At 42.8% G+C, this 57,671-nt stretch carries 58 protein-coding genes, 1 pseudogene and 1 riboswitch; of the genes and pseudogenes, 9 read left to right on the top strand and 50 right to left on the bottom strand.

The annotated features are described in order from the left end of the window. Window positions 1–21: 21 nt before the first annotated feature. Window positions 22–546: an HD domain-containing protein gene (locus KHB02_RS02555; RefSeq protein ID WP_213145498.1), complete on the top strand. Its 525-nt coding sequence runs from the start codon at window positions 22–24 to the stop codon at window positions 544–546. A gap of 107 nt (window positions 547–653) precedes the next feature. Here KHB02_RS02555 and KHB02_RS02550 read toward each other — a convergent pair whose 3' ends face one another. The 5 genes from KHB02_RS02550 to tenI are packed head-to-tail and all read right to left on the bottom strand — an operon-like array spanning window position 654 to window position 4,373. Continuing rightward, window positions 654–1,673 carry a thiazole biosynthesis adenylyltransferase ThiF gene (locus tag KHB02_RS02550; RefSeq protein ID WP_213145497.1) on the bottom strand — a complete coding sequence of 340 codons (1,020 nt, stop codon included), beginning with the start codon at window positions 1,671–1,673 and terminating at the stop codon, window positions 654–656. Continuing rightward, entirely contained in the window at window positions 1,670–2,437 is a 768-nt protein-coding gene (locus KHB02_RS02545) for a thiazole synthase (RefSeq protein ID WP_213145496.1), read from the bottom strand. The genes KHB02_RS02550 and KHB02_RS02545 overlap by 4 nt, the downstream gene beginning before the upstream one ends. A 1-nt stretch (window position 2,438) precedes the next feature. Further along, window positions 2,439–2,642, bottom strand: a complete 204-nt coding sequence (gene thiS / locus KHB02_RS02540) for a sulfur carrier protein ThiS (RefSeq protein WP_213145495.1) — start codon at window positions 2,640–2,642, stop codon at window positions 2,439–2,441. After that, window positions 2,639–3,775, bottom strand: a complete 1,137-nt coding sequence (gene thiO / locus KHB02_RS02535) for a glycine oxidase ThiO (RefSeq protein ID WP_213145494.1) — start codon at window positions 3,773–3,775, stop codon at window positions 2,639–2,641. The genes thiS and thiO overlap by 4 nt, the downstream gene beginning before the upstream one ends. Then, entirely contained in the window at window positions 3,759–4,373 is a 615-nt protein-coding gene (gene tenI / locus KHB02_RS02530; protein ID WP_241113679.1) for a thiazole tautomerase TenI, read from the bottom strand. The genes thiO and tenI overlap by 17 nt, the downstream gene beginning before the upstream one ends. Window positions 4,374–4,522: 149 nt before the next feature. Next, a riboswitch (TPP riboswitch) is annotated at window positions 4,523–4,632 on the bottom strand. Window positions 4,633–4,791: 159 nt separating this feature from the next. Between tenI and KHB02_RS02525 the strand changes: the two genes are divergently transcribed. Further along, a complete protein-coding gene (locus tag KHB02_RS02525) occupies window positions 4,792–5,952 on the top strand; it encodes a histidine kinase N-terminal domain-containing protein (RefSeq protein ID WP_241113678.1) in 1,161 nt (386 codons plus the stop codon). Between the two features lie 46 nt (window positions 5,953–5,998). Here the strand turns inward: KHB02_RS02525 and KHB02_RS02520 are convergent, their stop codons facing one another. Continuing rightward, window positions 5,999–6,967, bottom strand: coding sequence for an NAD(P)-dependent alcohol dehydrogenase (locus tag KHB02_RS02520; protein WP_213145491.1), 969 nt, complete (start codon window positions 6,965–6,967; stop codon window positions 5,999–6,001). 193 nt (window positions 6,968–7,160) lie between these two features. Between KHB02_RS02520 and KHB02_RS02515 the strand changes: the two genes are divergently transcribed. Next, on the top strand, window positions 7,161–7,463 hold the full coding sequence (locus tag KHB02_RS02515) for a hypothetical protein (RefSeq protein WP_213145490.1): 303 nt from the start codon (window positions 7,161–7,163) through the stop codon (window positions 7,461–7,463). Between the two features lie 77 nt (window positions 7,464–7,540). Here KHB02_RS02515 and KHB02_RS02510 read toward each other — a convergent pair whose 3' ends face one another. From KHB02_RS02510 to KHB02_RS02485, 6 genes are all read right to left on the bottom strand, one after another. Then, a complete protein-coding gene (locus tag KHB02_RS02510; protein WP_213145489.1) occupies window positions 7,541–7,987 on the bottom strand; it encodes a PaaI family thioesterase in 447 nt (148 codons plus the stop codon). 41 nt (window positions 7,988–8,028) lie between these two features. After that, complete coding sequence (locus KHB02_RS02505) at window positions 8,029–9,360, bottom strand: MFS transporter (RefSeq protein ID WP_241113677.1); 1,332 nt, start codon at window positions 9,358–9,360, stop codon at window positions 8,029–8,031. 37 nt (window positions 9,361–9,397) lie between these two features. After that, window positions 9,398–9,820: a MarR family winged helix-turn-helix transcriptional regulator gene (locus tag KHB02_RS02500; RefSeq protein ID WP_213145488.1), complete on the bottom strand. Its 423-nt coding sequence runs from the start codon at window positions 9,818–9,820 to the stop codon at window positions 9,398–9,400. A gap of 144 nt (window positions 9,821–9,964) precedes the next feature. Then, on the bottom strand, window positions 9,965–10,654 hold the full coding sequence (locus KHB02_RS02495) for a polysaccharide deacetylase family protein (RefSeq protein ID WP_213145487.1): 690 nt from the start codon (window positions 10,652–10,654) through the stop codon (window positions 9,965–9,967). A gap of 16 nt (window positions 10,655–10,670) precedes the next feature. Then, a complete protein-coding gene (locus KHB02_RS02490) occupies window positions 10,671–11,336 on the bottom strand; it encodes a TVP38/TMEM64 family protein (RefSeq protein WP_213145486.1) in 666 nt (221 codons plus the stop codon). 22 nt (window positions 11,337–11,358) lie between these two features. Continuing rightward, a complete protein-coding gene (locus KHB02_RS02485; protein WP_241113676.1) occupies window positions 11,359–12,519 on the bottom strand; it encodes an MGDG synthase family glycosyltransferase in 1,161 nt (386 codons plus the stop codon). A 237-nt stretch (window positions 12,520–12,756) separates the two neighbouring features. Between KHB02_RS02485 and KHB02_RS02480 the strand changes: the two genes are divergently transcribed. Beyond that, complete coding sequence (locus KHB02_RS02480) at window positions 12,757–13,473, top strand: response regulator transcription factor (RefSeq protein WP_213145485.1); 717 nt, start codon at window positions 12,757–12,759, stop codon at window positions 13,471–13,473. Continuing rightward, entirely contained in the window at window positions 13,463–15,079 is a 1,617-nt protein-coding gene (locus KHB02_RS02475) for a HAMP domain-containing sensor histidine kinase (RefSeq protein ID WP_213145484.1), read from the top strand. The genes KHB02_RS02480 and KHB02_RS02475 overlap by 11 nt, the downstream gene beginning before the upstream one ends. A gap of 113 nt (window positions 15,080–15,192) precedes the next feature. On the opposite strand, the gene KHB02_RS02470 is transcribed toward KHB02_RS02475, so the two are convergent. The 17 genes from KHB02_RS02470 to KHB02_RS02390 form a co-directional block, all read right to left on the bottom strand. Beyond that, the gene (locus KHB02_RS02470) at window positions 15,193–17,364 is read right to left on the bottom strand and encodes a transglycosylase domain-containing protein (RefSeq protein WP_213145483.1); all 2,172 of its coding nucleotides are present in this window, start codon (window positions 17,362–17,364) and stop codon (window positions 15,193–15,195) included. A gap of 125 nt (window positions 17,365–17,489) precedes the next feature. After that, window positions 17,490–18,167 carry an LrgB family protein gene (locus tag KHB02_RS02465; protein WP_213145482.1) on the bottom strand — a complete coding sequence of 226 codons (678 nt, stop codon included), beginning with the start codon at window positions 18,165–18,167 and terminating at the stop codon, window positions 17,490–17,492. Continuing rightward, window positions 18,164–18,532, bottom strand: coding sequence for a CidA/LrgA family protein (locus tag KHB02_RS02460; RefSeq protein WP_213145481.1), 369 nt, complete (start codon window positions 18,530–18,532; stop codon window positions 18,164–18,166). Before KHB02_RS02460 ends, KHB02_RS02465 begins: the two co-directional genes overlap by 4 nt. Before the next feature lie 139 nt (window positions 18,533–18,671). Further along, window positions 18,672–19,553, bottom strand: a complete 882-nt coding sequence (locus tag KHB02_RS02455) for a LysR substrate-binding domain-containing protein (protein WP_213145480.1) — start codon at window positions 19,551–19,553, stop codon at window positions 18,672–18,674. A 109-nt stretch (window positions 19,554–19,662) separates the two neighbouring features. Next, a complete protein-coding gene (gene fdhD, locus KHB02_RS02450; RefSeq protein ID WP_213145479.1) occupies window positions 19,663–20,472 on the bottom strand; it encodes a formate dehydrogenase accessory sulfurtransferase FdhD in 810 nt (269 codons plus the stop codon). A gap of 22 nt (window positions 20,473–20,494) precedes the next feature. Continuing rightward, window positions 20,495–20,857, bottom strand: coding sequence for a Na-translocating system protein MpsC family protein (locus tag KHB02_RS02445; RefSeq protein WP_213145478.1), 363 nt, complete (start codon window positions 20,855–20,857; stop codon window positions 20,495–20,497). 96 nt (window positions 20,858–20,953) lie between these two features. After that, window positions 20,954–21,433: a helical membrane plugin domain-containing protein gene (locus KHB02_RS02440; RefSeq protein WP_213145477.1), complete on the bottom strand. Its 480-nt coding sequence runs from the start codon at window positions 21,431–21,433 to the stop codon at window positions 20,954–20,956. Further along, window positions 21,433–24,405 carry a formate dehydrogenase subunit alpha gene (gene fdhF, locus KHB02_RS02435; RefSeq protein WP_213145476.1) on the bottom strand — a complete coding sequence of 991 codons (2,973 nt, stop codon included), beginning with the start codon at window positions 24,403–24,405 and terminating at the stop codon, window positions 21,433–21,435. The genes KHB02_RS02440 and fdhF overlap by 1 nt, the downstream gene beginning before the upstream one ends. 258 nt (window positions 24,406–24,663) lie before the next feature. After that, window positions 24,664–25,479 (bottom strand): formate/nitrite transporter family protein, encoded by an 816-nt coding sequence (locus KHB02_RS02430; RefSeq protein ID WP_213145475.1) that lies wholly within the window; start codon window positions 25,477–25,479, stop codon window positions 24,664–24,666. Between the two features lie 279 nt (window positions 25,480–25,758). Next, the gene (gene larA / locus KHB02_RS02425) at window positions 25,759–27,021 is read right to left on the bottom strand and encodes a nickel-dependent lactate racemase (protein ID WP_213145474.1); all 1,263 of its coding nucleotides are present in this window, start codon (window positions 27,019–27,021) and stop codon (window positions 25,759–25,761) included. 161 nt (window positions 27,022–27,182) lie between these two features. Continuing rightward, complete coding sequence (locus tag KHB02_RS02420; RefSeq protein WP_213146034.1) at window positions 27,183–27,695, bottom strand: DUF3231 family protein; 513 nt, start codon at window positions 27,693–27,695, stop codon at window positions 27,183–27,185. 167 nt (window positions 27,696–27,862) lie between these two features. After that, window positions 27,863–28,387, bottom strand: coding sequence for a GNAT family N-acetyltransferase (locus KHB02_RS02415; protein ID WP_213145473.1), 525 nt, complete (start codon window positions 28,385–28,387; stop codon window positions 27,863–27,865). 200 nt (window positions 28,388–28,587) lie between these two features. Next, on the bottom strand, window positions 28,588–29,310 hold the full coding sequence (locus KHB02_RS02410; RefSeq protein ID WP_213145472.1) for a ZIP family metal transporter: 723 nt from the start codon (window positions 29,308–29,310) through the stop codon (window positions 28,588–28,590). A gap of 111 nt (window positions 29,311–29,421) precedes the next feature. Continuing rightward, window positions 29,422–29,544 carry a YjcZ family sporulation protein gene (locus KHB02_RS02405; protein ID WP_213119029.1) on the bottom strand — a complete coding sequence of 41 codons (123 nt, stop codon included), beginning with the start codon at window positions 29,542–29,544 and terminating at the stop codon, window positions 29,422–29,424. A gap of 117 nt (window positions 29,545–29,661) precedes the next feature. Beyond that, the gene (locus tag KHB02_RS02400) at window positions 29,662–30,906 is read right to left on the bottom strand and encodes an MFS transporter (RefSeq protein WP_241113675.1); all 1,245 of its coding nucleotides are present in this window, start codon (window positions 30,904–30,906) and stop codon (window positions 29,662–29,664) included. 54 nt (window positions 30,907–30,960) lie between these two features. Beyond that, the gene (locus tag KHB02_RS02395) at window positions 30,961–31,539 is read right to left on the bottom strand and encodes a DUF2087 domain-containing protein (protein ID WP_213145470.1); all 579 of its coding nucleotides are present in this window, start codon (window positions 31,537–31,539) and stop codon (window positions 30,961–30,963) included. 518 nt (window positions 31,540–32,057) lie between these two features. Next, window positions 32,058–32,195 (bottom strand): hypothetical protein, encoded by a 138-nt coding sequence (locus tag KHB02_RS02390; protein WP_213145469.1) that lies wholly within the window; start codon window positions 32,193–32,195, stop codon window positions 32,058–32,060. A 169-nt stretch (window positions 32,196–32,364) separates the two neighbouring features. Between KHB02_RS02390 and KHB02_RS02385 the strand changes: the two genes are divergently transcribed. Next, window positions 32,365–33,258: an aldo/keto reductase gene (locus KHB02_RS02385; RefSeq protein WP_213145468.1), complete on the top strand. Its 894-nt coding sequence runs from the start codon at window positions 32,365–32,367 to the stop codon at window positions 33,256–33,258. Between the two features lie 56 nt (window positions 33,259–33,314). On the opposite strand, the gene KHB02_RS02380 is transcribed toward KHB02_RS02385, so the two are convergent. The 3 genes from KHB02_RS02380 to KHB02_RS02370 form a co-directional block, all read right to left on the bottom strand. Further along, the gene (locus KHB02_RS02380) at window positions 33,315–33,719 is read right to left on the bottom strand and encodes a DUF3147 family protein (protein WP_213145467.1); all 405 of its coding nucleotides are present in this window, start codon (window positions 33,717–33,719) and stop codon (window positions 33,315–33,317) included. A gap of 15 nt (window positions 33,720–33,734) precedes the next feature. Then, window positions 33,735–34,094 (bottom strand): DUF3147 family protein, encoded by a 360-nt coding sequence (locus tag KHB02_RS02375; RefSeq protein WP_213145466.1) that lies wholly within the window; start codon window positions 34,092–34,094, stop codon window positions 33,735–33,737. A gap of 221 nt (window positions 34,095–34,315) precedes the next feature. After that, window positions 34,316–34,621 (bottom strand): BC1872 family protein, encoded by a 306-nt coding sequence (locus KHB02_RS02370; protein WP_213145465.1) that lies wholly within the window; start codon window positions 34,619–34,621, stop codon window positions 34,316–34,318. A 260-nt stretch (window positions 34,622–34,881) separates the two neighbouring features. Between KHB02_RS02370 and speD the strand changes: the two genes are divergently transcribed. Beyond that, window positions 34,882–36,156 carry an adenosylmethionine decarboxylase gene (gene speD, locus KHB02_RS02365; RefSeq protein WP_213145464.1) on the top strand — a complete coding sequence of 425 codons (1,275 nt, stop codon included), beginning with the start codon at window positions 34,882–34,884 and terminating at the stop codon, window positions 36,154–36,156. 132 nt (window positions 36,157–36,288) lie between these two features. On the opposite strand, the gene KHB02_RS02360 is transcribed toward speD, so the two are convergent. The 3 genes from KHB02_RS02360 to KHB02_RS29705 form a co-directional block, all read right to left on the bottom strand. Then, on the bottom strand, window positions 36,289–37,383 hold the full coding sequence (locus tag KHB02_RS02360; RefSeq protein ID WP_213145463.1) for a PrsW family glutamic-type intramembrane protease: 1,095 nt from the start codon (window positions 37,381–37,383) through the stop codon (window positions 36,289–36,291). A 107-nt stretch (window positions 37,384–37,490) separates the two neighbouring features. Beyond that, the gene (locus KHB02_RS02355; protein ID WP_213145462.1) at window positions 37,491–37,751 is read right to left on the bottom strand and encodes a CGCGG family putative rSAM-modified RiPP protein; all 261 of its coding nucleotides are present in this window, start codon (window positions 37,749–37,751) and stop codon (window positions 37,491–37,493) included. Between the two features lie 112 nt (window positions 37,752–37,863). After that, the gene (locus KHB02_RS29705) at window positions 37,864–37,986 is read right to left on the bottom strand and encodes a hypothetical protein (protein ID WP_277398148.1); all 123 of its coding nucleotides are present in this window, start codon (window positions 37,984–37,986) and stop codon (window positions 37,864–37,866) included. Window positions 37,987–38,231: 245 nt separating this feature from the next. Here KHB02_RS29705 and KHB02_RS02350 point away from each other — a divergent pair, with 245 nt between their 5' ends. Continuing rightward, window positions 38,232–38,891, top strand: coding sequence for a DsbA family oxidoreductase (locus tag KHB02_RS02350; RefSeq protein ID WP_338088255.1), 660 nt, complete (start codon window positions 38,232–38,234; stop codon window positions 38,889–38,891). A 93-nt stretch (window positions 38,892–38,984) separates the two neighbouring features. Here the strand turns inward: KHB02_RS02350 and KHB02_RS02345 are convergent, their stop codons facing one another. The 12 genes from KHB02_RS02345 to KHB02_RS02290 all read right to left on the bottom strand — a co-directional run bounded on the left by KHB02_RS02345 (window position 38,985) and on the right by KHB02_RS02290 (window position 51,431). Next, entirely contained in the window at window positions 38,985–39,218 is a 234-nt protein-coding gene (locus tag KHB02_RS02345; protein WP_213145460.1) for a hypothetical protein, read from the bottom strand. Window positions 39,219–39,283: 65 nt separating this feature from the next. Continuing rightward, a complete protein-coding gene (locus KHB02_RS02340; protein WP_213145459.1) occupies window positions 39,284–40,378 on the bottom strand; it encodes a threonine aldolase family protein in 1,095 nt (364 codons plus the stop codon). Window positions 40,379–40,431: 53 nt separating this feature from the next. Then, complete coding sequence (locus tag KHB02_RS02335) at window positions 40,432–41,445, bottom strand: hypothetical protein (protein WP_213145458.1); 1,014 nt, start codon at window positions 41,443–41,445, stop codon at window positions 40,432–40,434. Continuing rightward, window positions 41,442–42,314, bottom strand: coding sequence for an ABC transporter permease subunit (locus KHB02_RS02330; RefSeq protein WP_213145457.1), 873 nt, complete (start codon window positions 42,312–42,314; stop codon window positions 41,442–41,444). Before KHB02_RS02330 ends, KHB02_RS02335 begins: the two co-directional genes overlap by 4 nt. A 176-nt stretch (window positions 42,315–42,490) precedes the next feature. Beyond that, the gene (locus KHB02_RS02325; RefSeq protein WP_213145456.1) at window positions 42,491–42,931 is read right to left on the bottom strand and encodes a MaoC/PaaZ C-terminal domain-containing protein; all 441 of its coding nucleotides are present in this window, start codon (window positions 42,929–42,931) and stop codon (window positions 42,491–42,493) included. A 5-nt stretch (window positions 42,932–42,936) separates the two neighbouring features. Then, window positions 42,937–44,463, bottom strand: a complete 1,527-nt coding sequence (locus tag KHB02_RS02320) for an acyl-CoA synthetase (protein ID WP_213145455.1) — start codon at window positions 44,461–44,463, stop codon at window positions 42,937–42,939. Window positions 44,464–44,486: 23 nt separating this feature from the next. Next, window positions 44,487–46,025 (bottom strand): acyl-CoA carboxylase subunit beta, encoded by a 1,539-nt coding sequence (locus tag KHB02_RS02315; protein WP_338088252.1) that lies wholly within the window; start codon window positions 46,023–46,025, stop codon window positions 44,487–44,489. A 46-nt stretch (window positions 46,026–46,071) separates the two neighbouring features. Beyond that, window positions 46,072–47,259 (bottom strand): acyl-CoA dehydrogenase family protein, encoded by a 1,188-nt coding sequence (locus tag KHB02_RS02310; protein WP_213145453.1) that lies wholly within the window; start codon window positions 47,257–47,259, stop codon window positions 46,072–46,074. Window positions 47,260–47,459: 200 nt separating this feature from the next. After that, window positions 47,460–48,608, bottom strand: a complete 1,149-nt coding sequence (locus tag KHB02_RS02305; RefSeq protein WP_213145452.1) for an acyl-CoA dehydrogenase family protein — start codon at window positions 48,606–48,608, stop codon at window positions 47,460–47,462. Window positions 48,609–48,620: 12 nt separating this feature from the next. After that, on the bottom strand, window positions 48,621–48,965 hold the full coding sequence (locus KHB02_RS02300; protein ID WP_213145451.1) for an AtuA-related protein: 345 nt from the start codon (window positions 48,963–48,965) through the stop codon (window positions 48,621–48,623). 3 nt (window positions 48,966–48,968) lie between these two features. Next, entirely contained in the window at window positions 48,969–50,333 is a 1,365-nt protein-coding gene (locus tag KHB02_RS02295; RefSeq protein ID WP_213145450.1) for an acyclic terpene utilization AtuA family protein, read from the bottom strand. A 312-nt stretch (window positions 50,334–50,645) separates the two neighbouring features. Further along, window positions 50,646–51,431, bottom strand: coding sequence for an enoyl-CoA hydratase/isomerase family protein (locus tag KHB02_RS02290; RefSeq protein WP_213145449.1), 786 nt, complete (start codon window positions 51,429–51,431; stop codon window positions 50,646–50,648). A 235-nt stretch (window positions 51,432–51,666) separates the two neighbouring features. Between KHB02_RS02290 and KHB02_RS02285 the strand changes: the two genes are divergently transcribed. Next, window positions 51,667–53,805, top strand: a complete 2,139-nt coding sequence (locus KHB02_RS02285; protein WP_213145448.1) for a sigma-54-dependent Fis family transcriptional regulator — start codon at window positions 51,667–51,669, stop codon at window positions 53,803–53,805. Between the two features lie 210 nt (window positions 53,806–54,015). Here the strand turns inward: KHB02_RS02285 and KHB02_RS02280 are convergent, their stop codons facing one another. The 3 genes and pseudogenes from KHB02_RS02280 to KHB02_RS02270 form a co-directional block, all read right to left on the bottom strand. Beyond that, complete coding sequence (locus tag KHB02_RS02280) at window positions 54,016–55,584, bottom strand: class I adenylate-forming enzyme family protein (protein WP_213145447.1); 1,569 nt, start codon at window positions 55,582–55,584, stop codon at window positions 54,016–54,018. A gap of 14 nt (window positions 55,585–55,598) precedes the next feature. Then, window positions 55,599–57,158: an AMP-binding protein gene (locus tag KHB02_RS02275; protein WP_213145446.1), complete on the bottom strand. Its 1,560-nt coding sequence runs from the start codon at window positions 57,156–57,158 to the stop codon at window positions 55,599–55,601. A gap of 358 nt (window positions 57,159–57,516) precedes the next feature. Beyond that, window positions 57,517–57,671 (bottom strand): annotated as a pseudogene (locus tag KHB02_RS02270) (7-carboxy-7-deazaguanine synthase QueE); the annotation flags it as partial.

Genomic DNA, 57,671 nt, shown 5'->3' with positions numbered 1-57,671 from the left:
AATTTTAAGAAGGTGATTAAAATGAGAGAGGTAACATTAATTCAAATTTTCAATCATCATATTGCAAAAAAATATTTGAGCCGGTCTGGAATTGTACATGCTATTGCTTGTGCCTACCATGCCTTTAAGTTGGCAAAAGAACGGGGCGTTTCCGTTGATCTGGCAACAAAAGCAGCATTGCTGCACGATATGGGTCATTACACTTGGTATCGCAACGGCAAATGGGATTATGATTTATATAAACAAAATGATATACATGCAATTAAGGGTGCGGAAAGGGCCCATAAATTATTGATCCGGTTGGGAGAAAATCCGATTATTGCCAAAGAAATCGCACTGGCCGTCTTATTCCATACGGATTCTTACATGCCGGAAGGTTTTATCAACCGGACCCCGTTGCAAGAAATCGTCAAATTAGCCGATGAGATGGACGAGGAGCAAAGCGGAATGCACCACTATCGAAAAATGGATCGAGATAGAGCCATAAAAATGATAGAGCGGTTAGACGAAATGGTTAAGGAAGAACTGAAAAGCAGTGAGTTATAAAATAGGGAAAGGGCGATGCTTCTTGTGAACATCGCCCTTCTTGATAAATTTTTTCTTTAAATAGGTTCACTTAGTGACAATTAATTTCCCGATCGTTTCACTACCCTTTACCCCAAATATTTATGGTACAGCACTCTCGCTTCCGAAACATCCTTCGTGCCGTGTACCAAAACTCTTCCGTCTTTAAAAATGACTAAGCGGTTAGCATTCACGGTATAGGAGAGAAGGTACGGGTTTCTCTGTACAGCTCCAGTTTGTTTCTCCAATATTTTTTCTAACGCTTCAAGGTCGCGCACCATTGGAACGGCGGGACGTATTTGAACCGAATCCCTTCCACAAAGGACCGCCGTTTTTGTTTGATTTTCAAAGGATAAATAAGGGTACGAGCGCTGCGGCCCGCAAGAAGGACAATCCATCTTTTTCAACTTATCTACTTGAATGGCGCTATATTGATTTTTCCATAAATCAAAGGAAACGAGCTTGTTTCTTAATGAGTCCACATCTCCGACCAAGATTTTCAATGCTTCACTTATTTGGAACGAGACAACCATGTTTACGGCTGGACTAATTATTCCGGCCGTGTCACAGGTTAACCCTCCCAAAGGAACTGTTTCAAGCAAACAAGAAAGGCAAGGCGTTTTTCCAGGAATGATTGTGTAGGAAATGCCGTAGCTGCCCACACAAGCACCGTAAATCCAGGGAACTCCGGCTTTTTGCGAGACATCATTTATCATCATTCTTGTTTCAAAATTATCCGTTGCATCCATCATCAGATCTGCTTCTTTTGCCCAGTCTTCAAGCTCTAGGGCTGAAGCATCTGCAATGATGGCCTCAATGTTCACAGATGAGTTTATCGCTGTTAACCGATTTTTGGCCGCGATCACTTTTGGAATTCGATTTTTCGCATCTTCCTCTGTAAATAACTGCTGCCGCTGTAAATTGGACCACTCGACATAATCACGATCCACGATGGTGATTTTGCCGATGCCAGCCCGGACGAGTGCTTCGGCACTTGCAGATCCAAGTGCTCCAACTCCAATGATGAGTACGTGTTTATTGGAAATTTGCTGCTGGCCGTCTTTTCCTATCGGCGGAAACAACTCTTGCCTAGAGTATCGATTATTCACCCGATACTCATTCCTTCCTTAGGGCTGCTGGCTGTCGCATATCGCTTTTTCTCGATTCTGCCCGCTTCATAACCAAGCCTTCCCGCTTCAATCGCCAATTTCATCGCTTTTGCCATTTTAACCGGATCCTTTGCTGCTGAAACTGCGGTATTTAATAACACACCGTCTGCTCCTAGCTCCATCGCATAAGCGGCATCGCCTGGTGAGCCGATTCCCGCATCGACAATCACTGGTACAACGGCTTGTTCGATAATAAACTGGAGGTTTACCGGATTGATAATACCCTGCCCAGATCCTATTGGCGACGCCCCTGGCATGACAGCATGGCAGCCTGCTTCTTGAAGTTTCCGGGCTAGCACCACATCGTCAGAGGTATAAGGGAGTACAATAAAGCCTTCCTTCACCAATTCTTCGGTGGCCTTTAGCGTTTCAATCGGGTCAGGAAGTAACGTTTTATCACAGCCGATCACTTCCACTTTAATCATGTCGCATAAGCCTGATGCTTTCGCTAACTTAGCGATTCGGACAGCCTCTGCAGCTGTTTTCGCTCCTGCAGTGTTTGGCAGCAGCGTATATTTATTGGTATCTAGCTGCTCTAAAAAATTCGGCTGGCTGACTTCAAAAATATTCATCCGTCTTACTGCAAATGTAAGGATTTCTGCTTCGGACACTTCGACCGCCTGCTTTTGGATGTCAAAGCTTGGATACTTCCCTGTCCCAAGCAATAAACGAGATTGGAAGGATAATGGACCAATTTTTAACATATCAACCGCCTCCTACAAAATGGACTATTTCAATTCGGTCTTTATCTGCTAGTCTAGTACTTTGGTGTTCCAGCTTGGTTAAAATTTCACCGTTTACTTCGACCACAACGACTTTATCATGGATTTCAAAATGCTGAAGAACATCTGAAACAAATACCATACTGTCTGATAATTGGGTCCATTCGCCATTTAAGAATACCTTCATGGTTTACCTCCTACCAACATATTTCTGTCGAGCCTGAAAGCTGATAGCAGATTCTCATCTTTCAGGCTGCCTTCGATTAATTCAGCCACTAGTTTCCCTGTAATCGGGCTAAGTAGAATCCCATTGCGGAAATGCCCTGCTGCCACAAACAAATTCTTCCACCTCGGATGCGCGCCAATGTAAGGCAGTCCATCACCTGTCTGTGGCCGAATTCCAGCCCACACCCGCTCCCACGCTGCCTCTTTAATTTGCGGTATGATTTGGGTTGCTCTTTCCAGTAAAGTGGCAATTCCTTTTGCTGTTACCTTTTTATCGAATGTATGTTCAATCATTGTCGCACCAATATAAATTTCTCCATTCTTTTTTGGTACAAGATAGCAGCGTTTGTCTGAAAAAATGGTTCTATTGATAATTGGCCTTTCTGTTTTAACGGAAAAGCATTCACCTTTAACAGGATACATGTTCATCTCTAAACCAGATTCACGCATTAATTGGGCCGCCCAAGCACCGGCCGCAACAACAAAGTTATCACTAAGGATGGTTCCGTTCGTGGTTTGCACCCCTATCACCTGACCGTTTTGATAAAGAAAAGATAGCACTTCGGTGTTTTCAAGTATTTTAGCACCAAAATGGACCGCCGCTTTTGCGAACGCCTGCGTTAACTTTGCAGGCTGTACATGCCCGTCGTTCGGGAGATACATCGCTCCAGGTACGCTTGGTGAAAGTGACGGTTCCATTTCTCGTAATTCCTTCGCATCCAGCCATTTTATGGTAGGATCCCATTTCTTTTGAAAGGTGACCTGTCTTATTACTTCTTCTGCCATGTCTTCGGTTTCTGCAATTTTTAACATCCCTTTATTGACAAACTCGATGTCCACACCAGTAGTTTCCAATAATTCATTAGCGAGAGCCGAAAACATTGCTTGACTTTTTATCGCCAACTGAAATAATGGACCGTCATATTCAAGTTCAGCTTGCGCAGCCAGCATTCCGGCGGCAGCACTTGATGCTTGGCAGCCGATTTGTTCTTTCTCAATAATGATGACTTTTCTTCCTAGCTTTGATAACTGATAGGCAATCGAGGCTCCATTAACACCACCTCCAATTATGGCAACATCAAATGTATGATCCATATTTCCCACCTCCATCTCTAAATGCATGTATGTAAGACTTTACGGCTAATAAGGGGTCCCGGGCATCTAAAACACCTGACATGACAGCGATACCCGATGCCCCTGCCTGTAGGACCTCTTCCGTATTCTCCGGCGTTATCCCGCCAATGGCAATCACCGGAATGTTCAGCTGTGACAGCCGTGTTAATTCCTCTAGCCCTTTTGGGGTCTTTCCTGGTTTTGATTGCGAAGGGAAGACATGACCGTATAGAACGAAATCAGCTCCTTTCTCCTTTGCATTTTGTCCTTCTTCATAGGAGTGAATGGAAGTCCCGACCCTAAGTTGAGGAAAATGCACCTTTACACAGGCTGTATCTAAACTATGATAGGCTAATTGAACACCAAGGGCCTTTGCCACGATTGCAACATCTACCCGATCGTTAATCACGATTTTTGATGGAGGGACGTTTTCATTTGTTAAAAGTTCGACTGCTTGAAAAAGTTCCTTTGCTGATTTTTGTTTTTCCCGCAAGTGTAGCGCAGTTACAAATGGATGAATATCCTTCGCTATTTCAGCCAATCGGTGGATCGACATTTTACCATTGGATATAAGATGCAACTCTTTTTCTTTTAGACTAGTAAAAATACAACTCCCCCCCTTTGAATGGATTTCGCTGGTCTAAGGAAGCGCAAAACAAGCAATACAAAAAGCCACTTCCTTTTGTAAGAAAGTGGCCGAAATTTAGAAATAAAAATTTTGCTCTCCAAAAATCCCGTTGTCCACTTCCCTACGCTGGCATTAACCAGATCAGGTTCATAGAGTCCCGAAGTCACACTTCAATCTCAGCCTTTTCAAAAAGGCACCTCTAGCGGATTTGATTCATATTCATTTAAAAAGATTACCTTATATGGATATATGGTAACATTTTATTCTAAAAAGTCAAACATTTCAAACTTAATATTTGCTCGTACATTTCATCAAATTGCTTTGAAATATTTCTTATTTACACCTATTTTGAGGCACGAGAACCGTCCCTATGCCTCAAACTTTATGCTATAATCTCATTATAATAGTGGAAAGCAGGCTGTGTATGGATAAAAAAGTTGGCCAATTTCTAATTGAGAATGAACAAAAGTTTATACATTTTTGGGAAGAGCAAATTATTATCCATCATTACCGGGATAAACCAGAGCTAATATTAAAGAACGGTCATTTAATGTACCATCTCATAACAAATTCTATGTTAAATGGATTCTCGGAAGAAGATGTTAAATTATTGGCGCACAAAGTAGCCCTGGAACGGGTCGAGGCCAATATCAATATTGGGGAGTTTGTTTATAATGTTAATCTGGGTAGGAGTATTATTATTAAATACCTAAACCTTTCCGGACTCATGCCTGAAGATTTCCAGACAATTATTGACTTGGTCAATAAACAGTTCGATTTATTCTGTTTCTATGCTGTTTCTAAGTACACCGAAATCAAAGATAAGAAACTACAAGAACAAAATTTATTTATTTCCCAAACACATAAGGACCGGTTGGCGATTCTTGGACAAATGTCTTCTAGCTTTGTTCATGAATTTCGCAACCCGCTCACTTCCGTTATGGGCTTTATAAAACTATTAAAGCACGAGCATCCTAATCTACCATATTTAGATGTCGTCAGCCAAGAATTAGATCAACTTAAGTTCAGAATTACTCAGTTCCTTCATACATCAAAACTGAACACGCTGGCAGAAAGCCAGAATGAAGACATTACCATCCATTTATTAATAGAAGAAGTGCTTGATTTCCTATATCCAAGCATCGTCGATGGCAATGTCCAAATTCATACAAATATCGATGCTGATATTTGTATTACTGGCGATCGGAATGAGTTAAAACAAGTTTTTCTAAACCTATTAATAAATGCAGTTGACGCTGTGTGTGAAGAAGAAAATCTGCGAAAAATTGATATTCAAACAAATATAGAAGATTACCAAATCAAAATTCGTATTTCTAATAATGGCCCCACTATCGATCTTGAAGCAGTACAATTAATTTTCGAACCCTTCTTCACTACTAAGAAACTAGGCACAGGTATCGGCTTATTCGTTTGTAAGAATATTGTTGAGAAACATCACGGTGAAATAGAATGTATATCAGATAATCACTTAACTACCTTTCAACTTACATTTCCTATTAAACAGAATTAGAATTAAAAAGTACCGCAAAAACGGTGCATTTTTTAATTAATAGTTTTCAAATTGTAATAACTACCTTACCTTGAGCATGCCCTTGTTCAAAATACTTGAATGCTTCCTGAATTTCACTTAATTTAAACCTTTTATCAATGACTGGTGTAATTTTTCCAGCTTCGATAAGCTCTTTTATGAAATTTAAATCACTTTGGTTCTGCCTCTGTAAAAAGCTGCCCATTTTTTTATTTCCAAAGAGGGAGAACCAAGGCCCCAGCGTCATTGCTTGAAACATTTGAGCCCCTGAACCTCCTACATGAACGAAAATTCCATTATTCGTTAAGGCCTGTTTATAATCAGTAATCGGATGATGTCCGTTCACCCCAAGAATCAGATCATATTTTGTCATTTTTTTAGTAAAATCCTCTTTTGTATAATCAATCACATGATCAGCACCGAGTGACTGCAAAATATCTATATTTCTTGTGCTGCAAACCCCCGTTACCTCTGCACCAAAGGACTTGGCAATCTGAACGGCGAAAGTCCCTACACCGCCAGACGCCCCATTGACTAAAACCTTTTGTCCTGCTTGAATCTTACCCTTATCGCGCATGCTTTGTAAGGCTGTGACCGCTGCCATTGGTACCGCCGCGGCTTCCTCAAATGACAGTTTTTCCGGCTTTAACGCTAATGCTTTTTCTGGAACAGATACATATTCAGCAAAACCGCCCCAACCACAGGCGGATAGGTCTCCAAACACCTCTTGTCCTGGTTGAAACTGGGTAACATCTTTGCCTACTGCCTCAACCTGGCCTGCTATGTCGCCTCCGGGTATGGAGTATTTTGGTTTTAGCAGACCAAAAGCAAAGCGTGCTAAGAACGGTTCACCTTTTAAAAGAACTAGATTGCCAAAATTCAAAGATGCTGCGTGGACCTTTACTAGTACCTGATCATCTTTAGGCATAGGTTTTTCTACCTCTCCTAAAATAAGAACATCGGGAGTACCGTACTTTGTGGACACAACTGCTTTCATTCCCACACCTCAATTCCGTTATCTTCATGCATATGACTTGTGCAGTTTAGATTAGACCAAAAGTCATAACAAGTGACGAATCCTTTGTCTTAAAAGGTTTGCTTCTGTATACTCAAAACCATAGCAGTATTTGTTCAAGGAACGCCTTGTTGTTAAGCTTTCGCTTAGATACTAAGAGCCAAGGAGTGATAATGTGATAAATCTTGTTTACGAGAAATTGGAAGCCGCCCTTCTGGATTGGGAAATGATGAAGAACGCTCTAGAGGATGAAAGTGAAGAATGTGCCGAACGGTTTGAAAGGCATTTTTATGAGTTTATTGACGAATTAAAGATTTGGTTTCAGCAATTGGACCAACCGCCAGCCACTATCAATGATGCAGAAAATCTTCCTGAAATCAGTGATATAATCGAGCGTTTACCGGCACCGCTTCAACTCAACTTTTTAACAGAATTGGAGTTAATTGTGGAAGGAGAAGACCAAGTCCGCTACGATTAATCCCCACCAAAATTCACAAGTGGTGACGCACGGGGACGGTTCTCATGGTTTGGAAGCATGAGAACCGTCCCCATGGTTTATTTTAGCTGAACTCGCTTTCGTTCCGGATTTCCTTTTAATATCATACATGTACTAGTAGAATGCCCTACTAGACTTCCTTTTTCGTCATATACATGACATTCCAGCAATCCCACTGTAGAGCCTTTCTTAATGAGTTTCCCCTCTGCTCTAAGCTTCGCTTTAAAAATCGGTTTAAGGAAATTAAATTTAATTTCAACTGTCGTAAACAGTTCGTCGTCTGAGAGCGTTGTGACAAAAGCATATCCCATCGCAGCATCCGCAATGTCACACAGAATCCCGCCGTGCAGCGTCCCCATTGGGTTATGTAACCGATCAGAAACTTCCATTTCAATCACAACTCTGCCTTCCTCCACCTCTACCACTTGAAACCCAAGTACTTCCGCTACTGGTGCAATAGGTACTTCACCTGTCATCATTTTCTTCATACCTTCTAAGCGACTCATACTATTCACCTTCCAAATATAATTTTAAAAATTTAATTCTATTAAACTTGAATATTGATTTCTCCTTTATGGGCTCGCTTTCCATACCAAAATAGGATTGAGATCGATCCCAGAAGAACGACTATTAACAGCAAATAAATGTGCTGAAATGAGGAAATGAAAGGTATTTTCGCTTGCCAGCTGATTAATACGCCACAAATTGCGACTGCTAATGACCCTCCAAAGAATTGGCTGAGTTGACTTAACCCCATACCAGAACCAATCTGATCCTTGGCTAAAATGCGAGATACCTCATTGGATAAAGCAGATATTATCGTCGAAAGAGCCGGAGCGAATATGATATAACCAAACATTATGATGTATGGCGATACTTGTACCAGCAATGTCATCATAATGATACTTGCAGCCATAAGAAAATGCCCGATTATGAGGAAGCGGTAGTTACCATACTGGTCAATCCATCTTCCGACCCGCCTTATCATAAGGGCGGATAATAACGATCCTGGACACATCATCAACCCTACAGCTCCTGCAGGCATATGAAACCCATCCGCTAACAATAAAGGCAGCATAAAGAGCATCGACATATTCAGAATAAAAGCACAAAAACTAACAACCAAAAGTTTGCGGTAACCATGATGATGAAACAAGTTGGGGAGTACAAATGGATTTTTTGCTTTGCGTAAGTGCCAAATGTTCGCTACAAGTGCACCGAAGCTAAGGAGCAGGAACCATATGGATAATTGCATGACGCTTATCAATATTGATACCACGGCAATGGCGGTAAGGGCGGCACCAGGGATATCAAAGCTGAATTCTGTATGGATTTCTTGTGGCAGCAGCCTCCACAGGACCGGAACCAATGGTATGACCAGACTGGTGATTAGAAACAGTCCATTCCAGCCCATAAACTGTGTAATCACGCCACCAATTACGGGTCCTAACGCAAACGCCAAGGACGACCCTGAGGCGATAATGGTAATGGCCCGTCCACGGCGCTCGAATGGCACGTAACGGCTTGCAAGAACAATACCTAATCCCGGCACGGCACCGGCACCACTTGCCTGAACCAACCGGGCAGCCAATAGAATCGCGAAGCTATGTGTGAAAAACCCCATTAGGGATGCTGCCCCAAGCAGGGTCAAACCAACAAACAACAGCTTCCGGATAGACACATAATCGGATAATCGACTGAAGATGACAGTTGACAACGCAAACACAATGGAATACCCCGAAACAATCCAGGAACCCTCACCAGCTGTTATGTGTAGCTGGTGTATGATGGTTGGGAGGGCAACGTTAAACATGGTTGTGTTCATAAGCACCAAAAACGAGCCAATTGCCCATATTGGTATAATAATTCTATCGTTCAAGTTGTCACCATCCTTTGCTCATAGTCTTTTTTCTACATTACTTATTCTTGATGCCTATGTCATAAAGTATTTTTTTAAATTGTTGAATCTCCATATCATTTAGATCAGACATCACTTCCTCATTCATCTCTTCCATCTTCTGACATAATGGAACCTCCATCGACCTCCCTTTCTCTGTCAGAAAAACTAGCTTGTTTCGCCGATCATTCGGATCAACACGTCGGTCAATAAACCCGTTTTGTTCCAAGCGGTCGATAATCCCTGTTATGGTCGCACTGTCTAGCAGAAGTCGTTCAGCTAATTCAAAACTAAATTGTCCATCCTTTCTCCACAGCTGACGAAGCAGTGCATATTGAACTGGTGTCACACCGTACGGGGATAATTTGGATTTACTTACTTGATTCACCTTTTGCAATGCTTTTCCAAGTAGAAAATGAACACAGATATCAGCTTTTTCCATAATTCACCACCACTATTATTCAAATTTTCTGATTAGTAAGAATATAACATATCCAAATTCATTTGTATACAAGTGATTTGTATGCAAATGATTTGGGTAACGAAAAAACCAACTCTTACCGATGGAGTTGGTCGATATTTCCGGCTATATTTGATCAATTCTTACACAAGAAATACCTCGGCTTGAGACCTCTTTAAAAACAGCTTTTAATGCATGAATGGTATTCACGGGAGCCTCTTCATCCGCACCAATGGTTTTTCCACAATCATGCAAAAGGATGACGTCACCATTTTTCATTCCATGTAAAAGCCTTTTTTCCACTTTCTCACTGCCGCCCTTACTGCGCCAATCCTCTGCCATCAACGACCATAGAATGATTTTATATCGTTTCAAAAGAAAAAAATCAAATACATTTAACAATCCCCACGGCGGACGATAATAGATCGGCCGTTCTCCCGTAATTCTTTCAATGACGGAAGCACTCTTGTCTAACTGACGCCGAACCATCCATGGATCCATGATCCAGTTAGACTTATGAATGTAATTATGAATGCCAATTAAATGTCCCTCTGCTTGCATTCTTTCGATTAACTCCGGGTATTGTTCCGCTTTCGATGCCACGACAAAAAAAGTTGCTTTTATATTATTTATTTTTAACAAGTCCAAGAGCTGTGGGGTATAAATCGGATTCGGACCGTCGTCAAAGGTAAAGGCAATTTTTTCTGAGGCATATTTCCGTTTTAACACACCAATCCCAAATCCCGCCGTTAGAACATAAGGAATTAACCAATATATAAAAAGAAAACTACAAATGAGAAGAACGATGTTAAACATCCTTCAATCGCCCCTTCTAATCCAACTTTCTTTTAAAAACCAAACTTAACACAGATGATAAAATAAACAGTGTGCCACCAAGGATAAACGGCATCAATTTTCCAAATCGCAGCCCTGCAAATAGGCTGCTTACCGAAATGGTATAGGGCAATATCCCCAAGGCTGTTGTCCAGATAAAAGCCCGTTTGTCTACTCCTAATATACCTGCCGCATAGTTAATAAAATGATACGGCACCAATGGGACAAAACGGATGAACAAAAGTCCAGCATCCCCTCGTCTTTGCAGCCAGTGATCTATTTTCTCCAGGTAAGGCTTGGCCAAAGGTTCAATGATTGGCCGGGCAATCCAATTAGATAAATAATAGGCAAGGACTGCCCCAGCGATTCCGCCAATCCAGGAATACAAACCTCCCGCAACGGGTCCGTATATTTCAATCAGAAAAAGCGAAACGAATTCACCGGGTGCCGGTATGACATTGACAACTGTTTGAATCATAATCCCCAGGATGATTCCGAAAAACCCTAGATGGCGGATAGATTCCAGCCATTCTTTTGCCGTTCCTGTATGAAGGAAATATAAATAAAGTCCGGTTAGTAGTAAAAAGATCAACAAGCTTCCAAATGATAGTAAACGAGCCATTGGATTTTTTATGTTGGATGATTCTTTCATTACATTCTCCATGTTTCACCTTCTTAGCAGCTAATCAACCCAATAGATAGATTAGATTCTGCAGGCTGCTATTGTTTTCTTTTGTTTTCTTAATCACTTCGGCTGATGCAAACGCAGATTCTTTCGGATGAAATCGTTTTGAATTCTCGCTCATCTGTTGAAGCAGGTCGTGATTGCTTAGTAATTTTGACAAATGCTTGCTTAAATCACGGTCCGTTTTAGCTTGAACTGCCACCCCTGCTTGAACTAAAAATCTGGCGTTATCCTGTTCTTGACCGGGGATTGGTTTATACAGAAGCATCGGTAATTCCATTGCAATGGCTTCAAACGTTGTGACTCCACCCGGCTTTGTAATCATTAAATCGGAAATAGCCATTAACTCATGAACGTAGTTAATATAACCAGTGAGATGGATACGATGCTTGGAATTCTTCAGTTTTTCCTTTAATTGCAAACGAAGCTTGTCGTTATGCCCACAAACAATGATTAATTGTACCGGATTCGGTAATGCATCAATCTCCTGTATGGTGGAATTTCCATCACCAATCATCCCGCAGCCGCCGCCCATGACTAATACTGTAGGAAGGTGCTGATCTAAATCATATTTTCGAAAAATTCCCTCCTGTTCGATGAACTGAGAAAATTGCTGCCGAATCGGAATTCCCGTATCGGCGATGCGATTTTCTTCAACTCCTAAACCAACCAGAGAATCACGGACCAGCTTAGAGCCAACAATATATTGATCCGTATAAGGATAAATCCAGCAGCTATGATTGGTATGGTCTGTAATAGCTGTGACGTTTGGAATATCAATTAAACCGAAGGATTTCAACTTGGACATCACTGCCGCTGCCAAAGGAAACGTACTGACTACAACAGTCGGTTTCACTTCCTCCATCAATGCTAACATCCGCCCAAGTCCGGTAGAGAAAATCGACTTCATCATTTTAGAAAAAGTGTTTGCCTTGCGTGTTTTTTGATAAATAAAACCATACAGCTGCGGGAATTTTTTCACACCTTGGAGGTAGAGAAACCTGCTCACTTGATTAGAATAAGGATGAACCCATTCCATAAAGTCAACAATCACCGGTTCTAAATCCGGATATCGAATCGCTATCGCTTCATGAAGCGCTTGAGCTACTTTAATATGTCCATCACCATAATTACCAGTTAATATTAAAATTTTATCTTTCATTCATCTCCACTCCTTTATATTGTTGAAGTGTTTTTGTTCTATAGGTCCAGGTGCCCAAATAAATCAGCTGGCCATCACACCAATAATGTTACAAAAAACTTCTTAAGGAAAAATGCGATTCCTTCTGAAGATTTTCTTAAGATATAAAGTACAACTTCAGAAATTCTTCAGAATTTCCATTGTTTTTTCTTAAGGGGAATGGAGTAAACTTTAGGAAGTTAGAAAGGAGAGGTTTACATGGCCCAAGAAACCATTCTCGTTATTGATGATGAAAAGGAAATTCGTGATTTAATCGGGATTTATCTTACGAATGAAGGTTATACCGTTTTAAAAGCAGCGGATGGGATCGAGGGATTACAGTACCTCGAGGAGAACAATGTTCATTTGGTTGTATTGGATATCATGATGCCGCGGCTGGATGGAATTCATGCCTGCATGAAAATAAGAGAAAGCAGAAATGTTCCGATCATAATGTTATCTGCGAAATCGCAGGATATGGATAAGATCATGGGGTTAACTACCGGAGCGGATGACTATGTCACAAAACCGTTTCAGCCTTTGGAATTAGTCGCAAGAATCAAGTCGCAGCTTCGTCGTTATCTTCGGTTAAATCAAACGGACGGAAGCCCACAAGCAACTACAGTCCAACAGCAGGATGTCATTTCGATTGATGAGCTAGTCATTAATATTCCAACACACGAGGTTAAAGTGGATGGGAAAGACATAAAGCTAACACCAAGGGAATTTGCCATTCTAGAGCTGTTGGCCCGCAATCCTGGAGTCGTGTTTAGTACCGAAAAAATCTATGAACAGGTATGGAATGAGCCGTTTTATGAATCGGAAAACACCGTCATGGTTCATATTCGAAATTTGCGCGAGAAACTGGAAAATAACCCGCGGAAACCACGGTATATTAAAACGGTTTGGGGGGTGGGCTATAAAATTGAACAATAAGAACCAGTCCCCTTCCTCGTATCGAAAAGGCAGTCATTCTGGAAAACTTGTCCATTTAGTAAAGACAAGCATTCGCATTCAGTTGATCATGGCATTTGCCTTTTGTTCGCTTGTTTCCTTATTTGTCGGTTTTGCCACAAGCCCCTTCTTTGTTAGCGAGGACCGTAGGCTCGATTTTACCGAAGGGGTTGTCACTATTGAGGAAAGTGCACGTGATTTGGTGAAACAATTCAACCAAATGAACCAGGATATCAACGAACTCGTAAGGGAATTAGGGGATCAAGATCCTGATTTTAAAAGTCAATTTCTTCAGCCTGCACCGCCTTCTGTGAAAGAAGAAAACGACTGGTTAATCGTCCCTTACAATGGGAAAGCTTTCTATCAAATAACCAAGAATGAATTAATCCAATATTTAATTAACACACTAAAGCAACAAAACAATCTCAAAGTATTGATTACGGATTCGGATGGTAAGGTTGTGTATAAATCAGCAGGAGCACATGATACTCAAGTAAATCTGTCCGAAGAAATGAAAAGTGCCAAAAAGACTCTTGGTGAAAAGATGCATGATGAGCAGCCCATTATTACAAGAATGTATCCAATTACCAATGCTGGCGGGAAAGGCTATTTAATTGTAAGCGGCGTCCCTAAAGCCACATCTGTTTATGAAAAAGAAACGGGAGTTACTCCATATTTGCTTGGACTTATCGCGTTTATTCTCTGTTATTATTTCATAACCAAACGAAAGATGAGGGAAATAGAGGAGATTGCGCTAGGTTTAACGGAAATCGCCAAGGGAAATTTACATTATCGGATACGGGAGAAAAGTCAAGATGAAGTAGGTTCGCTTGCAACCAACATTAATTACATGGCTTTTGAATTAACCGAAATGATGGAAAGGCAAAGACATACTGAAAAATTAAAGGATGAGCTGATCACCAATGTTTCCCATGATTTACGTACACCCCTAACTTCGATCATGGGCTATATGAGACTAGTAAAAGATCATCATTATATAAACCAGGCACAATTGGATGAATACGTTGATATCGCATATGGAAAATCAGAGCAATTAAAGAATTTAATCGAGAATTTATTCGATTTTACCCGTCTAACGTATGAAGGTATCCAGCTCAAAAGAGAAAAGGTTAGCCTAAACCAGATGCTCAGACAGCTAATGGATGAACTTGACCCGATCACTAAAGATCACGATGTCATGTTTAGCAGCACTCTCCCAAAAGAACCGATCCTGATGGAGGTCGATCCGAATCAAATGGTACGCGCGTTGGAAAATGTGTTAACGAATGCCATCAAATATAGCACCCCTCCTGGAAAAATTCATGTTCATTTGGTCAAAAATGAACGTTCTGTTCAGATTTCTGTTTCAAATCCATGTGATTCCCTTTCTGAGGAGGAGGTTGCTAGATTATTTGATCGTTTCTACCGGGTGGATCCCTCACGTTCCTCCAACAAGTCTGGGGCTGGATTAGGCTTAGCGATCACAAAAAGTATCATTGAATTGCATCAAGGAACCATTCGTGTTGAATATAAAAATCAAGTCATTCAAATTATCATCGAATTGCCTCTTGATGAGGAACATGAATAATGAAAGGATCGTTAATTGGGAACGGTCCTTTTTTATTGGCTTTTGAATTTACGTATTAAACAAAAAAGACTGCCGACTTAGTCGACAGCCCCGAAAATCCTTATAGTACAATCTTAATCTTCTTTATTTTTCCCTTTGCCATGCCCTTTTCCGTTCCCATTTCCTTTTTCCTTTTTCCATTCGTCCTTTTTATGCTTCTCTTTTCCATTTTTCCAGCCGTTTTCGAGTTCTGGCTTTTCTTTTTCAATCGGTTTCGGAGGTACTTCGGCGGAAGCGATACCTTTAATATACAGTTCGTTATTGACCTCATATACGCTGTTAGGCTGCTGGAAATTCGATGAATCCGTTCCAAATGATTGGATCATCGCTTTAAACATATATTGGGCAATTTTCGTCGTATTTCCAGCCTGATAGTTGCCAGGACCGTTTTGGGCATATCCGGTCCAGACTGCCATGGTGTATTGTGGTGTATATCCCGCGAACCAGCTGTCATTTGTCGCATTGTTTGGATATCCGTATTTCGCACGCGTCTGGGCATCAAAATTGGTTGTTCCTGTTTTTCCCGCAACATCCAAACCAGAGATATTGGCTGCTGTACCTGTTCCGGCATCGACGACAGTCCGTAACATATCCGTCACCATATAGGCCGTGTAATCCTGCATCACTCGCTTTGGTTTCTCGGCGAAATTTACCGTTGTGCCATCTGCCAAGACAACCTTTTGGACAAAATGCGGTTTATTGTAGATTCCGCCGTTTCCAAAGGCGCTGTAGGCACCTGCCATTGCTAGAGGGCTGACGGTATTGCTTCCGATTGCATAAGACTCATAGACTTGATTATTTTTAAATGTAATGCCAAGTTGTTCCGCAAAGTTCTTTGCTTTATCAAGTCCAACCTCTCGAAGTGTGAGAAGGGCTGGGATATTATAAGAGTTTTGCAGCGCGGAGCGGATAGTCAGCATTCCATGATATTGATGGTCCCAGTTAGAAATCTGCTGGCCGGTTGAATAGGTTGTCGGCTGGTCATTGATTAAATGGGCCGTAGACCACTTTAAATTTTCAATTGCAGGACCGTAATCCATAATCGGCTTAAAGGTGGAACCCGGCTGTCGATTAATGTCAACAGCCAAATTGTGGCCAAGAAAGTCGGCTTGGTAGTCGTTTCGGCCGCTGCCAATCGCCATGACTTCCCCCGTTTTTGTATTCATAAAAACGAACGCCCCCTGATACTTCTCATCCGGGTAAGCAATGATTTCATTCGTGTTCATCATTTTGTCGGCATAATCCTGTGCTTTCGGGTCTAGTGTCGTATAAATCGTTAACCCATCGGCACTGACGTCTACATCCTTAAGCTTTCCTTTGATCTCTTTTACCACTGCATCCAAAAATGCTTCATACGGCATTCCTTGCTGCTCACTTTTTGGTATAAGCCCTTCTGTAACTGGAACTTTTGAAGCTTCATCCATCTGTTTTTCCGTAATATAGCCATGCCGAAGCATCAAGCTTAAGACTAGATTTCGGCGGTCGGTAGCAGCTTCTTTGTTTTCCTGCTTGGTTGGGTCGTAATTATTGGGACTCTGCGGCAGTCCGGCTAGCATGGCCGCCTGGGCGAGAGTTAACTTTTTCAATTCGTTTGGCTCTAACCCGTAGTAGTTCTTTGCTGCGGCAGCCACTCCGTATGAGCGGTTGCCCAGGTAGATTTTGTTCAAATACATCATTAAGATTTCGTGCTTGGAATACTTATTCTCCAGCTGATACGCCAAATCCCATTCCTGCACCTTCCGTTTCAATGTTTTTTCGGGTGTCAAAAATGAGTTTTTAATGACCTGCTGCGTAATCGTACTCCCGCCCTGAGATCCGAAATCACCGGTTACATTGACAAAAATGGCTTTGGCCGTCCTTTTGATGTCAATGCCATGATGGTCATAAAAGCGGGAATCCTCCGTGGCAATGAACGCATTTTCCAGCACCTCCGGAATTTGCTCATACGAGATTTTTGTCCGCTTTTCTTTCCCGTATTCATAAATGAAGTTTCCATCTTTATCATAAAATTTCGTTGATAGAGGGTCGATTAATTTGGAGGCATCCAGTTCAGGTGTACCCTTCACCATCGATGCGAACGTGATTGCCCCTGCCCCGGTTGAAACAAGCCCTATTACCAAACAGACAATAAGCACTTTTCTTAACAACGACCCTTTTACGGGCAATTTTTTGCTTATTTGGCGGCTTTCCCTTGTGTTCTCCGCTTTCCTTCGTTCCTCACGAGATTGATAGTTTTCTTCTGTCATAATTCTTCTCTCCGATGATGCATGGGGACGGTTCTTCTGCTTCAGCAGCAGAAGAACCGTCCCCATGTTTTTTTTTTACATATAAACATATTCGTAAGGAATGCTCTCTTTATGGGGGATTTCCACTAAATCATCGCAGGTATCAGCAGTGCCCCCAACAGCAGGGTAATAAAGGCGGCGAAAATCATCGCCAGGGATGAAAAGGTAGCTTCCTGCTCCCCATATTCCAGCGCCTTACTCGTTCCGGCACCATGTGCACTCATTCCAAGCGCTAGACCTTTGGCAATCGGCGTCTGAATTGATAACCATTTGATAACAGAAGGGCCGACAACACCGCCAATCACGCCGGTCAAGATGACGAACACGGTTGTTAACGTTGGCAGTCCGCCAATCTCTTTGGAAACTTCAATGGCAAAGGGCGTTGTAATGGACCTTGGAAGAATTGACGTCATAAAATCATATTTCAAATGAATGATTTTTGATAAAGCAAATGTTGAAAAAATCGCCACCAGCGAACCCGTAATGGTACTGATAATGATGGTTCCCAAATATTTTTTGACTATCGGAAGATGCTTATAAATCGGTACCGCGAACGCAACTGTAGCTGGCCCGAGCATATGTGTCAGCCACTTCGTTGCTTCCAAATATTGATTTGCGGACACATGCATGATTGAAATTAACACGATTAACAGAATTGGTGCAAGCAGTAAATGATGGAATAAAGGAAACGCCCATTTAGCATAGATTTTCTTGGATAACCGATAAATAAGGTAAGTTCCTACAATACAAATTACCATCATCATAGCTGCTCACTTCCTTTCCTTTTTGTTACTTTTTCTGCAATTAAGGCTGTCATTCCCATCACAATGATGGTGCTGACCCCAATCAATACGACGATTTCGGCCCCTTGAAAGCTGATAATTTCATCATAATTCACAATCCCTACTGCAGACGGTACGAAGAATAATAGCAGCTCTGCCAGCAGCCAATTTGCTCCTTTTTCAATCCATTCCAGCTTGATGATGTGAAGGCAAAGTGCCAAAAACAAAAGGAACAAGCCAAACATCGAAGCAGGTATCGGCAGTGGAACGATTTCTTTTAGTGCGGCTCCGAGAAATAAAAAGACATGTATGAATAATATCTGTAAAATAATAACCCCAATTTTCATCGTAAAAATCCTCTCCAAAAGAAGAAAAAGGAAATTCCTTCATGCTCCTTTAACTTCTCGATTTAAACTATAGAGTAATGTTACGACGAATTTTACCATTCGTAAAATACATATTTAGAATGGTTTTCATAACTCAAAGTTATAATGATTCATTCAAAATAAAGTCAATAAAGGTTCTTCCTGCACTGGAAATATAGCGGTCTTTTTTGGTAATGACGGCAAGCTTCCATAGGATGACTGGCCTGAGGGTAATGATTTTTAAATCCCTATTCATTAACCGATTGCAAATGGATTGTGGAAGAACGGTGATCCCCAGGTTGGCTGCCACCATTTCCGACATCAGGTCCCATTGCGTACTTTTAAATAAGATCTTCGGCTCAAAACCACCAGCTATAAAGAATTGATTCCTTAAGATCTGATTTAATGAAAATTCTTCATGGTAAAAGATAAATTCCTCATCTGCTAATTCCTTGATCTCTACTTGTTTACGGGCAGCAAGGTGATGGTCTTTGTGAACCACCAGCATCATTTCTTCCTCTACAATCGGGTAAACTTGAAAATCCTGCTCATCAATCGGCAGAACGGTAACACCAAGCTCAAATTCCCCTTCATCAACGCTCTTGACAACCCTCGCTCCACCGTACTCGGTAATATTTAATTTGATATTTGGAAATTCCTGATGAAACTTAGCCATCACTTTTGGAAAAAATAAACTTCCGATAAACGGCGGCAAGCCAATGTTAATTTCGCCTCTCTTCAAATCTGTCATATCATTTAATGTCGTGGTCATTTCATCAAGCAGGCCAGAAATTTTCTGGGCATATTCTAGCACCACATTCCCAGCGTCTGTGAGATTCGTTGTCTTATTGCTGCGGATAATCAAGGTCATGCCAAGCTCTTCTTCTAAAGCCATAATCGATTTACTCAAGGCAGGCTGTGAAATATGCACACTCTCCGCTGCCTTAGTAATACTTTTGTGCTTAGCTGCCTCCATAAAAAGATTTAATTGGCGTAACTCCATCAAAACACCCCATCTTAAGGATTCTTTAGAAGGATTTTAACATATCTGCAGTATTACCAATACGATTGAATAACAAAAATACCGCTTAGCAACGACTAGCGGTATCCCCTTATTTCGCTAATTCAGGTGTAATGATCCGTTCAGAGTTTGTATAAATATTTAAGGCATTATTCCGGATAAATCCAACCGTTGTAATCCCCAGTTCTTTAGCCAATCTTAATGCAAGTTCTGTTGGGGCCGATTTTGATAGAACCATGCCGCATCTAATTTTTGCTACTTTTAATAATACCTCCGAGGAAATGCGCCCACTAAAGGCAATCACTTTGTCTTCGATGGAAATATGATGCTTCAGACAGTAGCCGTAAATTTTATCCAAAGCATTATGTCTGCCAATGTCCGTCCGCGCTACAATAATGCCATTTCCATCACATAATGCGGCGTTATGGACACCGCCCGTATCTTGAAAAATGGTAGAGGATTCCTGCAGCATCTCCATCAGACGGAAGCAGTTGTCGACGGTCAGCACTTTGCTTTTCACTTCAATCGGCTTAACTGTTCTGGCATCATTATAAAAATAAAAACTCTGCCGGCTTTTCCCGCAGCACGATGTTACAATGCGCTTGGAGTGGAACATTTCATTCAACTTATTCACTCGATGTGTTGTTACGATTGCTTTCCCTAGTTTTTCAATCACTTGCAGTTCCTTTATATCCTCATAGCGGCCGATTATCCCCTCTGACGCCAAAAATCCGATGACAAGTTCCTCAATATCCTCCGGACTGCATACGAGGGTGGCAAATTCTTGGTCATTTAACATAATCGTGATCGGATATTCCGTCACAACCACATCCTCGACAAGCTGCACAACACCATTTTCATATCGCAGCACTTGGTTTGTTACCTGCATTTGCTGGTCCATTCTCCCTGTCTCCCTTGTTCCCTCATTTACCTTTTTGATCAATTGATTTATCAAAAACAAAAACAGTCATGGCGATATCTTCGTCAATATTAATATCGGAAAATAGCCGCAGCACTTTTGCTCCCATTAAGGTTTCAAACTTATCCACAACCTCTTGTCTCTTATAGATTTCCTTTACCAACTTGGTCCGAGCCTCATGAACGGTTTGTTTTCCTTGTTCAGAGTTAATCATAAACTTCTCTACATTCGTAAGGTTGCCTTTCATTTCACTAATCGCCCAGTTTTCCACGAATCGGGTGCTAATTTCTTTTGGGCCGTTTCCAACGTACTCTTTTCTGATTTCCCGAACCAGCATACTAAATTGGTGTTCTAAATTTTTACCCATTATCGACTTCCCCTTCATTTGTCGTTTCAGAATAGTTTTCGATTAAAACAGGGAAACCCCTTCTTTTTAAATCATCAAATGGGTTTCCCCCTCCTTTTAATCCTTTAAGCCTTCCCCGACACCCTTCAAGAGATTCAAACCAAAACCAATTGCTCGATTGATATCCGGATCGTTCAATACCTTCAATAAATCTAGTATACCTACTTTTGAATTAGACTGAAGCCCTTGATCTGCTTTTTCCAACCCTTTTGCAACGCCATTCATCAGTTTTTGTGTCATTTTGGGATCAAGCGTCGTCAAAGCGCCACCTGCTGCCATCGCATTATTGATGAGATTCGTGACAGGCTCTCGTGTCATTTGGCCAACCGCAATTTTTGCCACTGTCTCTTTGGCTTTGACGAGACTGTTCATGGCCTCTAAAATGCCGCTGTTGTGAAGCTCCTGCAACAGTTGAAGCGTATCCAGCAGGGAATCTTTATTTTGCGCAACCTCGGAGATAAGACTCTCCAAGGATTGCGCTTTTTGTTGCTCTTCTGTCAATTCTACCTTTTTAATGATTTTAATTGGCTGAGCCATTATGCGTTCCTCCTGTCATACAGGCCAGGCTGTACATATTCATTGACACTTGAAATTGGCACATAATCGCCGCGTTCCCATTTCCGGTAAATCTCAAGACCCAGCTGCGGCGTCCGTGTGGCGTTGCGCGGGTTGAATCTTGGAAGCGGATTTTCTCCCTTGATTTCCAGCACTTCCATTCGCACTTTCGTTTGTTTATATGCAGGTGTATGGGTCACGACATCGACTGCCCCGCCCGTCAGTAAATTAACCGCACTCTCATGACTGGAGGAGTGCATTGGAACATATACAGTTTTTCCTTCCACACGGTCTGTGACGAGAACTGGCAGACGAATCGCACCATACGGTGAAACAAGGCGGACAAGCGTGCCATCCTTCACCCCGCGCTCTTTGGCAAGCTCAGGTGAAACCTCGACAAAGACTTTCGGGAACTTGTACTGAAGCCCCTCAGATTTATGCGTTAGGTTCCCTTCATGGAAATGTTCCAGCAAACGCCCGTTATCAAGCGACAAGTCGAACTCAGCCGGGAATTCCACCGGAGGTACATAGTCAAACAAACCAAACCGAGCCTTCTTGTCAGGGAAGTTAAAGCCGTTCAGATAAAGAACAGGTGTGTCAGTCCCGTCCGGCGATCCCCATGTAAAGCTGTTCCAGCCTTCAAGAACGTCGTAATTACAATGTGTAAAAAATGGATTTAAGCCAGCCATTTCAGAAAAAATCTCACTTGGATGCGTGTAGTTCCAGTTAAAGCCCATGCGGTTCGCAACCTGCATGAGGATCCACCAGTCAGGCTTGCTGTCGCCTGTTGTTTCTAGCGCCTTATACAAACGCTGGACTCGGCGCTCTGTATTGGTGAACGTCCCGTCTTTTTCAAGGGAAGGCACCCCTGGTAAAATCACATCAGCAAATTGAGCCGTTGTCGTTAAGAAGATTTCTTGAACCACAAGGAAATCAAGCTTCGCAAGCATCGCTTGTGTATGGTTGGAATCAGCATCCACCCAGGCCATATCCTCACCGACAATATACATGCCTTTTAATTCGCCTTTATCAATTGCTTCAAGCATTTCGATATTATCGAGCCCCGGCTGTGCTGGCAGTGTTACTCCATAAGCCTTTTCAAATTTGGTACGAACCTCGTCATTAGCTACTTGCTGATACCCTGGGTAAATATTTGGCATGGTTCCCATGTCACTTGCACCTTGGACGTTGTTATGACCACGGAGTGGGAATGCCCCTGCATTACGGCGCATCATGTTTCCTGTTGCAAGAAGAAGGTTGGCAATGGCAACAGATGTATGCGAACCAGCGATATTTTGCGTGACGCCCATTCCCCAGCAAATGGCGGTCCCGTCGGCTTCATGAATCATTTCAGCGATTTGGATTAATGCCTCTTGCGAGATGTCAGTCATTCTTTCTGCTTCTTCGAGCGTATAAGGAGTAATCATATTTAAGAATTCATCATAATGGTTGACATGCTTTTGAATGAACGCTTCATCATGCCAGCCTTGGTCAATGATGTATTTTGTTACAGCAGACAGCCATACATAATCCGTCCCTTGTCTTGGACGCACAAACAAATCAGCGCGATCGGCCATTTCATGTTTGCGGACATCGATGGTGATTAGCTTTTGTCCGTGAAGCTTATGCGCACGCTTAATCCGTGTGGCAAGAACAGGGTGTCCCTCTGCCGGAGCACAGCCTACTAAAATGACTAGTCCCGCGCCCGCGATGTCTTGAATCGTTGCGGAATCACCACCAATGCCGCCGGTTTGCTGCAAGCCCCAAGAAGCAGGAGATTGGCAGTAACGGGAGCAGTTGTCCACGTTGTTAGTGCCGAATACCTGCCGGCTTAATTTTTGAATCAAGTAATTCTCTTCATTCGTGATTTTTGAAGAAGCAATAAATCCAAGTGCATCGCTGCCGTACGTATCTTTAATGCCGCCCAATTTTTCTGCCACAAGATCTAAGGCTTCATCCCAAGAGGCTTCAACAAACACATCGCCCTTGCGGATTAAAGGAGTGGTAATCCGTTCTTTTGAATTAACAAAATCCCAGCCGAATTTCCCTTTTACACATGTAGATACACTGTTGACTGGTGCATTTTCGGATGGTTCAATTTTTAAAATCTCATGATCTTTTGTCCACACTTCAAATGAGCAGCCTACGCCGCAGAAGGTACAAACCGTTTTTGTTTTCTCAATGCGTGTTTCTCGCATGGCAGCTTCGACTTCGGAAACAGCAAAGATGGTTTGGTAATCCGGCTCTACCGCTTTGACAAGGTCAATCATTGGTGTCAGTAAATCATCTTCAATTCCTGTCATGAATCCAGCATTACCTAACATGGATTTTTCCATTAAGGCATTACATGGACAAACCGTGACACACTGACCGCAGGAAACGCAGGAGGATTCATTGATGCTTTTACCGCCATCCCATAATACACGTGGCTGCTGGGTCTCCCAGTCAATCGTCAATGTTTCATTGACCTGCAGGTCTTGGCAGGTTTCCACACAGCGTCCGCACAAAATACATTGGTCCGGGTCGTAGCGATAAAATGGATGAGACATATCCACTTCATACCCCTTAGAGCGGTGCGGACGTGTTTGATGCTCGACTCCCATCATTTCCGCTGTATTATGGACACGGCAATTGCCATTGTTGTTGTCGCAGACCGTACAGTATAATAAGTGGTTTTCCAGAATCCGATCCATCGCTTCTTCCTGGGCCTTTTTCGCCACTTCAGACGCGGTCAGGATATTCATTCCTTCCTCCACGATAGTCGAACAGGCCCTCATAATGCTGCCGTTCACCTCACACATACAGGTATCACAGCTTTGGACTGGCCCAAGAATTTCTGAATAACAAACATGTGGATGCTGGATATCTTGTGAAATAAGGTAATCCAAGATTCGCGTTCCCGCCTCAATCTCACGGGCGGTTCCATTAATAAACACATTCACTTTTTCCGACAAAATACGTCCCTCCTAAACACAAAAAACCCCCATAAAACAGTTGCTATACCTAATTGGTATAAACCGTTTCATGGGGGGAGAATTTCTGAGCATATTTTATATACTAGCGATCATTCCCGCCATATTATTTGTGAGCACGCAGGAAATCAAAGCAACAACTGTTACCTGATTTCAATGCATTCTTCACTAATTTTAAACATTAACACTATGAATATATCATAAATTTGTATTTTTTGCGAACTAAAGCAAGTTAGATTGCTAGACGGCTTTCTTTATGTTGTTTAATGCTTGCGAAGCATTAGTCCGTAATGCCTCTTTATATACCATCCAGTAGATCAAAGCCACGAAAATTCCTCCGCCAATGGCATTGCCAATAAATACCGGAACTAAGTTAGCAAAATAATCGGTCCAGCTAAGGCTGCCAGCAAAAATGGCCGCTGGAATCACGAACATATTGGCCACGACGTGCTGGAAACCGATTGCAACGAATCCCATGATAGGGAACCAAATCGCAAACATTTTTCCACCAATGTCTTCAGCACCAAATGCCATCCACACTGCTAAACAGACTAGCCAGTTACAGCCGACTGCAGAAATTAATGCTTGAACAAAGGTTTCCGCTGTTTTTGCTTGGGCGATTGCCACTGTTTTTTCCAAAAATGGTCCTGTTTCTGTCAAGCCGACTACATGGCCAAAGAAATAAGCCACAAAGATAGCACCGACAAAGTTACTGACAACAATCAGCAGCCAATTTCTCATCAGCTGTAAGGTCGTTGCCCGCTTAGCCAATACCGCCATCGGCAATGCCATCATATTTCCCGTCAGCAGTTCACCGCCGGCAATAATGATCAGCATGAGGCCGACCGGGAACACCGAAGCGCCGAGAAATGACCCGAATGACCCCCATTCTTTTGGCAAATTGCCAATCACACGTATGTCTAATAGAAAGCCCAATGCGATAAACGCTCCACCTAAGAAACCTAACAGCAGGGCATGACGAATCGGCATTACTGCTTTCTTCGCGCCCGCTGCAACTACTTTTCGGGCAATTTGATCAGGACTATGAAATGCCATATGTTTTCCTCCATTATGTACTCTTTTAAAAATAAAAATAGCCCACCATAAAGCGGTTTCATGCAAATAAATTCACATAAACCGTTTATGATGGGCTAATATTCTAAGCATTAAAAAATACTAGAAATCCTTCCCGCCAATATAAAACAGAATAACAGAATGAAAGTGCAACACCATGTTACATTTCATCAATGAACATTCTATTTCTTCATAACATTTTATAAGATAACATATTTCTTATTTTTTGTGAACATTTTGTGACTTTTTTATCTTAAAATACTACTCTTCCACATATGGAATTGTCAGCGGCCCAAGCGGTAAAACAGCAACGGTCATATTCTCGCCATAAACCTGTTTAAGTTCTTCGAGGGTTTTCTCAATATTGAGTGTCGGCTTAAGCATGGCGCCCTTCACCTGTTCGTCTGTTAGCTTAGAATAAACGTAGACATCTGACCAAACCTGGATGACCGCCTGCTTTTGCACCTGCCATTGGTCAAACATTTTAAATTCTGGACTATTGATGAGATCAAGCAACCCTTGCGGTGTGTCGGCGAGTTCGAAAATTTTCGCATAATTCCCATGGCTTGGCAGTCCATCTGAGCATTCCGAAGCGACGATAATGGCCCCGCCTTTTTTGACAATCTTCTGTGCGGCACTCATTCCTTTAACGGCCTGGTACAGATTCTGGTCAAGCGGGTAGCCGGAATTTGAGGTGATGACGACATCAAACCGCTCATCACACCGGACCATGGCGTGTTCTTTGACGAAGGCACAGCCCTGATCGTGAGCCTCGTAAAGCTCTCCGGCAAATACGTTTGTGATTTCTTTTTGTTTATTCAGTGTAACATTTAACATAAAATGCGGTTTGCAAAGGCCATTAATTTCCCTTGTCATGTCCTGGACTGGGTTATTGACCATATTTCCCCATGTAGCAAGAGGGTCGCCAATCATTCTGGCGTTGTGGAACGTCATGATCGTATCAATCCCGGCAATACCCGGCATGATTCCTTTTGGTCCACCGGAGAAACCGGCGAAAAAGTGCGGTTCAATAAATCCTGTGACAATCCGGAAATCGACTTCTACGTAGTCTTTATTGAGATACACATCACAACCAAATTTGCTTTTGCCAAGGTTGACCTGTGTGCTTTTGTCATGACAGTTATTATTGATAATCCTGATATTGTCGACAACCCAGTCACCGAGCATCTGCACAAACTCTTCCCTGGTTTGATCGCGGTGAGTCCCTGTTCCATTGATCACCACGAAATTCTCCAATGGCACATGGTTCAATTCTTCTATTAACATTGGGACAAGGATATGGTTTGGGGTCGGTCTCGTAATATCGCTTATGATAATGGCAACAGTATCTGTCGCTTTGACCATTTTTTTTAAAGGAGGTGTTCCAATCGGATTCCTTAATGCCTGTTTAATCGCTTCCACTTCATTTTCCATTGCAGGAAGGTCTTTAGGTTCTACGATAAATGAATGATCCGGTACTTCTATGTCCATTCCGGTTTGGCCATATAGCAGGTTTGTTTTCATGTATATCCACTCCTTGGAAAACGATTCGTCCATATATGGCCTAATTATACTTTTTCTAATTCTGAAATTCATCTAATATGTTATAAAATTTAAAATATTCTATTTTTCGGGCATAAAAGCTAAAAAAAAGGATGAAGACCATTTGTCCTCATCCTGCAACTTTAACAATCACCATGTTTATTTGGATGTAATGGCGGCGGGATCAGCCAGCCTTTTTCTTTGTTTAACCGAAGAACTTTTCCGCCAAGCGCTGCCTTTTGGTTATGGATTTGCACATACATCATGGCTATATCTTCCCTAATGGATTTACCGATAATTTGGCTGCAAGTCACTAATCCTGCAGCTATATCGGCCGAAAGTACGGCTGCAATAGCGGGATCCGGAACGCGCGCTCCAACCGGAATATCCTCTAAGCAAGCTTCAGGTGGTTCGGGTGACGCTGGAGGTAAACCAATTCCGTTTTCCTTTAAAAGTTCTTCCACTTGTTTCTTTTCCTGCTGACAAAGTTCAATGGCTTCTTTTAATAATTTTTTTAAATCGTCGTCACCCGCATGGTTTATCATCGTTTGATAACCTGCAATCATACCATTACCAGCTAGAACAGATGCCCAAAGGTCAAATGCCTCTCCATAATGCATTGGCTCTTCCTTAGGATTTCCACTCAAAATACCCATTGCAAACCTCCTCAAATTATAAGAAAAATAATTCATTCTCGTGCCACCTTTCCTAAAGCACATTCAATAGCTTTTCCCATAATCCCAAAAAAATGAGGCATGGGGACGGTTCTTTTGCCTCATTTTCTCGGCCGTCTAACATTTTAGACGAACCCATCTCATATCGTTTAAATCATTTTGTAATATATTATCGTCGCATCCAGATTCCCATTTTCAGACAATGCATATTTAGGAATCCGTCCTGCTTGAATATACCCAAAAGAAGTATAAAGTCTATTAGAAGGATCTCCTTCCCTCGTATCAAGAACGATTAATGTTCTCCCCATTTGTTTAGCCGTTTCGTGAGCCTTCTCCATTAATAACCGGCCAATTCCATTCCTGCGATAATTCGGATGTGTCATCAGTTTGGCAATTTCCGCCCGATGTTTGCCGTTCTGCTTTGAACACAGATGTAATTGCACACTTCCGGCAATGACATTATTAATCTTAGCAACAAATAAGATCACCTCAGGATTTAAGACAGATTCCCAATACTTCCTTGCCACGTTTTCCTCTAATGGCGGTAAAAACCCAATCGAAGCACCATCCTCAACAACTTGAATAAGAAGTGCTGAGAGTTCGTTCAAATGTTCCTCAATAGAGATGCATCTCTCTATTTTTATGTTCTTGCTAACTTCTAAACCATTTTCCATAAAAAATCCCCCAATCCCTATTTATAAAATATGGATCAAATGTATCAAATATAAAGGTTGTTACATATTCCTTTGTCAGAAAATCTTACATATTTTTTCTATTACGACTAGTGAGACTCCTTACCTAAACAGAAAAAGAGCTGCCTCAGCAGCTCTATATGACTTTATAGACTGTTGAATTTGAGATCCTGCATCCGGTGCTAAGCAACACTATGTAATATGAAAAACAGCAAGATTCCAGCTATAAAAAACAGGGGGGTGCTTTTAAATGTCCCTCGATTAATTAAAGGTAATAACATAGCCCCGCTGAGATACAGAAAAATCCCTGCTGTTACGGATAAGCCCATCGCGACAATCGTTTCTTGAAAGTCCTTCATTTCCGATAGCAAAACCGCAATTCCTGCTCCGAGCCAAGTAAAAAGCCCCTGAATGACAAGATAGATGGCTGTTTTTTTGCGGCCATTTAAAAAGGCGAGCATAACCGAAGTATAGGAAAGCCCTTCCGGTATTTTATGGATCACCAGTGCAATCGTAACAAAAATACCTAATTCAAAAGAAGAGGCATAGCTAATACCAATCGATAATCCCTCAAAAAAATTATGGAGCAGCATTCCTATTGTTAGTCCCGTTGCCCCAGACTTCCCACTGTTTTCTACCCCATTTTTCCCATGAAAAGTTCCTGGCAGAAAAATAAAATACATAATAAGAAAACCAAGCATCACGAACAAACTGCTGTCATGAAAGTCTTCTAAGGCATGAGGAATTAAATGTAAAAGAGCGATCGATAATAACAGGCCAGCGCTAAGAGCAACCAATGACAATAATGTTCTTTCCGGCCAATTTTTTCGAATTAAAACGAGAAATCCGCCAAGAATATAGGCTAGAGATGAGATTAAAACAACGAGGAACACAGTAGTGGTCAAGATAATCCTCCCCTTTTTTGTTTATTCCCCATTATGTATTCACCGTCTTGAAAAAAGATTACCAATAAAAAATGAGGTGCCCTCAAAGAACACCTCATTTTTTACTTGTTATTAATAAAAGCTAGCCCCGACGATAATTAAAAGAATAAACAATACTACAATTAATACAAATGGGCTAAAGCCGCCATACCCGAAACCGTAGCCATAACCACCGCAACCGCACCAGCCGCACATAATTAAGTCACCTCTCAAATTGGTTTAATTATTCTTATGCAGCCGTGACGATAAACGTAAATGCGAATATAATAGCCTTTTAAAAATGGATGTTTGTCCTGCTTGGTTTACAATTGCTTATTTTTTCAAAAATGGCGGACTGGTCATAGTTTCCCTTTCCCGCACACGTTTCACGGACAGGAAGACCATCAGGAAAATCGCGATTAACATATAGGCGCTGCCGCCAATTAACCCCAAGGTTCGTGGTGTCAGGTATTCTAAAGCGGCCCCTGATAAAAGCATCGAAACACCCAATAATGGATTGCCAATGGATGCCAATAACCCAAACATAGTTCCCTGGTGTTCCTCAGGAATTTCCTTCATCAGAACCGTATCAAAACAGGCATTCCCAATCCCCGACATAAACGCGGCCCCGCAAAACACGAGAAATGCTGCAGCTATGTAATGGGTTTGGCTTAATACTACTAGGAAAGCCCCCTCGAGCATGAGACTGGCCAACCCAATCCCAAGGATATTTTTTCGCAGACGGTTGGCGACAGAAAAGCTTAACGTTAAACCAATCCCCAACGCCCCATAAAACAGCCCTACACCTACATCACCCAAATGGTACTCCTGTATGGCATACACGGTAATAAGGACATTATCAATGCCGTTCATGGACGCAATGACCACTTCACAGAAAAGAAGAATTTGGACCGGGACGGACAATATGATTACCTTTTTTAAGGTTGGAATCAGCTTTTCCCTTTGCTGCAGCTTTTCATCCTGAAGGGAGTTTTTTTCAGGAAATGTGATCGAAGATAAAATAATTGCTGCACCTAAAAAGGAGGCAGCATTAATCAAAAATGTTAACCCCGCTCCAAATAAGTAGGAAACAATCCCCCCTGAAAAAGCACCAACAATTAGGACAATCCCAACCAATACTTGTTCAAGACTATTTATTTTTAACAGATGCTCTTTGTTGACAAGAAGCGGTATCGCAGATTTTCTCGCTGGCGCATAAACAGCCTCGCCCACCGCTAACATGAAGGTACTGACATAAACAATCCAAAGATCCTCTTTCCCATGAACCAATAGAAACGACAAGGCAAACACGATGCGGATGAGGTCAGTTGCCACTAAAATAGTTTTTCTTGAAAAACGGTCTGCCAGCCTTCCCCCGATTGGGGCGAAAATAACAAAGGGCAATAGCCGAATCGCTAGCGTCATGCCGACTGCAAAGCCTGACCCTGTTAACTGGATTGCAAGCGCTAATACAGCAACGGAACTGAAGCGGTCGCCGATTCCATTTACGACACCGGCGAGAAATAATCTCCGGTATTGTTTTTCCTTTTTTATAAAGGAAAGAGCCATCTTCCTCATCTCCTTTCACCCTTATCTAATTTCGCACCTATCTAATTAGTTTTACAAAAAAATTTATTTCAACCACCAAACCTCAACCGGATTTAACTCATATTGATTATTTTCACGGTACATAAATTGGCACATAATAAGTTCGCGACGTAACGTAGCGTAATCCTCATGATACTGCTTTAAATATTCGTTAATTTCCTTTTCTTGATAAACTTTACCCAGTTCCAGCCCTTTGATCATATGCTCAAGCACAACAAGCTTTTTCTTTCGCTGCGCAGGGTAGGTTTTCAGTTTTCCTTCTTTGGTGAAGAAGTTTTTAATGATTGCTTCCCTATCCTCCGCTGTCACCGACATTTCCAATTCTGCTCCGCCTCCCGTTCCAACATTCAAAATAGCCTTAGCACTCATCTCTAATATTTTTGTGTTAAGAGAAAAATAAATGGTATTTTTATCACGCCGCTCTTTTATCAGCCCCACCTCTCTAAGTTTTGCCATATGGTGGGTTATCGTTGGCGGTTTAAGCCCCAGCTTACCGGCAATCGCCTGCCCGTGCAACGGCCCCTGTTGAAGCAAAGCGACAATCTTGATCCTGGTAAGGTCACCAAGGGCTTTATGAAATTCCACGATTTTGTTTAATTGCATGTTTAAATCCACCTACTTTAATATTTATCTAATTAGATATTATTCGAATTTGGTTTCATTTGCAATAGGCGAATGGAATTTTTTTCAAGAATAAAACCAATAAAAAAACCCACCACTCGGGCAGGTTTTTTAAACATTACAATTAATGTCTGCATTTCGGACAAGGCTGCAAGTGTTCCTTCACAGCTCCGCATGAAGCGCATTGATCGGTGTCCTGTTGACTCTTTTTCATTTTCCATTGGTCGTATGTTAAATGTCCTGCGCTGTCGTCGTTTAAATACTTAATATAATCATTACCATAGATATACATCAAAGGTATCACCTCCATTGCTCATTACAATGTATGCGCTTACATATATGAAAAACACTAAAATTGCAGAATTAAATGAAAACTCGCCGATTGGCGAGTAGGACGGTTCATGAGGCGTAGTTGAATTTATAACTTCCTATTAGCTAAAAAAAACTATCTTTCTATGTATTTTTACAAAAAAGATAGTTTTTCTGGATAGTCTTTTTTATTATTTTTTAACAGGTGTACACACAGCAAATAAATTTTCAGACGGGTCAGTCACATTGATTTCAACAATCTTAAATCCGCCATTTCCTAGATCTTTGCCCTCGTTCTTAATTGGTGTTAATACTTGGTTGTTATTCATCGTCCATACTTCCTTCCTACGTAATTTCTCACACAGAAGCTAATATATGACGATTGTTAAAAAATGTGCATACTTTTTTGTAAAATTTGTCTATGCCGAACAGGAGTTTTCACTTGAAATTATGGTATTATTTTCTAAAGAATAGAGGGTCATAAAGGAGGTAGCTTGAATGGTTGAATCTTGGAAAATAGCTGTAATTAGGGAAACCCTAAATAAACGTGTAATATCCCTCCCTGATGGTTCGTCTGTACCGATTTTAGGGCAGGGAACCTGGAATATGGGCGAAAATAGCCGTACAAAAGAGCAGGAAGTAAAAGCCCTTCAGCTTGGCATTGAACTCGGAATGACGTTAATTGATACAGCGGAAATGTACGGAAATGGCGGTGCAGAGCAAGTTGTTGGTGAAGCGATAAAAGGACTCAGAGATAGAGTGTTTCTGGTCTCCAAGGTCTATCCTCATAACGCTGGAAAAAATAAAATCACCGAAGCCTGTGAAAACAGTTTAAGACGGCTGCAAACAGATCATTTGGATTTGTACCTTTTACATTGGCGGGGCCAGATTCCACTTGAGGAAACCTTCGAAGGGATGGAGAAACTTAAAATAGAAGGAAAAATTCTGCGCTGGGGTGTTTCCAACTTTGACACAGAAGATATGGATGAATTAGTTGCCTCCGCAAACGGGACAAATTGTATCACCAATCAGGTATTATACCATCTAGGCTCACGAGGGATTGAATTTGATTTGCTGCCGTGGCAAAAGCAGCATCAAATGCCCATAATGGCCTATAGCCCGATCGCCCAGGGAGGTTCCTTAAGACGACAGCTACTGCGTGATTCTACCATTCTGGATATCGCCCACAGTCACAATGTGCAGCCCTTGCAGATTGTGCTAGCCTGGTGTATCCGTTCCAATCAGGTGATTGCCATTCCAAAAGCTGGCCAACCGGAACACGTCATGCAAAATGCGGCGGCTGCTTGCATTGAATTAACAACAGAGGAATTAGCTAGACTTGACGAGGTTTTCCCAGCTCCCACCAGAAAAGTTCCTCTTGATATTATTTAAAAACGTAAAATGCCAGGCAGCTTTCCTTTTTCGGATGCCGACTGGCATTTTTTCTATTATTTATGATGTCTGAACCGTGCCTCTGCCAAAACCATCTTTCTACTAAATGGTTTTATATTTAATTTCTCCCTTAGTGTTGACACCATCACGGAACTGATCAGCCAAAAAAGCAGACCGAGCAGCATGCTTAGCGGCCAATTATGGGTCAGTTTTAAGAACAGCCAGACGGTCGCTGCACAAATAATGCCGCCAATCATGCCATAAACAGAACCGCCTGCAATTTTCGCTGCATTCTTCGTGCCGGAAGTAACCCCTGCCATTAAGACGGCCGTAATCATCACAGCCGGAAACGCGGCGAATATTCCCCCTAGGATTTCCCATGGTGAAACCACAATTATTAAATAGCTGGCCATAACGGCGGCCCCGCCAAGTAGAAAACGTAAAAGTAAATCTTTTGTCATTGTTAACACCCTTTCCTAATTGACCGTGATGGCAACCACTATGATAGAAACTGCCAGCCAGCAGCCTAACGCCTCGATGAGTCCTTTTTTCCAGCCATGTTTTTTTAATAGCAATCCGGCCGTGGCAGCCACAAATATATTAATTCCCATCCCCACTATAGCTCCTTTTGAGAGCATAATAGATTGGGAAATGAGAGCGTCACCTTTCAGGTCTAGTCCCGCCGTCAGTAATGCCGCTAAAAATACAGCAGGAAAGGCTGCGAATATTCCCCCTGCCTTTTCGCCCAATCTTCTTGCCACAATTGTTGAAGCGACAACCGCCAAGCCCCCTAAAATAAATCTTATGAGTAAAGCACTAACGGAAAGTCCACCCATCCTTATCACCTGTCCATATTACATATATTTGTGAATAATTTCACATATTTACTCGATATGTTTATTTTACTCCTTTTTATCCGCAGCTCATGTGAACATTTCATTAACATTTTTGAAGCGCTATCAAGTTCTAAATAGGTACCAAAAGCAAAACGACCAAATTCTTGAAAAATTCGGTCGTACAAAATACGGGTTTAAGTTTCATAATATAGTTATATAGGTTATAGCCATTCATCCGGAACCGAACTATTATCAGCGATTGCAAAGGCTGCCTCTGCTATGGCCGCCGCTAACGTATTGCCCGTTTCGCATACATCATTAAAACATGCCTGGAGTGCTCCGTCTGTTTTATATGTAAACCCTAACTCTTTCAATCTTTCAACGATTAGCATCGCGTGCTCCAGGTTTTGCTCGGGTTGAAACTCGTCTACAGGTATGAAAATTCCCTTTTCAAAATCATACCAGCGATCCCATCTATTTAACTTCCAGCCTAGTATTCTGCGCGCAATTATTTCAGTTTTGTTCATAGCCACATTACTCCCCTATCCTCAATAGATTTTCCTATTTTACCATTTTCATATTCAGAAGCCTGTATCAATTTTCACACATACTAAATTGATTTTGACAATTTATTAACTGTCCTAAAGGCCTTAATATACTGCAAGCGAATATACGTATTTATCACTACCCGAGTTACACTCACATACTTTATTTATGATAAATTTTTTAAAACAACAATATGAACTCAAAAATAAATCAGAATGGAGAAAGGGATGGAGGTATGGAGATGAAAGGTCAGCACCTCATCGTGGATGCCTACGATTGTCGGGCGGAGCTCTTAAATAACGCTGATGAATTAAAAACCCTGATGCTTGATACCCTCAGGGAGCTGGAATTGGAAATTCTGCTTGCTTGCTTCCATTCCTTTTCACCTCAAGGAGTAACGGGAATCATCGCGATTTCGACCTCCCATTTTTCCATTCATACCTGGCCCGAATACGGGTATGCAGCCTTCGATTTATATACCTGCTCCCCTCAGGATACCTGGCCAGTCTTAAGAAAATTCCTTAGAAAAATCGGTGCCGGGCGGGCCACCGCTATTGAAATTGAAAGAGGTATGGAAAGGCAGATTTCTCCTATATATTCAAGTGAGCCACATCCGAGGCTGACAGCCAGCAGGCGCCCGGGAAATGCATGGGACATGAAAATTCTTAAGGAAATCAAGAATGGCGGGCACCATATCCTTTACCAGGGTTCGAGTGAGCACAATGACATTTTGCTTGTCGAGGCAAAGGACCTGCGATTGTACCTAAATGAAGAATTCCAGTTTTCTTCGCTGGATGAAAGACATTACCACGAGGCATTGGTCCTGCCAGCAATGGAACTCGCAAAATCAAGGAAACGGGTGCTGATTTTAGGCGGCGGGGATGGCCTTGCTGTTAGGGAGGTCATCAAATATCATGATGTCGTTCATATCGACCTTGTTGAAATTGACCCGATGATTATTAAGCTGGCGGCAAATGAACCGGCATTTGTTGATGTGAATGAGGGTTCGTTAAAGGATAACCGCCTGCAGATGCATATTATGGATGCGAAGCAGTACTTACTGGGGGAAATGAAGGGATATGACGTCATCATTATTGATTTTCCAGATCCCGTCGACCCTGAAACCAGCTTATTATACACGAAAGAGTTATATGAGCATGTTGGATGGCACTTAAACCCCGAAGGAGTCATCGCTTGTCAGGCCACTTCCCCGGGAGACAATCCACGAGTTTATTGGAGTATCGCTAAAACATTGCAGGCTGCAGGCTTCAAAACGGAGGCCTTTTATTTAGTGGTGCCTTCTTTCGGAATGTGGGGATTCCACATAGCGCAACGCGACAATTTTGTGAAAAAATGGCCGCAAATCTCGGTTCCACATGAAGCCATTGAAACAAACACGGCCCCTTTGTTTCATCTTCCCCCAAAGTTCCACCCGCCCAATACCGGCTTGATTATAAACAGCAGAAATAACCTTAAGTTGCATGAACTTTATCAGCAAGAAATGGGGAATATTTAATGCTGGGAATAAAAAAATGCGATTGACATCATCTGCAATCGCATTTCTTATTTTTGGCTGCAATCGAACTATCATTCTTTGAACGGAATAGGTAATTACCGATTGGCACTCGTCAGTATTCCTCAAACATCTTTATGGCTGTGTCGGCTGAGTTGGTTCATACGCAATCCGCCATTTTTTATTGGCGATTTCTTTAAGGCCTCTGCGAATCATTAAGAAAACGACAACCCATGAAGAAACCATAAGAAAGATATGTCCGAATGGGGACATGCCTTTAATCGGTGTATCCCATAAAGCGTGCATCGCTACGACCAGAAGGAAAACAAATAAAAAGTACGGCTTAACCAATAGTGAAAAATCGAATTTTTGATCGCCTTGTGCTTTGCAGAAAGCCCCACCTGTCAATGCCGCCCAGGCCACATGCCCGCCGGGAGCTAAAACACTGCGCCAGAGGATCGTCGTATAAAGGTGTTCGAAACTCCCTCCTGTTAACAGGCTTCTTAACGCATAGCCTGCTGTTTCAAACGCGGCAAAGCCTGCTCCCACTGCTGCCCCCACCAAAAGCCCATTTAGCATGTACCTGTATTTGTGGTTTCGAACAAACCAGATAACAGTCATCACTTTGGCCACTTCCTCCACAATACCAATTGTGATGGGGTTGATGTTGTTTTTTACAAGATTAAAAAACACTAGTGCAACCAGCATCGAGAGGATGCCGCCAATCAAGACCACATAAATGACCCTATAAAAAGCAATATTTTGCGGTGCATTCATTTCCCAGAAGAACATCAGCGTTGTAATAGGGACCGCAAAAGCACCAATAATGATGAGACCCGGTAAAAAGTTAAAATTATGGAACACGGTGACACCTATGTGCATGCCTAAAAATGCAAGCAGGGCAATCAAAAATACTCTTGCAAAAAGCCAAGGCTTTGGCCATGTTTCCTTTACTTCTTCAATCTTCGGTGTTGTGATTGCTGTACCGACAATGAATAGCCTATCCGCCTCCAGCGTGCTATGCTTTCGAAACACCCTTGAAAAAATGTTTTGAAATTTAGGTTCTACCGAACGCAGCTGCTTCGGCATCGCATCCACGTAAGAGGCAAACTCGTAAAATAAACTGTCTGGATCCGGGTCTGTATTTCCACCCAGTTTAAAGTTTTTTCCGCAGTTGAGGCAGTACCTGACCCCCTCCGGATTCGAATATACGCAGTCCGGGCAATTCAATTAGCATCCCCCTCTTGATAAAATGACTGAAATTGGATGTTTAACTTGTTTTTACTATGCCCGTTAACTGCATACAAAATTATTTTTTTATAATGAAGATTATTTATCTAAGCTCTTTTCCAAACCCGTAACACGTAACCGCCGCAGCCGCACTGGTCGATAAACTTCACATCAATTTCCGCACCGAACCTAGAAAACAATTCCTCTGTTAAATACTCTTCAGGATTCCCAAAGCCGGCAGGCGTGACGACATTAACATAAAATCCTTTCACTGTCTGTTTTACAGCATCAATCGCATCTGCAATAACCAATTCCTTATCGTTTTCATATTCCTCATGCTCTAATGAGATTGACCAGTTCTTTTCCATTACATTCACCTCTTCCTTCTATTTTAAAATGAACCACGCCGGCAAGAGGTGATTTTCATCACGCATCATTTTCAACTAAAAAAGGGCACTTTTTGCAGCGCCCCTTTTCAAGTTATTTTTTTGTTTTTTCTAAAGCTTGTAATGCTACCTTTTCAAGTCCAGTTTGGGCAAATTCCACATCCGTTTTCGGCATTGCAGGATTAAACTGTTTTTGTTTGTTCTTCTTTTTAGACATTTTTTCATCATCCTTTTCGATTCATATAGTCATACTAAAAAGAATGCCTGTCCGGCACTTCCTTCTTATTTTGCGTTCTTTCATGAAGGCTATGCTAATTAGGTAATGCCTCAGCACTTCCCTACAAGCGGCATTTTTGCATCCCAATTTGGGAACTGATATAGTTTTATTACATTATGTTAAATTTGGAGGTATATCGCATGTTAATAGAAATGTGGACTGACTTCGCTTGACCATTTTGCTATATTGGCAAAAAGCGTCTGGAGGACGCTATTCAGAAGGTAAATTTCCCTGTCGAGGTTGTATACCGCTGCTTTGAACTCGATCCAACATCGAAGCGGGATGTAGACTATAATATTTATGAAGCTTTATCAAAAAAATATGGCATGAGCGTGGAGCAAGCCAAAGCCAATAGCCGTAACTTAGAAAAAATGGCTGCTGAGGTTGGATTAGAGTTTAACTTTGACACACAAATTCTAACCAACACTTTTGATGCTCACAGATTAGTGATGTTCGCCAACAAACAAGGCCTCATGCATGAAATGACCGACCGCATCCTGCGTGCTTATTTTACAGAGGGAAAACATATCGGGGATCATACTACACTCGTGCAGCTGGCGGAGGAAGTTGGTTTAAACGGCGAATCTGTTAAAGAAATGCTATCCAGCACTGACATGAGCGGGGAAGTCCGCGAAGACGAAGGTCTCGCTGCGCAATACGGCATCCGCAGCATCCCATTTTTCATATTAAACAAAAAATACTCGCTTACTGGGGCCCAGCCGACCGAAACATTTATCCAAGCTTTGAATCAGATTAAAGCAGAAGAATCAGCCATTACGGATTTGGGTGACCAGGACGGCGGTCTAAGCTGTGACGAGAACGGGTGCGAAATTCCTAAAAAATAGATCCATGAAAAATTAAGGTCCGAAGCCATTTTGGTTTCGGACCTTAGTTTTTTCTAATATTCCGGAAATGTAATGGATGATTCCATCATTCATTTAATCGTTAAAATCCGAAGCATCATTGTAATCATAACGGAATCCATCTTTTTGAGCGGACCTGTTTTCGGTTAAATTACTGACGGCGTTACTTGCGGCGTCTACTGTTTTCATAGCTGCATTCTCGGTTGCTTCTAAAGCATTGTGCACTGTTTCAAATGCGGACCCTGCCGTATTTTTAATACTTTGGGAAATGCTATTATCATTATGTTGATTATTTCTTTGATTTGCCAATCTAATCACCTCCTAAACAAACTTAGGATATGTTAGAAAGGTTTTATTATTCAGTCTTTAAAAGTTCAAGTCTTATCAGAATTTGCCCTCATTCTTGCATCCAATAATTTAAAAGCATCCGTTAATTTTTCATGAGGAAGTTTCTCGTACAAATCCCCAATACTAACTTCAAAATAACTGATCGTCTCCGTCACTTCTCTTACATAGCTTGATAACCCCACATCGGCATCCTTACAGATTTCCGTTAATATCAGCTCCATCACTTCTTTTGGGGCATCGAAATGGACGTGAAACATATTTGAAACCGGCACTTCCGGCTTAGTGGAGACGCCATAACACTGATTATAAAATCCAGCGAGCTCTTTTGCTTCCTCATAATACTGCTTCATTTTCCCAATCCGTTTTTCAAAATAATAATCGGCACTCAGATAATACGGATAAAGACTGATTAGATCCCCGCCATGGCGTCTTTTCCACACCTTGGATTTCTCAATAAAGTCATTATCACCTGCCAGAACCGCACCAGCAATCCCGCCAATTCCTTTGTAAAAAGAAATATACACACTGTCGAAAAAGCTGCAAATTTCCGCAGCGTTTTTTTCATAATAAGGAAGAATTTCAAACAGTCGTGCCCCGTCCAAATGCAGCATGATTCCTTTTTCTTTGCAATAAGCAGAAATCGCCTCGAGTGTTTGATAGTCAGGCAGCAGCCCGCCTATTTCCCTTTGTGGCAATTCCAAAAGTACACAAGCAACCTCTTCCTTCATGCCTGTTACATCTTCAAATTCGATGACTCTAGTTTTATCTGCTAACAAAACGGATTCAATCTGATGGAGCTCCTTTAATCCGTCCTCTTCATGCACCTCTAAATGGCACAACGGATGGTAGGCGACCTTTTTTAAGCCTTTTTCATCACACCAAATTCGCATCGTGATTTGCTGCGCCATTGTCCCGCTTGGAAAAAATACCGCAGCCTCTTTTCCCAAAACAGACGCCATTTTTTCCTGGAAGTCCTCTATCAACTTCCCCTTCCCATACATTTCACTTTCAAGCTGTCCATCAAGGTTTTCAAAGGCTTCCTTCAAAACTTGGATTTTTCTAGGACCATGGCCGTTCACTTGAAATGGAGTTTCTTTATATGCATCCTGCAATCTATTCATATTTCCTGCTCCCTTTGTGATGAACTAAAGATTCAACTTCATTATACATTTATCTACGAACCTAAACTCTTTTTTTCTTTGACAAAAACAAACTGCTCCGGAGCCTGGTTACCTGTCTTACGAACCGATGTTTGAACTAGTGTCTTCTTTTGTTTCATATACGATATACCTGCTATATTTTCTTCCAGTTCTTTTTTGATCATATTGACAATCTGGATAATCACGAAGAATCCTAAAATAGTGAACGAAATGGTCCAGGGATACTGGATGAAATCATATAAACTTTGTCCAATTAAACCTGCCCACTCATTTGACACGGATGCAGGTTTCGGCGGCGGATCATCATACCCTACAATTCCACCAACCGTTTGGCCCCCTAGATAAAGGCCGAAGATACCTAGATGCATGGTTACCTGTAAAGTAGTTAATAATTGTTGAACCGTAAATAGAATGCCATAGGAGCGAAAATAAGGGAAGAAATGTCTTTTTAAAATATGATACCTGCCCGCTCCCATCAACAAAGAAGTTGTAATGAACGATTTGGTTTTTAACTCCTCAATCAAGTCAGTCGTAAATACTAAAACTGATGGAATGCCTAGCAATATCAGCATCAGAATTTGATAGGTAACGACAGTGGATAGCGGCCTTTCAATATGGGCCATGACTGGCATCATCAATACTATCCCTAGAAAAGTAGCCGGAACAAATCGAAAGACAGTAAAAATATCAATGACATATTTTTTTAACCATGGTGCCCAAAGTGAGATAAAAACGCCTAAAAGTCCACCGATGATTACTCTAAGGAAAGCCACACCAATGGCTGTGATTAAAGTGAATTTTGCCGCATATAGCAAAAGCAATAACAGATCTTGGCCATTCCGGTCTGTTCCGAAAATATGCTCTGCAGAAGGCGGAAACGGGGCACGACCTATGACCTTTCCCGCTTCGTTGACAATCAGGCCATTTTTATCAAAATCGGCCGGTCCATACAACGGGTATAGGAAACTTGCGATGAGCAGAAGAAGCAGAATTGCTGAGCCGATGGTGGTTTTTCGGAAACCTCTCATATGCTTGCACTCTCCTTTCTGTTTACAGCTTTGATAGCAAATAGACTAAGCACCTCAATCACTAAAAGCGGCAAAATAAATAACAGCAGACAGATGACTAGTCCAAGGAAACTGCCGCCTCTCATGACGATCAATTGAAGGATTCCTGTTAACCCTGGAAGGGTAAACAGGAATTCAATTAAAAATATATTAGAGAGAATGACCCAAATACTCGTTCTTAATTGCAAAATAAATAACGGAAAAGTGTTGCGAAGCATATGTACAATCAGAATTCTTAATGAACTAAGCCCTTTTGCCCTGCTATATTGAACATAATCCTTTACCTTCTCTTCCTCCAGTACCTTTATGATAAACTGAGCAAACAGCATCGCTGGAAGAAAGGAAACCGTGACAACAGGGACCACATAAGGTCTTGCACCAAATACTCCGTAAAGCTGCAAAAACTTCAAACCCGTTTCTCTATATAGCGTAATAACAAAGAACTGAATGATAAAAATAACCATTAAATCAGGAACGCCTTCAAAAAAGTTAATTCCGCGCTTTATAAATCCACCGATTTTTTTCGGCATTATATGGACAAACATGGCAGCCAACAGTCCAAATACAATAACAGCTACCAGCGATGAAGCGAATATTGAAATGGTATAAGCATAACCTTCCGGCAGACTTTGCTCATTAAACAGGTCTATGTAACTTGTGTCTCCAAACTGAATTAATTGTTGAATATTCTCTTGCACATACTTCCAAAAAGTATCCGGGTGTAACGTTAAGGTGTTACCAATTCCAATTAACGATGGCAGATTAAAGACAAAAAGAAACCCGAAAACCATCAAAACCAGCCGAACCGGCCACTCTATTAACCTTTTCAATCCATCACCTCTAGCTTGGGCTATACACTGCCCGCTTTTTCTGCATAAATATGCTCCAAAGTAATTAGACGTAAATAGATGCAGTTTCGTTTACAAAATTTTGAAATTTTTTAAAAAAACATAAAAAAACTGGGAATTTCTATTCCCAGCACGTTGTTCCTATTCTCTTGGTATTTCTATACAGGCTGCCTTTTATTAATCAAGGCTTTCGAAATTCCGACAATGCATTGTTCGCCGGTTTGTTTGACGACCGACTGTTTGACTGTGACGACACCGGTGCCATTCCCTTTATCCTGGAGATCGATGACTTCTAGTTCGACATGGATGGTATCGTGAATAAAGACAGGCTGGATAAAGCGCAGTTTATCAATGCCGTAATTTGCCACCACGATTTTCGGATCCATCTTTGTTAAACCCACCGCAAACGACAGCACCAGCATTCCATGGGCAATTCTTTGCTTAAAAATTGTATTTTTTGCATATTCAATATCCGTATGAAGCGGATAATAGTCTCCTGTCAGGGCGGAAAACATGACAAGATCTGTTTCCGTAATCGTCCTACCACGTGACTCCCACTTTTCACCTAGTTCAAAATGATCAAAGTATTTATCGTACACCTATATCACCCTTTCGAATTGTTTTGCCTTAAGACGGTTTTTAATATTTTTCCGGTCGCATTACGAGGCAGTGCCTCGACAATTTCCAGCTGCTTCGGCATTTTAAAGCGAGCAATTTTTCCATCAAGGAATTGTATCAAGTCTGTGACTGTTAACGTTTGGCTGTGATCCTTTAAGGCGACCACCGCTTTTATCGATTCGCCCCATTTTTCGTCCGGATATCCAATAATTGCGGCCTCGCGGATATTCGGATGCCGGTACAGAACCTGCTCAATTTCAATTGGATATACGTTCTCCCCGCCGGTAATGATCATGTCCTTCTTGCGGTCGACAATATAAATAAACCCATCCTCATCAAATTTGGCTAAGTCGCCTGTGTAGAACCAGCCGTTTCGAATCGCCTCTTTCGTTTCGTCCGGTTTATTCCAATAGCCAACCATCACATTCGGACCATTCACAATCAGCTCTCCCACCTCGCCTGGCCGCACATCCCGGTCAAGCGGGTCGACTATGCGAACTGTGGTGTGCATTGGTTCTTTCCCGACCGAGCCATTCTTGCGGATGGTATTCTCTTTATCTAGAATACTGACAAACGGAGCCGTTTCCGTCAGCCCAAATCCCTCATAAAACGGAATTCCCCGTTTTTGGAAAAATTCAATCACGGTAATCGGACAAGGCGCCCCGCCGGAAACGGCGAATTGAAGCGACGAAATATCGTAGGCATCAAAATTAGGAACACTCATTAACGCCTGCCACATCGCCGGGACTAGGAATAAGGTGGTTACCTGTTCATCATTGATTTTTTGTAAAATTCTCACCGGGTCAAAACCATCAATTAAAATATTTGCGCCACCCTTATAGATTAGCGGCAACGTAAACACGCTCATACCGCCAATATGGAACAGCGGCGCCGCGGCAAGCGTCGTATCAGAATAATCAACAGGGGTATTGTGGATGAAGTTAATAGCATTCCATTGGGTATTACCGTGGCTTAACATTGCCCCTTTCGGCCTGCCGGTTGTGCCAGACGTGTACATCATTAAATGGATGTCATCGATCCCAATCTCAAAGCCAGGCTCAACCGGTGACGCTTCCTCCAGCAACTTTTCATAAAGCAAATCATCATAATGCGGTTGGTTCCCGACGTGGATGTATTCAAGCAAACTGGATTTCATCGTTCGCAGCTGATCTACCAGCGGCCTCATCCGGCTGTCATAAATAAAATGATAGGCCCTTGAATCATTGACAATATAATGGACTTCTTCGGCACTTAAACGGAAGTTGATGGGCACAAAGATAGCGCCAATTTTCGCGCAGGCAAACACCGCTTCGAGCATTTCATTCGTGTTAAGAAGCAGGGCATCGACCCGATCGCCCTTCCTTACCCCTAAGGAAAGAAGGGCATTAGCCAGCCGATTGACCCGTTCATTAAATTCTAAGTACGTAAACCGTTTTTCGTTATAGACAAGCGCCAGTCTATCCGGACGGACCTTACAATGTTTCACAAGCCAATTTCCGATTCCCTGAACCATACCCAACACCCCTAATCTTTTTCCTAACTTAAAATGGTTGAATGCTTTTTCGCCGGAAGCGGGAAATCTTTGTTTTCGAATGTTTCATAGCGGCGGATCAGCTCCTGGCGCAATTCACTTGGGACAACCAAATCGTCTACGACCAGCTCGCCTGATAGCTTGATAATGTCGTAGCTTGCCCGGTATTCCTCTCGCAGCTTTTGCACTAGGGCTGCCCTCTCTTCCGGGTCGGCCACGGCTTTTATTTTGTTATAGTAAACGGCGTTGACCGCTGCTTCAGGACCCATGATGGCAATTTCCGCGGACGGCAGGGCAATCGTCGTATCCGGTTCATAGGCCGGACCTGCCATCGCATAAATCCCCGCGCCATAAGCCTTCCGGACAATCACGCACATTTTCGGAACATTGGCCGCAGAGCTTGCGAAAATAAAGTTCCGGCCTTTGCGAAGAATTCCTTCCTGCTCTACCTTTGTGCCGACCATGAACCCAGGGGTATCACATAAATACAGAAGCGGAATGTTGTAGGCATCACAAGTCCAGACAAATTTAGCACCTTTATCCGATGACTCTGGAAAAATGGCTCCCCCCTTATGAAGTGGCTGATTAGCAACAATTCCAACCGTTTTCCCGTTCAAGCGGGCAAAACCGGTCACCAGCTCCTTTGCATAATTGGCTTTGACTTCAAGGAAGCTGTCACCGTCAACAATCGATTCGATTAATTTCCGGACATCGTAGGCGCGGTTTGGTTCGACAGGAATAATATTGTCTATTTCGGCTGGATTTCGTGTTGGTTCCTTAGCCGGAAATTCCTGCAGCTTTCCGTCAAAATGATCAGGCAGGTAGCTTAGTAGTTTCTTAACAAGCTCGGCTGCTTTTTCTTCAGATTTCGCGATAAAGTCAGCCGACCCGCTTTTGGTTGTGTGCATTGTGGCTCCGCCCAGTTCCTCGACATCCACCTGCTGTCCTGTCGCCATTTGTACCATTCTTGGCGAAGCAATCGCCATTCCAGAAATTTTGTCGACCATGATGACAAAGTCGGAAAAAACCGGCATATAGGCGGTCCCTGCAAAGCATGGACCGTAAAGCACAGCAATCTGCGGGACACGTCCGGACAGCATGCTGTGGTTATACCAAATCTTCCCGCCTGAATACTTCTCTACATGGTAGCCGCCGGCTTCGTCAATTCTTCCTCCTGAGGAATCAATCATATAGACAATCGGCCGTCTGCCGCGAATCGCTGCCTCTTGAATCCGCAGGATTTTCTCGCCATGGAATTTGCCGATGGAGCCAGCCTTAACGGTATAGTCGCTGGCCATGAAAAATACAAGCCGGTCATTGATTTTGCCTGTGCCCGTTACTACCCCGTCCGCAGGTAACTTTTCCTTTGTGGCGTTGGCAAACAGACCGGTTTCATAATAGGGCTGTTCATCGTCAAAATAGAGCCTAAGCCGATCCCGGACAAACAGTTTTCCTATCTTCTTTATTTTGTCGTGGTCAGGTCCTCCCTGATAAATGCGTTCACGTTCCGCGAGGATTTTTCGTTCACGTTCCAAGGTCAGCACTCCTTTGGTAGTTTTTGAGATTGCAAGCTTAGATTTGGATTGGTTTTTAAGACTTCGGGCCCTTATTCGCTGGGACTTCCACAGGTGTGAGGATCCCCAGCTGTTTGGTAAGTATTTCATTCATGATTTGTGTCGTGCCGCCGCCTATAGTTTGAATTCTGGCATCACGCCACAACCGCTGAATCGGGTATTCCATCATATACCCATTGCCACCATGAATTTGCACCGCTTGGTCGCAAACACGATTCACCATTTCGCTGGCAACTGCCTTTGCCATTGTCGCTTCCGTGACACAGTTTTTCCCTTGACTGTACAAGTAAAGAGCCCGGTAAGTAAGGTTCCTAGCTTTTTCAATATCGACAGCCATGTCGACCATCTTGTGGCGCAGCACCTGAAACTCTGAGAGTGGCTTGTTGAATTGGATTCTTTCCTTACTGTAATGGACCGTTAGCTCGAGCGCCTTCTCGGCTGCGCCGATGCAGCCCAACGCAAGAATCAGCCGCTCATACTGAAAATTTTTCATTATATAAACGAAGCCTTCATTCTCCTCACCAATCAGGTTTTCTTTCGGCACAATGACATTGTCGAAAAAAAGTTCCCCGGTATCTGAAGAGCGCCATCCTAATTTTTTCAGGCTTTTTCCAACCGAATAACCATCTGAATTAGTCTCAACAATAAATAAACTTATATTGCGATGCTGCGGCCCTTCCTTTGTCTTCGCGGCAACAATCACATAATCTGCGTTTACGCCATTCGTAATGAAGGTCTTCGAACCATTCAGGACATAATAGTCGCCATCTTTTTTAGCAGTCGTTTTAATGGCGGCCACATCGGACCCGCCACCTGGCTCGGTTACCGCCAGTGCTGAGATGGCCTCCCCTTTAATCCCTGGTACGAGGTACTTCAGCTTTTGCTCGTGATTCCCGTAACGCCAAATATTGGTCATGGCAATGGTTGTATGTGAACCAATCGCCGCACCGACCCCGCCTGCCCCGCATCCTGCGAGTTCTTCTGTAAAAACAGCTTCCATGACAACATCAAGACCACTGCCGCCATACTCCTCCGGAAACTTAATCCCAAGAAAGCCCAGCTCCCCCATTCGTTTATATAAGCTTCTCGGAGTCTGCCCGTCTTTTTCCCATTGCTCAATATTGGGAGTTATTTCTTTTTCCACAAAGGAGCGAACCGTTTTCCGAAACATGTCATGTTCGTCCGTAAATATCCAGTGACCCATCGTACCCCTCCTTTTCCTTCTTTTAGGCTGGTTCTTTCATTGGTATCCGCCGAATTGGGAGACTAATCCGCCAAAATTGTAAATGTATCCGCCAATTCCAGAGACTTATCCGCCAAACCCTATTTCATGACCGATTTTCCTTCTAAAAATCAGGTAATATTTCTTTAATCAGCCCACCCAAACCCTCTAAGTTACCTTTTTTATAACCCCATCTGCTTCGCAATAATCTCCTTCATAATTTCATCCGTGCCGCCGCCAATTCTCGGCAGCCTGCTGTCCCTCCAAGCACGTTCGATCGGATATTCCGACATATAGCCATTTCCGCCAAAGATTTGCAGTGCGCGGTCCGCGACCCAATGCGACATCTGTGCGGCTGCCAATTTTGTCATCGAGATTTCTTTGGACGGCACCTCACCTTTTGAGAACCGATAGGCAGTCGCATAGGTCAATTCCTTACATGCCTCAATTTGCGTTTTCATTTCGGCAAGCAGGTGGGCTATGACCTGGAAATTGCCGATTGGCTGGTTGAAGGCAATTCTTGTTTTGGCATAGTTAAGCGCCATTTCATAGGAATGTTCAGCACCACCGATAGCGCCAGCCGCGCCAACCATGCGCTCACCCTGCAACTGCCACATGATTTGATAAAAGCCCTTACCCTCTTCCCCCAGCAGGTTTTCATGAGGAACACGGACATTATCGAAAATCAGCTCTGCTGTATCAGAAGAACGCATTCCGACCTTGTCGAGCTTTTTCCCGACAGAGAAACCAGGACGATTCGTCTCCACTAAGAACAACGTTATTCCCTTCGGACCCGGATCATCAGATGTTCTCGTAACGAGAGTGATGAAATCCGCCCGCGTCCCATTGGTAATGAAGGTTTTCGCCCCATTAATGACCCATTCGTCGCCTTCTCTTCTGGCCCGCGTTTGAATCCCCATGACATCCGAGCCGTTGTTCGGTTCGGTAATCCCGATGGCCGCAATCTTTTCCCCTCTCAGAGCCGGTTTGAGGAAGCGTTCATGCTGGTCCTTAGTTCCAAACTTATAAATCGGCGGCGTGGCCATATCAGTTTGGACAGCTATTGCCATCGGAACACCGCCGCAGCCACATTTATTCAATTCCTCCGCCAGGACAATTCCGGAAAAATAATCACCGCCTTGGCCGCCAACCTCTTCAGGATAATGCAAACCAAGAAGCCCCAGTTCCCCCATTCTCGTAAAGACGGATCGTGGAAATTCCCCCTGTTCCTCCCATTCATCCACATACGGCGCAATTTCATTTTCTACAAATTTACGAATCATTTTTCGAAGCTGGTCATGTTCTTCCGTAAAATATGGTTCATATGGCATCACTTGTTCACCTCATTTTCTTAGTTCTGCTAATAAAGAATCATCCACTTCTAATTTGAGCCGCATCATATTCGCACCAAAGCACTTGCCGAGATTATCCAGCCTTAATGAGGCTGAACCGCCGCCCTCTAATGCCTCCTTGCAAACAAAGTTAAGCGCAAGAATGTTTGGCAGTTCGTAGCGGGCCACTTCTCCCTCCACAAGTCCTATAAAATGCTCTTTCACCCGCTCAGTAGTTAGTTTTTCTAAAAAAATTTGATAGATGGCCGGGTTCGGGGCAAACACACCGATATTCACCATGTTTCCTTTATCCCCGGAACGAGTTTGTGCGATGTCTCTCAGCTTGACGATGGCCATTATTCACACCTCCTGCAGTTCAACTTTCACAAGATTTTCAACCTCACTCCGTGGAATCAGTGTCGACCACATCCCGAGTAACGCCCGTGGAGAAGAGTTGCCCGTAAAACCGCTCATCGATGGAGGACCATTCAATGCCAGCGGCGGGAAGAGTCTGCTAAAACGTGCCGCTTCCTGTTTCGTCTTTGCTTTGACCGCCATCCGTAAATACACCTCATTTAATTCCTGCTCAGGTTCAAAAGCGAGAGGACCACTTAATGAGTTGTATCCAAGGAAATCTGTGCGAACTTCCTCATAATTCCACCGGTACCTCTCCAGCTGCGTGCGAATGATTTCATCCACCTTTTTTGCTTTTCGTAAGGCATCTGGCCAGGCAAACCCGACAACTACTTGCGCGGCAAAGCCGTTTTCATAACCCATGACAACCTTTAATGTATCTGTCCGCGGTTTACCTCTCACCCCTGTCACCGTCACCTGATTCAGCCCGCTCTTTTCCAAATGAACGCTGGTTAGATTGACGATGACGTCTGGGGTAATATAGGCAGACGGATCGTGAATTTCGTAAAGCATCTGTTCTTTTACCGTATCAACCGTAACTAGGCCTCCTTGTTCCTCAACCTTACTTATGGTAAAGTCACCATTTTCCGATACCTCGGCAATCGGGTAGCCCATTCGGTGAAAACCTTCGATATCCTGCCAATTGCCGCTGAAATTCCCGCCTGTTGATTGCGCCGAACACTCGAGCAAATGCCCCATAAAAATCCCGCTTGCAAGCTTATCCCACTCGTCTTCTTTCCAGCCATATTCATAGATTAATGGCGCCAAAAACTGGGCCGTATCCGTAGTCCGTCCGGTGACAACGATATCTGCACCGGCACGTAACGCTTCCACAATCGGCTTGGCCCCGATATAGGCGTTGGCAAACTCCAGTCTGTCTTTAACCTTTTCGATTGCCTCACCAGTTTCGAGATGATTGAGAGAATACCCCTTTTCAAGAAACTCAGGGATTCGGTCCAATACATTGTCTCCAGTCACGACCGCGACTTTTAAGCCGCTCATCCCCATTTCCCTTGCTACCTTTAGGATTTCCTGTTGAGCCCCAAGCGGATTAATGCCTCCTCCATTCGTTAACAGCTTAATACCCTTTTCCTTTACAAATGGCAGCAGCTCCTTCATTTGCAGCGGCAAATCCTTGGTGAAGCCGGCCTGCTCATTTTTTCGTTTATCCTTAACCAGGATGGCCATCGTCAGCTCGGCCAGGGCGTCGAAACAAAGATATTGCACATTCCCTTTTGCCGCGGTTGCGACAGCCGCTTCGATACTGTCGCCATAAAAGCCCTGGGCAGCCCCAATTCGTACCTTTTTCATGACAAATTCCTCCTTTCAGTAGTCGGTGATCAGCTTTTTTTGATATAAATTACATTACATCAGCAAATTTCGGGGTTCTATCGGCGAATTTTATCGTTCAATCGGCGAATTTCATCGTGCTATCGGCGAATTTCACCAGTCTATCGGCGATTCCTACCCTTCAATCGGCGAATCTAAAAAACTATTAGCGTTTTTTTGATTTTTATTAGCGACTTTGTGAGTTTTATTAGCGAATTCTCAGCTTTTATTAGCGAATTTCACCGTTTTATTAGCGAATCCGTAAAAGACACTAATTTTTGAATAAATAAGACCTCATTTCCCCGCCCAATTCGGCCGTCTTTTTTCCAGAAAAGCGGATGCCCCTTCTTTTAAATCCTCACTCATAAAGGATACAAGCCTAAGCGTCGTCAAATAATCAAACGATTTCAGCAAATCCATCTGCTCGGTTGTAAAAAAAGCATCCAAACTCAATTTGACCGCGAGTGGACTGAAACTCGCCACTTGCCTCGCCAGCTTCATCGTTTCCGCCTCAAGCTCATCCGGTTTTACAACTCGATGAACAAGGTTGAATTCCTTCGCCTGCTCCGCCGTAAAAATCTCCGCAGTCAGCATCAGCTCCATCATCTTCCGGTCGCCGACCGACCGCCGAACCCAGGGCATAATCACAAACGGCACGAGCCCCAATCTCAGTTCGGTTAAACCAAGCTTGGCTTCGGTTGAAGCGATGGCAAGGTGACACATTGCGACTAACCCAGTGCCGCCCCCCAAGGCGGGCCCATTTACGCTAGCAATCAACGGTGTGGTGACTTCAGCACCCAGCTTGAATAATTCCGTACTTTCGCGCCCTTCAAAATAAAGCTCCGGTGCTGTTTTTTGGAAATTTTTTTTAAAATCATTCAGGTTACCGCCAGCCGAAAACGCTGTACCGGCACCGGTAAGGATAATCGCGCGGATCTCCGGATTCTGGTCCGCCTCCCTAATCGCCAAAGTAAGCTCTCTAGTCGAGTCCTGTGTCAGCGGGTTTCTCATTTCCGGTAAATTCAACGTTATTTTGGCAACGTTTTCAATTTCTTCATAAAGGATCGATTCATAGGCCATGTCATTCACCTCTTAAATAGGAGTATCAATATACATGTTGCAAAAAACGTGCCAACCTCTTTTAAGGCAAACATCCTCTATTTCTCATGAAAAAATAAACACCTTGTGCACAAAAGTGAACAGTTGTTCAAAGATGTGTACACTGTAGCGATTGTTTTATTTAAATGTAAGCGCTATAATTATAAATGTGTGAAAAATATTAATTTTCAGATTAACATGGAGGTGTCTCTTTCGATTGAAAGTTAGTAGCTTTACAACCGTTAATTTTGTGCAATTATCCCTTGAAAGCACGATTCGCAACGCCATTTCTGCGTTTTTATCCCATCGGGTGGACATCGGCTGTGTAACCACCGAAGACAGGAAATTGCTTGGAATTCTACATAAAAATGCGATTTATCGGGCGTTGCTTGAAAACACACCTCTAGATGCTTCCATTCGGCCACTCATAAAACAAAACGTTGTCACGATTCAAAAAGACCAGACTTTGCTTGACGCAAGAGAAATTATGATCAAAGGCAATGTCAGTCAGGCCGTCGTCCTCGACCAGCATCAAAATGTATTTGGAATCATGTCAAAGCTGGATTTAGTGTACTCAAACATGACCGCCTTGGAAGATACACTGAACCGCATGAAATCACTGGTTGAAAACCTGCAGGATGCGGTTATTTCCGTAGACTCCAACCTAAAAATCACAACCTTTAACCACACCGTTATAGACCTGCTGCAATTGAACGGCAAAACGCTGCTGAATGCTCCCATTGACCTGTTTCTTCCCGATTTCCGCAAAGGGTTAATTGAGACCATGAAAACGGGTCAAATTCAACAGGCAAAACGTTTCAGTTTTAAAGACCTCACAGTAATCGCTTCCTTTATTCCTATCAGAGAACTTAACCGTATTACCGGCGCCATGGTGGTTTTGCGAGACGTCACCTCCTATGAAATCATTGCTGCTGAATTGGAAACGACCAATCAGCTTAAGAAGATTCTCGACAGCGCCCTTGAGCTTGCCTACGATGGGGTGGCTGTCACAGACAAGCACGGGCTGATCACGATGGCCAATCAAGGGTTTCTGGATTTGTTTTCCTTTGACCAGCAAGACCAGCTTCTTGGTACCCCTATTTCAAAAATTGCACCCCAGCTTCCTTCTGAACTCAGCTTGAAAATGGATAAAAAAATTGAGGGAAAACTTATTGAAATCAACAAACGGAAATGCATTGTCGCGCAAATGCCCATCTACCAGGATGGCCAAAAGTTGGGCGCCATTTTTAAAATCATTTTTCGGCAGCTCGAAGCTTGGCGAGACCTTCTTTTTCACATGGAAAAATTAGAAAGTGAGATTTCTTTTTACCGTGGAGAATTATCCCGTATTTCCAAAGATACGGACCCATTTGCTCACGTCATCTCACAGAATTCACAAATGGAAAAATTCAAGCAGGACGCGGTGATTGCGGCAAAATCTTTATCGAATGTGTTAATTACCGGAGAAAGCGGGACCGGCAAAGAGCTGATCGCCGAAGGGATTCACCGGGTATCAGGTTGCAAAGGCGCCTTTATTAAGGTGAATTGCGGGGCCATCCCTGAGGAATTGCTGGAATCGGAATTCTTTGGCTATGCGGATGGCGCGTTTACCGGAGCGAAAAAAGGAGGAAAGCCCGGCAAGTTTGAACTGGCTAATAATGGAACACTGTTTCTCGATGAAATCGGCGAAATGCCTGTCTCCCTGCAAGTAAAACTGTTGAGGGTCCTGCAGGAACAAGAATTTGAAAGAATCGGCGCCACTAAAACCACAAAGGTAAATGTCCGGATTATTTCTGCCACTAACAAGGACTTGGCGGAGCTTGTAGAGCAGGGAAAATTCAGAGAAGATCTCTATTACCGGATTCATGTTATTCATTTACACATCCCGCCATTAAGAGAGCGACTCGATGACATCCCGTTATTGTGCCGCTATTTTATCAATAAAATTAATTTCAAAACGAAAAGGAACATCATCAGCGTCTCGCCGGAAGTAGCAAGCAGCTTGCAGCACTACCACTGGCCAGGGAATATCAGGCAATTGGAAAATGTCTTGGAAAGAGCCTTCCATTACAGTAGTTCAGAATGGATTGAAATCGAACATCTTCCACAAGAATTGAAATTACTGCCTCAAGAGCCGGTACTTTCTCCAAAATCTAAAACAACCGAGTCCCAGTTTCCTATTGACCGGAAGCAATCCATTAGCCGAACGGAAAAGGAAGTAATCCTGCAAGCCTTAAAAAAATGCCGAGGAAACCGCACAAAAGCCGCCGGATTGCTAGGAATCAGCCGAACGACACTATATCAGAAAATGAAAAGGTATCAGATTATTGAAGAATTGGAGTTTCGCTTTACCTAGGGGCTGTTTTCGTCTTCAACCAATCCTTTTTGGAGTGTATCTTTACACTCTATCGGCGAATTTTGAGGTTCTATCGGCGAATTCTATTTGTTTATCGGCGAATCTTCGACTTCTGTCGGCGAATGTGCAGGTTCTATCAGCGAATCGCTGCCCATCCCCACAAAATACAAAAACAACCACACTGGCACAGACCCATGTGGTTGTTTTTCCTCACTGCAGCTGTTTCAAATATTGCTCCTTCAGCGCAGATTTTTGGATTTTGCCCGCTGGTGTCTGCGGGAGCTGGCTGACAAATACAACCTGCCTCGGCACCTTGTAATCTGCTAAATGCTGCTGACAAAATGATTTGACCTCTTCTTCGGTCATGGTCGCCCCCTCTTTTGGGATAATGTAATAACGACCCACTTCGCCAAGGAATGAATCGGGCACGCCAATTCCGGCGGCAAAACCTATTTTCGGATGCGACATCAGGATATTTTCCACTTCGACTGGGTAGACATTATAACCGCCTTGAATATACATTTCCTTTTTCCGCCCTTTTAAAATCACATACCCTTCATGATCCAGATACCCCATGTCACCGGTATAAAGCCAGCCATCCTCAGAAAATGCCAGCCTTGTTTCTTCTTCCAGTTCAAAATACCCCTTCGCCCGGCAGTCTCCCTTTACCGCTACTTCTCCGACTTCGCCGCTTGCAAGCTCCTTTTGTTCCGCATCGACAATCATCAAGCTAAAATCGCCGATAGGAACGCCGATACTTTGCTGCACTTTTTCAAGAGAGTCAGTTAGCCGGGTCATGATGCAGGCACCGGATGTTTCACTAAGACCATATAAATTGATGATTTTGGCGTTAGGAAATTTTGTTTCGATCATTTCACATTGGGTAGGGTCGACATTCGATCCACCAGCGATGCAGACCTTAATGGAACTAAGGTCATATTGATTAATATGTTTATGGTTTAATAGCATGTGATACATAGTGGGCACACCGCCAAAGACGGTTGGCTTGACATGATGTATGACTTGCAGGACCTTTTCCGGAATAAACTCAGGTACCAGAACAATACTGCCATAGCTTACTAATAAGGCATGGACCGCACAGGTAATGCCTCCGACATGGTTTAACGGTAAACTCCCTACTGTGCAATCCCCCGCTCCAAGCGACAAATGGTCTGCCTGGGCTTTGGCCGACGCCAGGATACTGCGATTGGTAATCATTGTCCCCTTTGGCTTTCCGGTGGTGCCGGATGTATAGATGACAACGGCCGTATCCTCTTCCAACACCGCTTGCTTTGCGGCCTCAAGCCTTCCCCGGTCAAGCGGCCTAGCCAACCACTCTTCAAAGGATAGACTTCCTTCAAACCCATAGCCTATGAAAATATATTTTTCCACAGACGGAACCTTATCTTGAAACTTCTCGAAAAATTGGGCAAAATTAAAGCCTTGATGGCCGGAAATGGATACAATCCCCTTTGCTTTTGAATTGTTCAGCATATACTCCAGCTCTGAATCTCGGTAGCGGACATTCAGGGCCACCACACCGACACCGATTTTGGCTGCCGCGAAATACGTATACAGCCATTCCAGTTGGTTTAACGCCAAAATGGCCATTTTGTCGCCTCTCTCAAATCCCTCCTGGAGAAGGGCCGACGCCAATACATCGGTGACGTCATCCAGTTCCTTATAAGTAATCCGTTGGTCTTCATAAATTAAAAATGGCTTATTCGGGAACCTATCAACGGCATTCGCCAATACTTTATGAACAATCCAGTCCTGCAAAAACATCCCCCCTTTTAAACTACTGGATTATTAGAATATAGATTTTTAAATTGCTCCCGCAACACATTCTTTTGGATTTTTCCGGTCGTTGTCTGCGGAAGCTCGGTTACTATTAACACCTCTTTTGGGACTTGGAAGGTCCCTAGATGTTCTTTGCAATGTTTAAGGATTTCCTCTTTCGTCGCTACCTCCCCAGGTTTTAACACAACAAACGCCGTGACAGCCTCAATCCAGCGTTCATGCGGCAAACCGACTGCTACCGCATTTAATACTTTTGGATAAGACAAGAGCGCTTGTTCTACCTGAATAGATGCTACATTTTCCCCGCCAGTCTTAATCATGTCCTTCTTCCTGTCCACAAAAACCAGCAGCCCTTCCTCGTCAAAGTACCCTAAGTCCCCGGTATGATGCCAGCCGAACTGCCGTGACCGCTTCGTTTCTTCCGGATTATTGAGATAGCCGGCCATAACATTCGGACCGCGGTGAACTATTTCACCCACTTCATTTTTTCCTATCAGGTTTCCATCGTCATCCATTATAGCGATGTCCGTTATTAAGGATGCTGTTCCCCAATATGGACCTGATTTTCGCAGCTGGTCCTCTGGTTTAAACACACAGGTAGCCGGATACATTTCGGTCTGTCCCGACCCTAATGCAAACTCACAGCCTAGTTCACTGATTCCTTTTTCCAGCGTATTGCGGTCCATAGGGGCCATGGCGTAGAGGCAATAGCGCAGGCTTGATAGGTTATATTTTTTAAAAGAAGGATGGTAGAGAAATGCCCGGTACATCATCGGCAGGCCAAACATCCAGGTAATCTTTTCCTTCTCGACTGTTTTCATAAAAGACTCCGGTTCGAAGCCTTGGATTACCACAACTGTTGCGCCTAAGTGGAAAAAGGACGAGACAAGCGTGTGCTGAGCACAATGGAACACCGGCATCATCATCGTCGCAATATCGTCTTTCGCCATCCCCGCTTCAATAATATTGGCCAGACTGGCAATAAACACAGCTTGATGGTTAATGAGGACTCCTTTCGGTGATCCAGTCGTTCCACTAGTAAACATGATTTGTGCCAGGTCACGGTCCCCAATCTCCACTTCCGGTTCTTCCGTATGGTTGGAATTTAAGGCATGCTCAAATTTTTCAGCATCAGTGGCACCCTTTCCAATAATGAGCAATTCCGGACACATGCTTGAAAATTCTTCTTTTTTGTCTTGTAAAAATACCTCGTCACAGATGAGGACTTTTGCACGTACCTCCGCAAGAATATAAGACTTTTCGTTAAAGGATACCCCCGGATTAATCGGAACCCAAACCAAACCGGCCTTTGCGATTCCAAAAATGGCAACCAGAAACTGCCAACTGTTTCCGCAGATAGTGGCAACCGAATCTCCTTTTTCTAACCCAAGGTCCAACAGGTAGTGAGCAAAGCGGTTGCAATCTTCATTAAACTCTTGATAGGAAATCCTTTTATCCCCTGAAATGATGGCCGTTTTGGCTGGATTTTTGGCTGCCGTCCTGCGCACAATATCGCCGATGGCCACTCGATTTAAGATGGTGATTTCACTCATGAGCTTCCCCCCGTTTTTTCAAATTACTCCTTAATACATGAAATCGTTTCCATTTTTACTTACGTTAAAAAGTCTTCATTCCGATTAAAAAAGGTTTATTTTTTTATCCGATTGCCTTCCAATCTTACATGTTCAGAATCCTCCTTAACTATGGTTTCAATACCTACTTTAAGAAATGCAAGAATTGTACCAGTTATTACAAATGGGGCACATACTTTCTGACCCCATATATATACAGTTTCTCCTTGAACAAATGTTATAAAAAAAACACAGTTGTATAGTTTTATAAACAGTTTGATTGTGATGGTAAAAAACAAATAAAAAGCGATGCCGCCATGGACATCGCCTGTTTTTTCACCTAAACTCCTCTTTTATTTCCCCACAAAAAAGTATGCAATTGCGGAAGAACCTTCACATTATTCATTTCGGAGTCCTGCATGACCTTGTCTATCAGTCTTTCATATTTATTAATAAGATGCAGAAGCAGCTCCTGATTATCCATTGTTGACAGAT

Source organism: Neobacillus citreus, assembly GCF_018343545.2.
GTDB lineage: Bacteria > Bacillota > Bacilli > Bacillales > Cytobacillaceae > Neobacillus > Neobacillus citreus.
This window is presented reverse-complemented; position numbering and strand designations above follow the sequence as displayed.

What these genes read in the sequence shown, in the direction of transcription:
- KHB02_RS02555 (WP_213145498.1), top strand. Translation starts at nt 22, where the DNA reads ATGAGAGAGGTAACATTAATTCAAATTTTCAATCATCATATTGCAAAA.
- KHB02_RS02545 (WP_213145496.1), bottom strand. Translation starts at nt 2,437, where the DNA reads ATGTTAAAAATTGGTCCATTATCCTTCCAATCTCGTTTATTGCTTGGG.
- thiS (WP_213145495.1), bottom strand. Translation starts at nt 2,642, where the DNA reads ATGAAGGTATTCTTAAATGGCGAATGGACCCAATTATCAGACAGTATG.
- thiO (WP_213145494.1), bottom strand. Translation starts at nt 3,775, where the DNA reads ATGGATCATACATTTGATGTTGCCATAATTGGAGGTGGTGTTAATGGA.
- KHB02_RS02525 (WP_241113678.1), top strand. Translation starts at nt 4,792, where the DNA reads ATGCCTCAAACTTTATGCTATAATCTCATTATAATAGTGGAAAGCAGG.
- KHB02_RS02520 (WP_213145491.1), bottom strand. Translation starts at nt 6,967, where the DNA reads ATGAAAGCAGTTGTGTCCACAAAGTACGGTACTCCCGATGTTCTTATT.
- KHB02_RS02510 (WP_213145489.1), bottom strand. Translation starts at nt 7,987, where the DNA reads ATGAGTCGCTTAGAAGGTATGAAGAAAATGATGACAGGTGAAGTACCT.
- KHB02_RS02500 (WP_213145488.1), bottom strand. Translation starts at nt 9,820, where the DNA reads ATGGAAAAAGCTGATATCTGTGTTCATTTTCTACTTGGAAAAGCATTG.
- KHB02_RS02495 (WP_213145487.1), bottom strand. Translation starts at nt 10,654, where the DNA reads ATGTTTAACATCGTTCTTCTCATTTGTAGTTTTCTTTTTATATATTGG.
- KHB02_RS02490 (WP_213145486.1), bottom strand. Translation starts at nt 11,336, where the DNA reads ATGGAGAATGTAATGAAAGAATCATCCAACATAAAAAATCCAATGGCT.
- KHB02_RS02485 (WP_241113676.1), bottom strand. Translation starts at nt 12,519, where the DNA reads ATGAAAGATAAAATTTTAATATTAACTGGTAATTATGGTGATGGACAT.
- KHB02_RS02480 (WP_213145485.1), top strand. Translation starts at nt 12,757, where the DNA reads ATGGCCCAAGAAACCATTCTCGTTATTGATGATGAAAAGGAAATTCGT.
- KHB02_RS02470 (WP_213145483.1), bottom strand. Translation starts at nt 17,364, where the DNA reads ATGACAGAAGAAAACTATCAATCTCGTGAGGAACGAAGGAAAGCGGAG.
- KHB02_RS02465 (WP_213145482.1), bottom strand. Translation starts at nt 18,167, where the DNA reads ATGATGATGGTAATTTGTATTGTAGGAACTTACCTTATTTATCGGTTA.
- KHB02_RS02460 (WP_213145481.1), bottom strand. Translation starts at nt 18,532, where the DNA reads ATGAAAATTGGGGTTATTATTTTACAGATATTATTCATACATGTCTTT.
- KHB02_RS02455 (WP_213145480.1), bottom strand. Translation starts at nt 19,553, where the DNA reads ATGGAGTTACGCCAATTAAATCTTTTTATGGAGGCAGCTAAGCACAAA.
- fdhD (WP_213145479.1), bottom strand. Translation starts at nt 20,472, where the DNA reads ATGGACCAGCAAATGCAGGTAACAAACCAAGTGCTGCGATATGAAAAT.
- KHB02_RS02445 (WP_213145478.1), bottom strand. Translation starts at nt 20,857, where the DNA reads ATGGGTAAAAATTTAGAACACCAATTTAGTATGCTGGTTCGGGAAATC.
- KHB02_RS02440 (WP_213145477.1), bottom strand. Translation starts at nt 21,433, where the DNA reads ATGGCTCAGCCAATTAAAATCATTAAAAAGGTAGAATTGACAGAAGAG.
- KHB02_RS02430 (WP_213145475.1), bottom strand. Translation starts at nt 25,479, where the DNA reads ATGGCATTTCATAGTCCTGATCAAATTGCCCGAAAAGTAGTTGCAGCG.
- larA (WP_213145474.1), bottom strand. Translation starts at nt 27,021, where the DNA reads ATGAAAACAAACCTGCTATATGGCCAAACCGGAATGGACATAGAAGTA.
- KHB02_RS02420 (WP_213146034.1), bottom strand. Translation starts at nt 27,695, where the DNA reads ATGGGTATTTTGAGTGGAAATCCTAAGGAAGAGCCAATGCATTATGGA.
- KHB02_RS02415 (WP_213145473.1), bottom strand. Translation starts at nt 28,387, where the DNA reads ATGGAAAATGGTTTAGAAGTTAGCAAGAACATAAAAATAGAGAGATGC.
- KHB02_RS02405 (WP_213119029.1), bottom strand. Translation starts at nt 29,544, where the DNA reads ATGTGCGGCTGGTGCGGTTGCGGTGGTTATGGCTACGGTTTCGGGTAT.
- KHB02_RS02400 (WP_241113675.1), bottom strand. Translation starts at nt 30,906, where the DNA reads ATGAGGAAGATGGCTCTTTCCTTTATAAAAAAGGAAAAACAATACCGG.
- KHB02_RS02395 (WP_213145470.1), bottom strand. Translation starts at nt 31,539, where the DNA reads ATGCAATTAAACAAAATCGTGGAATTTCATAAAGCCCTTGGTGACCTT.
- KHB02_RS02390 (WP_213145469.1), bottom strand. Translation starts at nt 32,195, where the DNA reads ATGAATAACAACCAAGTATTAACACCAATTAAGAACGAGGGCAAAGAT.
- KHB02_RS02385 (WP_213145468.1), top strand. Translation starts at nt 32,365, where the DNA reads ATGGTTGAATCTTGGAAAATAGCTGTAATTAGGGAAACCCTAAATAAA.
- KHB02_RS02380 (WP_213145467.1), bottom strand. Translation starts at nt 33,719, where the DNA reads ATGACAAAAGATTTACTTTTACGTTTTCTACTTGGCGGGGCCGCCGTT.
- KHB02_RS02375 (WP_213145466.1), bottom strand. Translation starts at nt 34,094, where the DNA reads ATGGGTGGACTTTCCGTTAGTGCTTTACTCATAAGATTTATTTTAGGG.
- KHB02_RS02370 (WP_213145465.1), bottom strand. Translation starts at nt 34,621, where the DNA reads ATGAACAAAACTGAAATAATTGCGCGCAGAATACTAGGCTGGAAGTTA.
- speD (WP_213145464.1), top strand. Translation starts at nt 34,882, where the DNA reads ATGAAAGGTCAGCACCTCATCGTGGATGCCTACGATTGTCGGGCGGAG.
- KHB02_RS02355 (WP_213145462.1), bottom strand. Translation starts at nt 37,751, where the DNA reads ATGGAAAAGAACTGGTCAATCTCATTAGAGCATGAGGAATATGAAAAC.
- KHB02_RS29705 (WP_277398148.1), bottom strand. Translation starts at nt 37,986, where the DNA reads ATGTCTAAAAAGAAGAACAAACAAAAACAGTTTAATCCTGCAATGCCG.
- KHB02_RS02340 (WP_213145459.1), bottom strand. Translation starts at nt 40,378, where the DNA reads ATGAATAGATTGCAGGATGCATATAAAGAAACTCCATTTCAAGTGAAC.
- KHB02_RS02335 (WP_213145458.1), bottom strand. Translation starts at nt 41,445, where the DNA reads ATGAGAGGTTTCCGAAAAACCACCATCGGCTCAGCAATTCTGCTTCTT.
- KHB02_RS02320 (WP_213145455.1), bottom strand. Translation starts at nt 44,463, where the DNA reads ATGGTTCAGGGAATCGGAAATTGGCTTGTGAAACATTGTAAGGTCCGT.
- KHB02_RS02310 (WP_213145453.1), bottom strand. Translation starts at nt 47,259, where the DNA reads ATGGGTCACTGGATATTTACGGACGAACATGACATGTTTCGGAAAACG.
- KHB02_RS02305 (WP_213145452.1), bottom strand. Translation starts at nt 48,608, where the DNA reads ATGCCATATGAACCATATTTTACGGAAGAACATGACCAGCTTCGAAAA.
- KHB02_RS02300 (WP_213145451.1), bottom strand. Translation starts at nt 48,965, where the DNA reads ATGGCCATCGTCAAGCTGAGAGACATCGCACAAACTCGTTCCGGGGAT.
- KHB02_RS02295 (WP_213145450.1), bottom strand. Translation starts at nt 50,333, where the DNA reads ATGAAAAAGGTACGAATTGGGGCTGCCCAGGGCTTTTATGGCGACAGT.
- KHB02_RS02290 (WP_213145449.1), bottom strand. Translation starts at nt 51,431, where the DNA reads ATGGCCTATGAATCGATCCTTTATGAAGAAATTGAAAACGTTGCCAAA.
- KHB02_RS02275 (WP_213145446.1), bottom strand. Translation starts at nt 57,158, where the DNA reads ATGAGTGAAATCACCATCTTAAATCGAGTGGCCATCGGCGATATTGTG.